Annotated in this window: 38 protein-coding genes and 1 tRNA gene; 18 read left to right on the forward strand and 21 right to left on the reverse strand. The window is 40.2% G+C overall.

Annotation, left to right across the window (positions count from 1 at the left end):
• The 3 genes from rpoB to VIM94_RS12520 form a co-directional block, all read left to right on the forward strand.
• Positions 1–3,640 (forward strand): DNA-directed RNA polymerase subunit beta (rpoB, locus tag VIM94_RS12510; RefSeq protein ID WP_332039637.1); only part of this gene is annotated, 3,640 nt, incomplete at its 5' end.
• Positions 3,641–3,718: 78 nt separating this feature from the next.
• A complete protein-coding gene (gene rpoC, locus VIM94_RS12515) occupies positions 3,719–8,020 on the forward strand; it encodes a DNA-directed RNA polymerase subunit beta' (protein ID WP_332039638.1) in 4,302 nt (1,433 codons plus the stop codon).
• Positions 8,021–8,189: 169 nt separating this feature from the next.
• Positions 8,190–8,507 (forward strand): DUF3467 domain-containing protein, encoded by a 318-nt coding sequence (locus VIM94_RS12520; protein ID WP_332039639.1) that lies wholly within the window; start codon positions 8,190–8,192, stop codon positions 8,505–8,507.
• A gap of 59 nt (positions 8,508–8,566) precedes the next feature.
• Here the strand turns inward: VIM94_RS12520 and VIM94_RS12525 are convergent, their stop codons facing one another.
• Both VIM94_RS12525 and VIM94_RS12530 read right to left on the reverse strand, forming a co-directional pair.
• Complete coding sequence (locus VIM94_RS12525; RefSeq protein WP_332039640.1) at positions 8,567–9,934, reverse strand: amino acid carrier protein; 1,368 nt, start codon at positions 9,932–9,934, stop codon at positions 8,567–8,569.
• Between the two features lie 113 nt (positions 9,935–10,047).
• Positions 10,048–11,637 carry a peptide chain release factor 3 gene (locus VIM94_RS12530; RefSeq protein ID WP_332039641.1) on the reverse strand — a complete coding sequence of 530 codons (1,590 nt, stop codon included), beginning with the start codon at positions 11,635–11,637 and terminating at the stop codon, positions 10,048–10,050.
• A gap of 263 nt (positions 11,638–11,900) precedes the next feature.
• Here VIM94_RS12530 and VIM94_RS12535 point away from each other — a divergent pair, with 263 nt between their 5' ends.
• From VIM94_RS12535 to VIM94_RS12560, 6 genes are all read left to right on the forward strand, one after another.
• Complete coding sequence (locus VIM94_RS12535) at positions 11,901–13,385, forward strand: OmpA family protein (RefSeq protein WP_332039642.1); 1,485 nt, start codon at positions 11,901–11,903, stop codon at positions 13,383–13,385.
• A gap of 56 nt (positions 13,386–13,441) precedes the next feature.
• The gene (idi, locus tag VIM94_RS12540; RefSeq protein ID WP_332039643.1) at positions 13,442–13,960 is read left to right on the forward strand and encodes an isopentenyl-diphosphate Delta-isomerase; all 519 of its coding nucleotides are present in this window, start codon (positions 13,442–13,444) and stop codon (positions 13,958–13,960) included.
• Positions 13,957–14,367 (forward strand): 6-pyruvoyl trahydropterin synthase family protein, encoded by a 411-nt coding sequence (locus tag VIM94_RS12545; RefSeq protein WP_332039644.1) that lies wholly within the window; start codon positions 13,957–13,959, stop codon positions 14,365–14,367. Before idi ends, VIM94_RS12545 begins: the two co-directional genes overlap by 4 nt.
• A complete protein-coding gene (locus VIM94_RS12550) occupies positions 14,368–14,826 on the forward strand; it encodes a peroxiredoxin (protein WP_332039645.1) in 459 nt (152 codons plus the stop codon).
• A gap of 69 nt (positions 14,827–14,895) precedes the next feature.
• Entirely contained in the window at positions 14,896–15,162 is a 267-nt protein-coding gene (locus VIM94_RS12555; protein WP_332039646.1) for a hypothetical protein, read from the forward strand.
• 19 nt (positions 15,163–15,181) lie between these two features.
• Positions 15,182–15,255, forward strand: a tRNA-Thr gene (locus tag VIM94_RS12560).
• Between the two features lie 309 nt (positions 15,256–15,564).
• On the opposite strand, the gene VIM94_RS12565 is transcribed toward VIM94_RS12560, so the two are convergent.
• The 7 genes from VIM94_RS12565 to VIM94_RS12595 form a co-directional block, all read right to left on the reverse strand.
• The gene (locus VIM94_RS12565) at positions 15,565–16,314 is read right to left on the reverse strand and encodes a DUF4369 domain-containing protein (protein WP_332039647.1); all 750 of its coding nucleotides are present in this window, start codon (positions 16,312–16,314) and stop codon (positions 15,565–15,567) included.
• Positions 16,315–16,365: 51 nt separating this feature from the next.
• Positions 16,366–17,628, reverse strand: a complete 1,263-nt coding sequence (locus tag VIM94_RS12570) for a DUF819 domain-containing protein (protein WP_332039648.1) — start codon at positions 17,626–17,628, stop codon at positions 16,366–16,368.
• Between the two features lie 113 nt (positions 17,629–17,741).
• A complete protein-coding gene (locus tag VIM94_RS12575; RefSeq protein ID WP_332039649.1) occupies positions 17,742–18,551 on the reverse strand; it encodes a Cof-type HAD-IIB family hydrolase in 810 nt (269 codons plus the stop codon).
• Between the two features lie 50 nt (positions 18,552–18,601).
• A complete protein-coding gene (locus tag VIM94_RS12580) occupies positions 18,602–18,763 on the reverse strand; it encodes an Arc family DNA binding domain-containing protein (RefSeq protein WP_332039650.1) in 162 nt (53 codons plus the stop codon).
• Positions 18,764–18,767: 4 nt separating this feature from the next.
• Positions 18,768–19,703 (reverse strand): alpha/beta hydrolase family protein, encoded by a 936-nt coding sequence (locus tag VIM94_RS12585; RefSeq protein WP_332039651.1) that lies wholly within the window; start codon positions 19,701–19,703, stop codon positions 18,768–18,770.
• A complete protein-coding gene (locus VIM94_RS12590; RefSeq protein WP_332039652.1) occupies positions 19,703–20,194 on the reverse strand; it encodes a hypothetical protein in 492 nt (163 codons plus the stop codon). The genes VIM94_RS12585 and VIM94_RS12590 overlap by 1 nt, the downstream gene beginning before the upstream one ends.
• A gap of 1 nt (position 20,195) precedes the next feature.
• Positions 20,196–21,056 (reverse strand): SPFH domain-containing protein, encoded by an 861-nt coding sequence (locus VIM94_RS12595; RefSeq protein ID WP_332039653.1) that lies wholly within the window; start codon positions 21,054–21,056, stop codon positions 20,196–20,198.
• A gap of 125 nt (positions 21,057–21,181) precedes the next feature.
• Between VIM94_RS12595 and VIM94_RS12600 the strand changes: the two genes are divergently transcribed.
• Positions 21,182–21,961, forward strand: coding sequence for a S1/P1 nuclease (locus VIM94_RS12600; RefSeq protein WP_332039654.1), 780 nt, complete (start codon positions 21,182–21,184; stop codon positions 21,959–21,961).
• A gap of 42 nt (positions 21,962–22,003) precedes the next feature.
• On the opposite strand, the gene VIM94_RS12605 is transcribed toward VIM94_RS12600, so the two are convergent.
• A complete protein-coding gene (locus VIM94_RS12605; protein ID WP_332039655.1) occupies positions 22,004–22,588 on the reverse strand; it encodes an alpha-ketoglutarate-dependent dioxygenase AlkB in 585 nt (194 codons plus the stop codon).
• A gap of 2 nt (positions 22,589–22,590) precedes the next feature.
• Positions 22,591–22,950 carry a hypothetical protein gene (locus tag VIM94_RS12610; protein WP_332039656.1) on the reverse strand — a complete coding sequence of 120 codons (360 nt, stop codon included), beginning with the start codon at positions 22,948–22,950 and terminating at the stop codon, positions 22,591–22,593.
• Positions 22,951–23,094: 144 nt separating this feature from the next.
• On the opposite strand from VIM94_RS12610, the gene VIM94_RS12615 reads away from it, so the two are divergent.
• Positions 23,095–25,305 carry a tetratricopeptide repeat-containing hybrid sensor histidine kinase/response regulator gene (locus VIM94_RS12615; protein ID WP_332039657.1) on the forward strand — a complete coding sequence of 737 codons (2,211 nt, stop codon included), beginning with the start codon at positions 23,095–23,097 and terminating at the stop codon, positions 25,303–25,305.
• A gap of 76 nt (positions 25,306–25,381) precedes the next feature.
• Here VIM94_RS12615 and htpG read toward each other — a convergent pair whose 3' ends face one another.
• Complete coding sequence (gene htpG, locus VIM94_RS12620; RefSeq protein WP_332039658.1) at positions 25,382–27,271, reverse strand: molecular chaperone HtpG; 1,890 nt, start codon at positions 27,269–27,271, stop codon at positions 25,382–25,384.
• A 220-nt stretch (positions 27,272–27,491) separates the two neighbouring features.
• Between htpG and VIM94_RS12625 the strand changes: the two genes are divergently transcribed.
• Positions 27,492–28,163: a TetR family transcriptional regulator C-terminal domain-containing protein gene (locus VIM94_RS12625; RefSeq protein WP_332039659.1), complete on the forward strand. Its 672-nt coding sequence runs from the start codon at positions 27,492–27,494 to the stop codon at positions 28,161–28,163.
• The gene (locus tag VIM94_RS12630) at positions 28,164–29,474 is read left to right on the forward strand and encodes an ABC1 kinase family protein (protein WP_332039660.1); all 1,311 of its coding nucleotides are present in this window, start codon (positions 28,164–28,166) and stop codon (positions 29,472–29,474) included. It begins immediately after the preceding gene.
• Between the two features lie 181 nt (positions 29,475–29,655).
• Here the strand turns inward: VIM94_RS12630 and VIM94_RS12635 are convergent, their stop codons facing one another.
• Positions 29,656–32,112: a S9 family peptidase gene (locus tag VIM94_RS12635; protein WP_332039661.1), complete on the reverse strand. Its 2,457-nt coding sequence runs from the start codon at positions 32,110–32,112 to the stop codon at positions 29,656–29,658.
• Between the two features lie 138 nt (positions 32,113–32,250).
• Between VIM94_RS12635 and VIM94_RS12640 the strand changes: the two genes are divergently transcribed.
• The gene (locus VIM94_RS12640) at positions 32,251–33,261 is read left to right on the forward strand and encodes a beta-ketoacyl-ACP synthase III (protein ID WP_332039662.1); all 1,011 of its coding nucleotides are present in this window, start codon (positions 32,251–32,253) and stop codon (positions 33,259–33,261) included.
• A gap of 46 nt (positions 33,262–33,307) precedes the next feature.
• Here VIM94_RS12640 and VIM94_RS12645 read toward each other — a convergent pair whose 3' ends face one another.
• The 3 genes from VIM94_RS12645 to VIM94_RS12655 all read right to left on the reverse strand — a co-directional run bounded on the left by VIM94_RS12645 (position 33,308) and on the right by VIM94_RS12655 (position 34,546).
• Positions 33,308–33,505 carry a hypothetical protein gene (locus VIM94_RS12645; RefSeq protein WP_332039663.1) on the reverse strand — a complete coding sequence of 66 codons (198 nt, stop codon included), beginning with the start codon at positions 33,503–33,505 and terminating at the stop codon, positions 33,308–33,310.
• A complete protein-coding gene (locus VIM94_RS12650) occupies positions 33,495–33,743 on the reverse strand; it encodes a putative signal transducing protein (protein ID WP_332039664.1) in 249 nt (82 codons plus the stop codon). The genes VIM94_RS12645 and VIM94_RS12650 overlap by 11 nt, the downstream gene beginning before the upstream one ends.
• A 77-nt stretch (positions 33,744–33,820) precedes the next feature.
• Positions 33,821–34,546, reverse strand: a complete 726-nt coding sequence (locus VIM94_RS12655; protein WP_332039665.1) for a hypothetical protein — start codon at positions 34,544–34,546, stop codon at positions 33,821–33,823.
• A 203-nt stretch (positions 34,547–34,749) separates the two neighbouring features.
• Here VIM94_RS12655 and VIM94_RS12660 point away from each other — a divergent pair, with 203 nt between their 5' ends.
• Entirely contained in the window at positions 34,750–35,268 is a 519-nt protein-coding gene (locus tag VIM94_RS12660; RefSeq protein ID WP_414707183.1) for a fasciclin domain-containing protein, read from the forward strand.
• Between the two features lie 129 nt (positions 35,269–35,397).
• Positions 35,398–35,976: a DUF4136 domain-containing protein gene (locus tag VIM94_RS12665; RefSeq protein WP_332039666.1), complete on the forward strand. Its 579-nt coding sequence runs from the start codon at positions 35,398–35,400 to the stop codon at positions 35,974–35,976.
• Between the two features lie 75 nt (positions 35,977–36,051).
• Here the strand turns inward: VIM94_RS12665 and pheT are convergent, their stop codons facing one another.
• Complete coding sequence (gene pheT, locus VIM94_RS12670; protein ID WP_332039667.1) at positions 36,052–38,478, reverse strand: phenylalanine--tRNA ligase subunit beta; 2,427 nt, start codon at positions 38,476–38,478, stop codon at positions 36,052–36,054.
• A gap of 294 nt (positions 38,479–38,772) precedes the next feature.
• Complete coding sequence (recG, locus tag VIM94_RS12675; protein WP_332039668.1) at positions 38,773–40,872, reverse strand: ATP-dependent DNA helicase RecG; 2,100 nt, start codon at positions 40,870–40,872, stop codon at positions 38,773–38,775.
• Positions 40,873–40,980: 108 nt separating this feature from the next.
• Between recG and VIM94_RS12680 the strand changes: the two genes are divergently transcribed.
• Both VIM94_RS12680 and VIM94_RS12685 read left to right on the forward strand, forming a co-directional pair.
• A complete protein-coding gene (locus tag VIM94_RS12680) occupies positions 40,981–43,095 on the forward strand; it encodes a M1 family metallopeptidase (protein ID WP_332039669.1) in 2,115 nt (704 codons plus the stop codon).
• A gap of 84 nt (positions 43,096–43,179) precedes the next feature.
• A complete protein-coding gene (locus VIM94_RS12685; protein ID WP_332039670.1) occupies positions 43,180–44,103 on the forward strand; it encodes a patatin-like phospholipase family protein in 924 nt (307 codons plus the stop codon).
• Here VIM94_RS12685 and VIM94_RS12690 read toward each other — a convergent pair.
• From VIM94_RS12690 to VIM94_RS12700, 3 genes are all read right to left on the reverse strand, one after another.
• The gene (locus VIM94_RS12690; protein WP_332039671.1) at positions 44,100–44,621 is read right to left on the reverse strand and encodes a hypothetical protein; all 522 of its coding nucleotides are present in this window, start codon (positions 44,619–44,621) and stop codon (positions 44,100–44,102) included. The two genes, VIM94_RS12685 and VIM94_RS12690, sit on opposite strands and share 4 nt — an antisense overlap.
• Complete coding sequence (locus tag VIM94_RS12695; protein ID WP_332039672.1) at positions 44,618–46,240, reverse strand: FMN-binding glutamate synthase family protein; 1,623 nt, start codon at positions 46,238–46,240, stop codon at positions 44,618–44,620. Before VIM94_RS12695 ends, VIM94_RS12690 begins: the two co-directional genes overlap by 4 nt.
• 2 nt (positions 46,241–46,242) lie before the next feature.
• Positions 46,243–46,497: M20/M25/M40 family metallo-hydrolase (locus tag VIM94_RS12700; RefSeq protein ID WP_332039673.1), on the reverse strand; the 255-nt coding region annotated here is incomplete at its 5' end.

Here is a 46,497-nt window from a genome sequence, read left to right on the forward strand (position 1 = left end):
TATTACGGACACCCGTAATCAATTTGTACTAGAATTTTTAGATTATTTTGTGGATCCGCCAAGATATTCCATCCAGGAATGTATTGAACGTGGCCTCACTTACAGTGTACCGCTTAAAGCAAGATTAAAGCTTTATTGTACAGACCCTGAGCATGAAGATTTTGAAACTATCGTACAGGACGTTTATTTGGGAACAATCCCGTATATGACCCCTAGCGGTACTTTTTGCATTAACGGCGCTGAGCGTGTTGTAGTATCTCAATTGCACCGTTCTCCCGGGGTTTTCTTTGGACAGTCTTTCCATGCAAATGGAACCAAACTATATTCTGCCAGGGTTATTCCTTTTAAAGGAAGCTGGATAGAATTCGCTACCGATATTAACAGCGTGATGTATGCTTATATCGATAGAAAGAAAAAATTACCTGTTACTACACTTTTCCGTGCTATCGGATTTGAGCGGGATAAAGATATCCTTGAGATCTTTGACCTTGCTGAAGAAGTGAAAGTTTCTAAAACAGGACTTAAAAAAGTATTAGGCCGTAAGCTGGCCGCGCGTGTATTGAATACCTGGTATGAAGATTTTGTAGATGAAGATACAGGAGAGGTGGTTTCAATAGAACGTAACGAGATCGTATTAGACCGCGATACCGAACTTGAAAAAGAACATATCGAGGAAATTCTCGAAACCGGAACCAAGACTATCCTCCTTCATAAAGAAGATAACTCTACCGGAGATTATGCTATTATTCATAATACCCTTCAAAAAGATCCAACTAACTCTGAAAAAGAAGCGGTAGAACACATTTACCGTCAGTTGCGTAATGCTGAACCGCCGGATGAAGAAACTGCGCGTGGTATTATTGACAAGTTATTCTTCTCAGATCAGCGTTATAGCCTTGGAGAAGTTGGACGTTATAGAATGAACAAAAAACTTGGACTTGATGTTTCTATGGATAAGCAGGTGCTTACCAAAGAAGATATCATAACCATTGTAAAATATCTTATCGAGTTAATTAACTCGAAAGCTGAAATCGATGATATTGACCACCTTTCTAACCGTCGTGTTAGAACTGTAGGTGAGCAATTATCCCAGCAATTTGGAGTGGGACTTGCCCGTATGGCACGTACCATCCGTGAGCGTATGAATGTTCGTGACAACGAGGTTTTTACCCCAATCGATTTGATCAATGCGAAGACACTTTCTTCGGTGATCAACTCTTTCTTTGGTACCAACCAGCTGTCTCAATTCATGGATCAAACCAACCCGCTTGCCGAGATTACTCACAAGCGTCGTCTTTCAGCTCTTGGGCCAGGTGGTCTATCAAGAGAGAGAGCTGGTTTTGAGGTGCGTGATGTTCACTATACTCACTACGGAAGACTTTGTCCTATTGAAACGCCTGAAGGGCCGAACATTGGACTTATTTCTTCACTTTCAGTATACGCTAAAGTTAACGGCATGGGATTCATTGAAACCCCTTACCGTAAAGTTTCTGAAGGGAAATTAAACCTTTCTGAAGAGCCTATTTATTTGAGCGCTGAAGAAGAGGAAGATAAGAAAATAGCTCAGGCCAATATTCCTCTTACTGAAGATGGAACAATTGATACTGATAGGGTAATTGCCCGTATGGAAGGTGACTTCCCGGTGGTTGATCCAAAAGAGATACATTATACCGATGTTGCACCAAACCAGATCTCTTCGATTTCGGCTTCGCTTATCCCGTTCCTGGAACATGATGACGCCAACCGTGCCTTGATGGGATCTAACATGATGCGCCAGGCACTACCACTATTAAGAGCCGATTCCCCAATTGTAGGAACCGGACTTGAGCGCCAGGTGGCTACAGATTCCCGTGTATTGATTAATGCTGAAGGAGCTGGAGAAGTGGAATATGTAGACGCCAAGAAGATCATTATCAAGTACGACAGGACCGAAGAGGAACGTATGGTAAGCTTTGATAGTGATTCAAAATCTTACGATCTTATTAAATTCCGTAAAACCAACCAGGGTTCTTCTATTAACCTAAAACCTATTGTTAGCGTTGGAGACAGAGTAACCAAAGGTCAGGTTTTATGTCAGGGATACGCTACTGAAGCAGGAGAACTTGCACTTGGTAGAAACATGAAGGTAGCCTTTATGCCCTGGAAGGGATATAACTTTGAGGATGCGATAGTAATTTCTGAAAAGGTTGTTAGAGAAGATATCTTTACCTCTATCCACATCGATGAATATTCGCTGGAAGTTCGGGATACCAAATTAGGTAATGAAGAATTAACCAATGATATTCCAAATGTTTCTGAAGAAGCTACAAAAGACCTTGACGAGAATGGAATGATTAGAATAGGTGCTGAAGTTAAACCCGGCGATATTCTTATCGGTAAGATTACTCCTAAAGGGGAAAGTGATCCAACTCCGGAAGAGAAACTACTTCGTGCCATTTTTGGTGATAAAGCAGGGGATGTTAAAGATGCTTCGCTAAAAGCTTCCCCATCGCTTAACGGGGTTGTGATTGAGAAGAAACTTTTTGCCCGTGCAATTAAAGACAAGCGTAAACGTGCTCAGGATAAGGAAGATGTAGCCGCACTTGAGAAAAAGTACGATGCAAAGTTTGCCAACCTGAAAGCAGAACTTGTAGATAAACTGTTTGCTATTATTGGAGGAAAAACCGCTCAGGGTGTTCAAAACGATCTTGGAGAAGAGGTGTTACCAAAAGGGAAGAAGTATACTCTTAAAATGCTGAACTCTGTAGACGATTATACCCACCTTACTCACGGTACCTGGACTACAGACGATCACCTTAATGCTTTGGTGGCAGATCTTATCCATAACTACAAGATCAAGGAAAATGATCTTCAGGGGAACCTGAGAAGAGAGAAATTTACCATCTCTGTTGGAGATGAGCTTCCTTCAGGAATCCTTAAACTTGCTAAGGTTTACATCGCTAAGAAACGTAAATTAAAAGTAGGTGATAAAATGGCAGGACGTCACGGTAACAAAGGTATTGTTGCAAGAATCGTTCGCCAGGAGGATATGCCATTCCTTGATGACGGTACACCTGTGGATATCGTGTTGAACCCTCTTGGGGTGCCATCGCGTATGAACATTGGACAGATCTATGAAACTGTACTCGGATGGGCCGGGCAAAAGCTAGGTAAAAAATATGCCACTCCAATTTTTGATGGAGCTACAATTGACCAGATCAATGAGCTTACCGATGAAGCCGGGATTCCACGCTTTGGTCATACCTATCTTTATGATGGTGGAACCGGAGACCGTTTTGACCAGCCTGCAACTGTTGGTGTGATCTATATGCTGAAACTAGGGCATATGATCGAAGATAAGATGCACGCACGTTCTATAGGACCGTACTCGCTTATTACTCAGCAACCTCTTGGTGGTAAAGCACAGTTTGGTGGTCAGCGTTTTGGTGAGATGGAGGTTTGGGCACTTGAAGCTTATGGAGCTTCAGCAACCCTGCGAGAGATCTTAACCGTAAAATCTGATGATGTGATAGGAAGGGCAAAAACTTACGAAGCAATCGTAAAAGGTGAGCCTATGCCAGAACCGGGACTTCCAGAATCTTTCAACGTACTTATGCACGAATTGAAAGGTCTTGGATTGGATATTAAGTTAGAAGAATAATATACTGTTTTAGAACACGGGGACACCTGGGTGTCCCCTTAAAACAGGATTTTCACAATAATTATAGCAGCAGTTATTATGGCTAGAAATAATGATAAGAATACAGTACAGAGATTTAATAAGATCTCTATCGGTTTAGCTTCCCCGGAATCTATCCTCGCAGAATCCCGCGGTGAAGTCCTTAAGCCGGAAACTATCAATTATCGTACACACAAACCAGAGCGTGATGGTTTGTTTTGTGAGCGTATTTTTGGTCCTGTAAAGGATTATGAATGTGCCTGCGGTAAATATAAAAGAATACGCTACAAAGGGATTGTTTGTGACCGTTGTGGGGTAGAAGTAACCGAGAAGAAAGTACGTAGAGATCGTGTGGGGCACATCAATTTGGTAGTTCCTGTAGCACATATCTGGTATTTCCGTTCTTTACCAAACAAAATAGGTTACTTACTTGGCCTGCCGTCTAAAAAACTGGACATGATCATTTACTACGAACGCTACGTAGTAATTCAGCCGGGTATTGCCAAAAACGAAGAAGGAGAACCATTGAAAAAAATGGATTTCCTTACCGAAGAAGAGTACCTTAACATTCTGGATACCCTTCCGCAGGAAAATCTTTATTTAGACGATAATGATCCGAACAAATTCATCGCCAAGATGGGTGCGGAGTGCCTTATCGAAATTTTAAGAAGAATTGATCTTAACGAGCTTTCTTACGAGTTAAGACACAAGGCAAATAACGAAACTTCAAAACAACGTAAAACTGAAGCGCTTAAGCGCCTTCAGGTTGTGGAAGCTTTCCGTGATGCCAATAACAACCGTGAAAACCTGCCGGAATGGATGATTATGAAGGTGGTGCCTGTAATTCCGCCGGAATTACGCCCCCTTGTTCCTCTTGATGGTGGACGTTTCGCCACTTCAGATTTAAATGACCTTTACAGAAGAGTTATTATTCGTAATAACCGTTTGAAAAGGTTGATGGAGATCAAAGCTCCTGAAGTAATTCTGCGTAACGAAAAACGTATGCTTCAGGAATCGGTAGATTCATTGTTCGATAATACCAGAAAATCTTCAGCAGTAAAAACCGATTCTAACCGTCCGTTGAAATCGCTTTCAGACTCACTTAAAGGTAAGCAGGGACGTTTCCGTCAAAACTTACTTGGTAAGCGTGTTGATTATTCGGCGCGTTCGGTAATTGTTGTGGGACCTGAATTGAAGATGTACGAATGTGGTCTTCCAAAGGATATGGCCGCCGAACTTTACAAGCCTTTCGTGATCAGGAAATTGATTGAGAGAGGAATTGTAAAAACAGTGAAATCTGCAAAGAAAATTATTGATAAAAAAGAGCCGGTTGTATGGGACATCCTTGAGAACGTTCTTAAAGGACATCCTGTATTGCTTAACCGTGCCCCTACACTTCACCGTCTGGGAATCCAGGCCTTCCAGCCAAAACTTATTGAAGGAAAAGCTATTCAGCTTCACCCACTTGCTTGTACGGCCTTCAACGCCGACTTTGATGGGGATCAGATGGCAGTGCACCTTCCTTTAGGTCCGGAAGCTATCCTGGAAGCACAGTTATTAATGCTGGCATCTCACAATATCCTTAACCCTGCTAACGGATCTCCTATCACGGTACCGTCTCAGGATATGGTTCTTGGTCTTTACTATATGACCAAATCAAGGGTTTCTACAGATGAAGTGAAGGTTAAAGGTGAAGGTCTTACTTTTTATTCTGCTGAAGAACTTGTTATTGCTTATAATCAGAAGCAGGTAGAGCTGAATGCGGTTATTAAAATAAAAACTAAAGATTTCAATGAAGCCGGAGAACTTGTTTTCCAGGTTATAGAAACTACGGTAGGTAGAGTGCTCTTTAACGAGGCTGTACCAGAAAAAGCCGGGTTTATAAACGAGGTTCTTACCAAGAAATCTTTGAGAGATATTATTGGTAGAATTCTAAAAGTAACCAGTGTACCAGAAACTGCCGATTTCCTTGACGCTATTAAGGAAATGGGATATGGTTTCGCCTTCCGTGGTGGTCTTTCATTTAGCTTAGGGGATATTATTATTCCTGAAGAAAAGCAGACAATGATTGATGAAGCTAACGAACAGGTAGAAGGTATTATAGGAAACTATAATATGGGGCTTATTACCAACAACGAACGTTATAACCAGGTTATCGATATCTGGACCTCTACCAATGCGGGACTTACGGAATTAGCGATGAAACGAATTCGCGAAGATAAGCAAGGATTCAACTCGGTGTTTATGATGCTTGATTCCGGTGCGCGTGGTTCGAAGGAACAGATTCGTCAGTTAACCGGTATGCGTGGATTGATGGCTAAGCCTAAGAAATCCAGTTCTGGGGGCGGAGAAATTATTGAAAACCCAATTCTTTCTAACTTTAAAGAAGGACTTTCAATACTTGAATACTTTATCTCTACTCACGGTGCACGTAAAGGTCTTGCCGATACGGCTCTTAAAACAGCCGATGCAGGTTACCTCACACGTAGACTTGTAGATGTATCCCAGGATGTTATCGTTAACGAAGAAGATTGTGGTACATTAAGAGGAGTAGAGGTAAAACCACTTAAGAAGAATGAAGAGGTGGTTGAATCTTTAGGGGAAAGAATCCTGGGACGAATTTCTTTATATGATGTAACCCATCCTTCAACTGGAGATCTTATTGTTTCAGCCGGTGAAGAAATAACCGATGAGGTTGTTGAGAAAATAGATGCTGCACCAATAGAAAGTGTAGAAGTTCGTTCTCCATTAACCTGTGAGGCTAAGAAAGGAATCTGTACTAAATGTTACGGAAGAAATCTTTCTACCAACAAGATGGTTCAAAAAGGTGAAGCTGTAGGAGTTGTTGCTGCCCAGTCTATTGGGGAGCCGGGAACCCAGCTTACCTTACGTACCTTCCACGTGGGCGGTATTGCAGGAAACATTTCAGAAGACAATAAACTTGAGGCTAAATTAGACGGTATTGCCGAAATTGAAGATCTTAAAGTAGTAAAAGGTGAAGCTCCAGATGGTAGCATCGCCGAAATAGTGATCTCAAGAACTGCTGAACTTAAAATAAAAGACAAGAAAACCGGAGTTGTACTAAGTACCAGCAATATTCCTTATGGTTCTCAAATCTTTATCAATGATGGAGCAGAGCTTAAAAAAGGTGATATTGTTTGCCAGTGGGATCCATATAACGGAGTTATTATTTCTGAATTTGCCGGAAAGATCAAATATGAAAACGTGGAGCAGGGGGTAACCTACCAGGTTGAAATAGATGAGCAAACCGGATTCCAGGAAAAAGTAATTTCAGAATCCAGAAACAAGAAACTTATTCCAACGCTGCATATTCTTGGTAAGAAAGACGAAGTGATCCGTTCTTACAACTTGCCGCTAGGTGCTCACTTAATGGTGGATAATGGCGATAAGATCAAGGTAGGTAAGATCCTTGTTAAGATACCGCGTAAATCTTCTAAAGCAGGGGACATTACAGGTGGTCTTCCAAGAGTAACCGAATTGTTCGAAGCCCGTAATCCATCAAATCCTGCTGTTGTTAGTGAGATTGATGGTGTTGTTTCCTTCGGAAAAATTAAACGTGGTAATCGTGAAATCATCGTAGAATCCAAACTTGGAGAAGTTAAGAAGTATTTAGTGAAGCTTTCTAACCAGATCCTTGTTCAGGAGAACGATTATGTGCGTGCTGGAATGCCGCTTTCTGACGGATCTGTTACTCCGGAAGATATTCTTAATATCAAAGGGCCAAATGCTGTTCAGCAGTATCTGGTTAATGAAGTACAGGAAGTTTACCGACTACAAGGAGTGAAGATTAATGATAAGCACTTTGAAGTAGTTGTAAGGCAGATGATGCGTAAGGTAAGAATCCAGGATCCGGGAGATACTATTTTCCTTGAAAATCAACTTGTTCATAAATCAGATTTCATCGAGGAAAACGATAAGATCTTTGGAATGAAAGTAGTTGAAGATGCCGGAGATTCAGAGAACCTTAAACCAGGACAGATTATATCACCTCGTGATCTAAGAGATGAGAATTCTCTTTTAAGAAGAGAAGATAAGAATCTGGCTACGGCAAGAGATGTGACCTCTGCAACTGCAAAACCTGTATTGCAAGGTATTACCAGAGCATCACTTCAAACCAAGTCGTTCATTTCGGCGGCATCCTTCCAGGAGACCACGAAGGTGCTTAACGAAGCTGCGGTAAGCGGTAAAATCGATGAACTTGAAGGCTTGAAAGAGAACGTAATTGTAGGGCATAGAATACCTGCAGGTACGGGAATGCGTGAATACGATAGCATTATTGTTGGTTCTAAAGAAGAATTTGACGAAAGGCTTGAGCGTAAGCAGGAAGTTAATTACAATTAATTTTTAATATACTCAGGGTCGCAGTAGCGGCTCTGATTTTTTTTAATCCCGTCCCGATGGTCATCAGGACGGGATTTTTTGTATTTTAGTGAGAGCCTGGATTGATTTAAAAGTGATCCGGCTTTTCCTGAAGTACTAAACACCAAAGAAAATTATTAAAAACAATATTATGAGTGAAGAAAAAAAGCAACCAAAAAAAGGACAAATAAATATAGAACTTGACGATAGCGTAGCCGAAGGAACCTATTCCAATCTTGCCATCATAAATCATTCGGTCTCAGAATTCGTAATTGACTTTGTGAACATTATGCCGGGAAAACCCAAGAGCAAGGTGAAATCAAGAATCATTCTTACCCCGCAGCATGCAAAGCGTTTGCTTAAAGCACTGGGAGATAATGTGAAGCGGTTTGAAAAAGCCCATGGAGAAATCCAGGATTTTGAAAAATCACCCATTCCCCTGAATTTTGGCCCAACTGGCCAGGCTTAAAAAATAAATAGAAAAACCCTCACCTTATTAAGTGGGGTTTTTTTATCCCTTTTTAATTCCTATTTGTACTTTTTAAAATAGACCTTGGCCTCTTTCATTACCCGTGGAGCCAGAATAAGTGTGCTTATCATTGTGGGAATAGCCATAAGGGCAAAGAAACCATCTATGAGGTTAATCATCATACTCAGGGAAGTTGTTGCCCCTACCATAATACTTATTATATAAAAATAATTGTAGTAGTGTTTTCTTTCAGCCCCTATCAGGAAAGAAAGGCATTTTGTTCCGTAATAGGAGAAAGAAAAAAGCGAGGAAATACTAAATGCTGCAATACATAATAACAGTAAATAGCTTCCTACATAAGGAATGGAGGCATCGAAAGCGGCTGCGGTAAGACTTACCCCGTTTACATCTGTGCTCTGCCACACCCCTGTAACAAGAATGGTAAGTGCAGTTAAGGTACAAACCACTAAGGTGTCTATCGCAGGTCCCATCATCGCCACCAGGCCTTCCCTGATGGGTTCAGATGTCTTACTGGCGCCGTGAGCCATTGTAGCTGTTCCAATTCCGGCCTCATTGGAAAATGCACCCCTTCTTATCCCCAGTAGGATTAGTCCTCCTAAAACTCCTCCCAGAAGTGGGTCCCCTTTATAACTATCAGCAGCAAAAGCATCAGTAAAAATCAGGGATAAGTAATAGGGAACCTGGTCATAATTGACAAAGAGAATAATTAAGACCGAGAGAAAGTAAAGCGCTACCATGGCCGGAACGAGCTTGGAAACGGTGTAACCTATCCGGCTCAGGCCTCCAAGAATAACCACTGAAGTTATTATTACCAGGATGATTCCAATTATAAAATTAGTTGTAAATCCTGTAGGGACATTATTAGGCTCAAGAAGGATAAAGTTTATCGCCTGTGTGAGTTGATTCACGTTAAAAACCGGCAAAGCGCCAATGAGTCCCGCAATACTAAAGAAAATGGCCATAAATTTCCATTTTTTGCCAAGTCCTTCCGTGATATAATACATTACACCACCCTGGATATTTCCCTGGGTATCCCTGCCCCGGTACATAACAGAAAGGCTGTTGGTGAAGAATTTTGTTGCCATCCCAACTACTGCACTAACCCACAACCAAAAAATCGCACCCGGGCCTCCAATAGCTATTGCAACAGCTACCCCTGCGATGTTTCCCATTCCCACGGTAGAGGAAAGGGCGGTAGAAAGTGATTGAAAGTGATTTATTTCCCCTGGATCATTTGGATTGTTATATTTTCCCCTGAGAACTTCGAGCGCATGGCCCAAATAGCGGAAGGGTAAAAACCTGGAAAGGATAAGCAGGTAGATCCCGCCTCCAATTAATAAGATCACTAAAGGGACTCCCCAGACTGCAGAAGCAAACTGGGCAACAATTTCATCTATTTCACTCATAAAATCAGGTTTGCGCTGAGAATATATGAAATTAACTCCTATTTAATAGGAGGCCGTATGCAGTTTATTTGTTAGTTAGGGCTTATGGTCTAAGCCTCAGGGCTTTTAGCCGATTAAAATTCAGAAGTGAAATGAAATTTTAGGGATGGATATTTTTGCTGCGTCATTTGTAAAGAAAACTGTGAATCTGCAAAAAATACAAGTTGACCTTGTTTGTCTATGGCAAGGAATTTAGCCTTTACCCTTTTAAAATCTTTAAATTCTTCACTCTTTTCGTCCCTGGCCTCTACCCAGGTGGCCTTGTAAACATTCAGGTTTTCGTAAGTACATTTCGCGCCATATTCGTGTTCCAGTCTGTATTGTATGACCTCGAATTGAAGAGCTCCAACTGTACCTATCACTTTTCGTCCGTTTATCTCAAGGGTAAACAGCTGGGCAACTCCTTCATCCATTAACTGGTCAATTCCTTTTTCCAGTTGCTTGGATTTCATCGGGTCGGCATTATTGATATACCTGAAATGTTCCGGCGAAAAGCTTGGCACTCCTCGGTAATGAAGTTGCTCTCCTTCGGTTAAGGTATCCCCGATCTTGAAATTCCCTGTATCGTGAAGCCCCACAATATCTCCGGGATAAGATACATCTACAATCTCTTTCTTTTCAGCAAAAAATGCATTTGGACTGGAGAATTTAAGATTTTTCCCCAGTCTTACGTGGAGGTAAGGCTTGTTTCTTTCGAACTTTCCAGATACGATCTTAATAAAAGCCAGACGGTCCCGGTGTTTCGGATCCATATTGGCGTGAATCTTAAAAACGAAACCTGTGAACTGGTCTTCATCTGGTTTTACGGTACGGACATCGCTGTCTTTGGGACGTGGTTTTGGAGCAATCTCAATAAAACAGTCCAGTAGCTCGCGCACTCCAAAATTATTTAAAGCCGAACCAAAAAATACAGGTTGTAAATTCCCATCAAGATAAGCTTCTTTATCAAATTCAGGATAAACTCCCTGGGCGAGTTCCAGTTCTTCCCTAAGGGTTTCGGCGGCAGTATTTCCTATTAATTGATCAAGTTCCTCAGAATTCAAATCAGAGATTTCTACGGTCTCTTCAATATCCTTACGCGGATCCCCGGTAAAGAGATTAACATTTTTTTCCCAGATGTTATAGATCCCTTTAAAATCATAGCCCATTCCAATAGGAAAACTTAAGGGGGTTACGGTGAGATTGAGTTTCTGCTCAATTTCATCCAAAAGTTCGAAGGCATCTTTTCCTTCACGATCCAGCTTATTGATAAAAACGATCATAGGGATATTACGCATCCGGCAAACTTCAACCAGTTTTTCGGTTTGCTCCTCAACCCCTTTGGCAACATCAATAACCACAATCACACTGTCTACTGCAGTTAATGTTCTGAAAGTATCTTCAGCAAAATCCTTGTGACCTGGTGTATCTAGAATATTAATTTTTATGTCTTTATATTCAAAGCCCAAAACTGAAGTAGCAACCGAAATCCCACGTTGGCGTTCAATTTCCATAAAATCACTGGTCGCGCCTTTCTTGATCTTGTTCGATTTCACCGCACCAGCTTCCTGGATGGCCCCTCCAAAAAGGAGCAATTTTTCTGTAAGTGTGGTTTTACCAGCATCGGGGTGAGAAATAATTCCAAAAGTTCTTCTTCTGCTAATCTCTTTCTGAAAGCTCTTCATTCTGAATTTTTAAGGCTGCAAAAGTACAGTTTTTTCAGGAATTTACGTGAAAGAGCAATGGGTTAATTAGCTGGTACTTCCTTTAGAAAATAGCGTTAAAAACTCGGTGTAAAATTGATTTTACCACTCAACAATGTGTATTTTTACCAAATATGGGGCGCTTTCTTTTTTACATATTTTTTCTTGTGTTTTCGGGGGTATTAATGCCGCTGAAAGCCCAGAGCCTGTATCAAAATTTTTCAGCGGGTTCTTATATAATTAATATGGGCGAGCGTCCCCAAAGCCATCAAAATGCCCTAAAACCTTATGGTCTTTTATACGAACTTTTAAAAAATCACGAAGTAGATGTAAAATGGATTATAAACCCAGATAAGGAAAAGGATGGTATTGACTTTTCTTGTAGAGAGATGGACTATCGTTCGGGAGCATTTCTGGTTCCGGTTTCTTATTTGACTGCCGGGGTAAGAGAAACTTTTGAAACCTGGAAGCTTCGGGGAGTGGTGATTCAGGAAATGCAGGAAGACCTTGCACTTCCGGTGTTTACTAGTCTAACCATTCCGCCAAGATGGACGCTGGACAAGGAAAACGGCTATATTGCTGTTCCTTTCTTTAAAGCTGCGGGAATTCCATCTTCAGCATTTGGTGGAGCCAGGGTATCCAACTGGAAAACTCCGGCTGAACTCGGTGTTTGCGACGATATTTTTGTTTTGCCTCATGCCGATCCCAAATTCGAATCTCATAAAAATCTGTATTACTGGAATCAAAAATATAAAGGTGCGATCTGGGCGGGTTGCCACGCCGCGAGTATTCTCGAGAACCTTTCGGGTCCCGGAGAAGATTCGGAAGATGTCATTCAGCTAAACTTCTTGTCTGCAGGATTCCCCGGTGCCCGAAGCGCTGGGCTTGTGCATTTTAGAGAGCATCGGCACGGCACTCCACCTTACAAGAATGCTTTTCCTGCAGATCCGGTCGCGCAATATCTCGGTAGCCCTGATAAAGCCCACCTTAACGGTTCTGAAAGGATCTTCTTTCCTAAACGAATCAATAAATGGCGCTCTGGAGCCAAAATTCTGGTTTCTGATCCCGATGCACCCGATAAAGGCGAAATCACCAATGCCGAGGCAGCAGTTTCCGTTTACGGACACGGCTTTGATAATCCAGAAAATGGGTTGGTGATGTACCAGGCAGGACATAGTATTTATGGAGAAACACAGGATCACATTGCTGCTTTAAGGGCATTTTTCAACTGGAGTTTTTATGCTGCTGAAGTGAAAAGAAAAGAAAATCTGATTAGTTTTAAAAGCAGGGATTCCAATGAAAGGACTGTGGGGGCCAAAATAGGAGATGATCTTACCGATATCCTTAATCTTGATCCTATTCATTTTGATCTTGACGAATATATCATTCGGGAAAAAGTAAAACCGCAATTGACAGAAATTGCAGAATTTATGCTGAAAAATCCAGCAATCCTTTTGGATATTAGATCCCATACTGACAGCCGGGCAGACGATGCTTACAACCAGCAATTATCTGATGACAGGGTGAAAGCAACCCGTGATTTTCTTATGGAAAGGGGCGTGGAGGGAAAGCGAATATCCGGTAGAGGTTATGGCGAAACCGAATTGCTGAATGAGTGCAAGAACGGTGTGCCTTGTAACGAGAATCAACACGAAGCTAATCGAAGGTCGGAATTTATCCTGTCTATTGATTGCAGAATTTATAACCGGGAAGTAGACTTGCGATTATAATAAAACGCCTTGCTAATCCTGAGGTCGATTTGTACTTTTGGCAAACAAAGAAGAAAATGGGAACAGAAAAAGTAATACTGGTTAACGATAAAGATGAACAAATAGGCTTGATGGAAAAGATTGAAGCCCATGAAAAAGCTTTGTTACACAGAGCATTTTCGGTGTTTGTCTTTAATGACAAAAATGAACTGATGATCCAGCAGCGAGCCCTGGGAAAATACCATTCCCCGGGATTGTGGACCAATACCTGTTGTAGTCACCAAAGGGAGGGCGAAAGCAACATCGCCGCGGGAAAACGCAGGCTTATGGAGGAAATGGGCTTTACTACCGATCTTAAGGAAACCATAAGTTTTATTTATCGGGCTCCTTTTGATAACGGGCTTACCGAGCACGAATATGATCATATTCTGGTTGGATATTTTAATGAAGATCCCAAACCTAATCGACACGAGGTAGCTGACTGGAAATGGATGTCTCTGGAGAAGATAGAAAGAGACATGGAGGAAAACCCTGATGATTATACCGAATGGTTTAAAATAATCTTTGATAAATATTATAAACATATTCAGCAATGAGATTAACCGTACACAGAAAAGCTCATTTCAACGCTGCACATCGGCTCTATCGAAAAGATTGGGACCAGGCTAAGAATGAAGCCGTTTTTGGCAAATGCAGTAATCCGCATTTTCACGGGCACAATTATGAACTGGTGGTTTCGGTTAACGGTGAGATCGATGAGGAAACGGGTTTTGTGATGGACCTGAAGTTGTTGAAAGAACTGATCTACGAAGAGGTAGAAATTACTTTTGATCATAAAAATTTAAATGAAGAACTTCCGGAATTTAAAGACCTCAATCCAACTGCAGAAAATATTGCGGTGGTGATCTGGAATAAACTCCGTAGAAAATTAGAACCTGAGCTGAAGCTTGAAGTAACACTTTATGAAACTCCAAGGAATTTTGTTACCTATAGCGGAGAATAAATGGCATTAAAAATTGGAGATCAGGTGCCCGATTTGAGCCTGAAAGATGAAACCGGTAAAGAGTTTAATTTCCGAAATGCCGATAATAAGGCTTTGGTGGTTTATTTTTATCCTAAAAATTTTACTCCGGGATGTACCAGGGAAGCCTGTGGTTTTAGGGATAGCTATGAAGATTTCAGAGAGCTTGGCGCCGAGGTGATTGGGGTGAGTTCAGACTCAAAGGAGTCGCATTCAAAGTTTAAAATCAAACATCAATTACCATTTTTGTTGCTTTCAGATTTCAACAAGAAGGCCCGAAAGGCTTTTGGTGTGAGATCAAATTTGCTTGGGCTTCTTCCTGGCAGGGAAACCTTTGTTTTTAATAAAGCGGGGAACCTAATTTTTAGATTTAATAGCTTGAATTCAAGTATTCATATTGAGGAGGCCTTCATAGCGCTTCGGAAAAGCCTTCAGGAATAAAAAAATGTTTTTATTTTGAGCTGTTGATATGAAAAAATAGACTAAATTCGCAGCCGAAATTTAAGCATTATGGCAAGTAAAAGATTATTGAAAAGGGATTTGAATTATGTGTTAGGCGATATTATTGAAGCCGCTTACATAAACCAATTAGCAAATCCAAAACAGGATCCTAAGCAAACTGAAGCGATCGTTGATGAGGCGATCACCACTTTCGATGAGCTTATCGTTAAAATAAATCAGAAAGATGTTGAGAATAAAAAGCAACATTTTAAAGCGATAGAAAAAGAACTTGAAACTAAGGCACAAGGCCTTGTAGGAAAAATAAACGCTTTATAAAAGATAAGCGTGTTTTTTTGCCGATGTAGCTCAGCTGGCTAGAGCAGCTGATTTGTAATCAGCAGGTCGTGGGTTCGAGTCCCTCCATCGGCTCTTAATTAAAACCTCTCATTCTTGAGAGGTTTTTTTGTGCCTGGTGCTGAGGGACGAGAAGCTTGTCCTGAGCGGAAGCAGCTTTTTTACTGCTGTAGGCGAAGGGAGTCCCTCCATCGGCTCTTAATTAAAACCTCTCATTCTTGAGAGGTTTTTTTGTGCCTGGTGCCTGATACTTGAGGGATCGGAAAGCTCCTGAACCAGATTTGTTTTCGGCAATGAAGAGGATTTCTAAACGAGGCAGAAAAAGGGAATCAATAAAAAACCTCCCGGAAAAGGGAGGTTAAGAGTTTAGAATATTTTTAAGCTTTATTCCTGTTCTGTAGCCGTATCCTGCTCAGCTAATTCTTCTTCTATCTCTTCCTCTTCGTGTCTTTCTTCTAAAAAGCGTTTTAATTCCTTCCCATACAAAGATTGCTGAACATTCTTATCAAGAGAGGTGTAAATTGTATCGAGATATTTGATGTTAGCATCGAATACTTCTGAAAGTGCAAGATATGGAGCAAGCTCCAGGTCCTTATTATTGATCGCAAAATTTACGGTATAAAGATATCTGCGCTTCAATAAATTTTCATATTTCCTGTCTATTGCCATTAGGCGTTCTTCATCCCCAACTTTTTCAGCTTCGAAACTTTCCTTGATTAGATCGAGGTTGTTGTCATTAAATCTTTTCTGAATCTTACGGTATTCCATAAGTTTTTCCTGGTTGCGGGAACCGACTATTTTTGCATCCTGAAATTTTTCCAGGGTAGTGACGATACTAACTTCACCTTTATCTCCAAAGAAATCCAGACGATCATTGTACTCCGAATTATCTACTTTGTCCAGTGAGAGGTACATCATCTGCGGACTTTCAATATAGGCTTCCAGAATGAACTCTGAATTTCCATTTACCACTATAGAATCTACATTCACCAGAAGAGTGTCATCAATTTTCTGAAGATATACTGTTCCTTTTTTCAGACCTTTGATGTTGGTGTTCACTATTAGATTACTTTCCTTTGTTGAACAGGCCGAAACCCCAATTAGGATCAATAAAAGAAGGCTTAAATTTTTCATTTTTAGTTTAGTATTTAGGAGCGCAAATATCTTATAAATTATTGTTTAAAACTAACTCCCTGCGGCGATTTGCATTAAAATAGTAGTTAGAATTGCGCCATATGTTCCAACAACGTAACCGAACACGGCCAGTAATACCCCTACGGTTGCAAGGGAAGGGTGGAAGGCTGCTGCTACCACTGGCGCCGATGCTGCCCCACCAACGTTCGCCTGACTCCCTACAGCAAGGAAAAAGTAAGGAGCCTTTATGATCTTCGCCGTTAAGAAAAGTACGATCACGTGAATTGACATCCATACCAGGCCAATACCAATCAGGCCGGGATTATCAAAAACCATAGTAAGATCCATTTTCATCCCGATTGTTGCTACAAGTATATAAATGAAAATACTACCTAATTTACTTGCTCCGGCACCTTCATAACTTTTAAGGCGGGTGAAAGAGAAACCAATGCCAATTGCCGTGGCGATAGTGATCATCCAGAAAAAACTGGAAGAAAAAGAAGAAAGAGCGCTTTTTTTGTCGGTGAAAACTTCAAAATTGGCCGATAAATATTCCGAAATCCCATCGGCCCCAAAGTGGGCAATACCTACTGCTCCAAAAGCCAGAGCCAGCATAATCATATAATCTGGCAGTCCAGGGTTTCTGGTTACGCTTGCCGCGTAATTGGAAACTTTGTTTTTAAGATCTTCTATTGCCGAGTTATCAGCTTTTAACCAGCGATCTATTTTATCGGTTTTGCCAATTCCCATTAATAGACCGGCCATCAAAAGGTTGGCCACTACGATATCTACAAGCACCATTCCTCCGTAAAGGTCTGGATTATATTCGTATATTTCCAACATAGCTGCCTGGTTCGCTCCTCCGCCAATCCAACTTCCTGCAATGGTGGAAAGTCCTCTCCAGATCGCATCGGGACCAACTCCCCCCACGGTTTCAGGAGAGAAGGTGGAAATAAGCAAAATAGCCAAAGGCCCGCCAATTACGATACCTATGGTACCGGCAAAGAACATAATAAGAGCTTTCGGTCCCAGGTTAAAAATTGCCTTGAGATCGATACTAAGGGTCATAAGGACAAGGGCGGCCGGTAAAAGATAGCGGCTGGCTACAAAATAAAGTTGTGAAGACTGTTCATCAATAAGCCCAAGAGAATTGAAAATTGCAGGGAGTAAATAGCACATTAAGAGTGCAGGAACTACCGAATAGAATTTTTTCCAGAAACCTTCTTTTTGGGAGGAAGTGTAAAAAACAAATCCTAGGGCTATCATTAAAAGTCCGAAGACTATTGCATCATTGGTAAAAAGGGCATTTTTCATAAGAATAATTAAATAGGTGCGCCAAAATACAATTTTTCTTAAACTATTCTTAAAAGCTGAACCAGCATTTTTAAACAAATTAAGAATGGAACTTTGACTCTTAGAAAGATGTTTTAAAGCTTGAAGAGCTTCTTCAATGAAGTTGCCACACCATCTTCTATGCCGGCATCGGTAATCACATTGGCAACCTCCAGCACTTCCTGGCGTGCATTAGCGACGGCAACGCCCATTCCTACACCTTTGATCATCTCAACATCATTGTAGTTATCACCAAATGCGATACAGTCTTTTGGGCTTAAGTTATAGTGTTTGGCCAGCAAAAACTGGATAGCAGTAAATTTTGAGATCTTCTTATTGGCGATTTCGAGATAAGTGGGTTTGGAACGGTACAGATGTAATTGGTTCGGATATTCTTTCATCAAAAAATCTCTGATGGCATCGATTTCTGCCTCGGTACCCATCGCCATAATCTTATGAGCGCTTTTGTTTTCTGATTCCCATTTTTCAAGAACTTCCTTATTGGATTTTATTTCCGGAGAAATCCCGGTATTATTCTCTTCTCTGGCGGCCCATTGGTCTCGTTGTGGCACATACCATTCGTCATTATGATATAGGCTAAGGTGACAGTTTATTTCCCTGTTAAATGCTGAAAGACCGGTGAGGGTGGTAAAAGGAATCTCAGTGGAGCTCACTGGCTCTCCATTTACCAGAATGAGTCCACCGTTATAGCTTATTATAGGCTGATCTTCTATCTCCAAATCCTGCTGAAGGTGGCGCATGGCTGAAGGCATTCTCGCAGAGATAAGCACCACCGGAAGTATTTTCTTCACTTGTTTTAGGGTATCGATGGTGGATGGTGAAAGCACACGATCCCTGTTAAGTAAGGTGCCATCAATATCTGAAAAGATGATTTTGTATTGCATTGAAAATTTACTTATGAAATCTATATTTTTATGGGGCGCAAGATATAAATCTAATTTTTGTTTTTGGGATGTCTTTTGGCCTCTTTCAGCGATTTATTCAGCATCCATTCTATCTGGCCGTTTGTGCTTCTGAATTCATCAGCAGCCCACTTCTCGATGGCTTTCAACATCTCTTCATCTACCCTTAGTGCGAATGCTTTTTTATTACTCATACTTCTATTTGTCAATGTTTTTAACGAACTCTACCAGAGTCGGAATGAGATCAGGATGTAAAGGGCGTTTAGGCTCGTTATAAGACTTGGCATTTACCAGAGCATCATTTCCTTTAATTTCCCTGAAAATGTGGTTCATATCTTCGAGTAGCACCAGTTTTGAATCGGTAGCCGCATCCTTTAATATTTTAGCTTCAGAAGTTTCCACCTGGATATCAGCGGTTCCCTGGATTATTATTACCGGTATTTCAAGTTTTGCAATTTCTTCAGCAGGATCATATTTTATCCAGGAGAGCATGTAGGGTTGCACACTCGGCCGGAAAATAGATTCCAGAACAGGTTCGTAGCTGTTTGTGCTTCCTTTTTTGATTAGTTCATCAAAAGACTCTCTTGTATTCTCCCTGAGTCCTGGCGCCTGTTTTCCAATTTGTTCTACAACAATCTTATCGATACTTTGGCCGGCTCCGGCAAGAGAAATAAAAGCATCTGTATTTTCATTTGCAGCAAGTATTCCAATCAGGGAGCCTTCACTATGACCTGCGAGAATGATTTTGCTGAATTCACCTTCTTTGCTGAAATGGGTTATTATCGATTGCACATCTTCTACAAAATCTTCAAAACGTAAGTCTTCTTCTTTGATCTTTAATTTATTCATTTTGAAGATACGCTTGTCAAACCTGAAGCTGGCAATCCCTTCTTCTGCCAGTTGATGAGCGATTTTTTTGGCAAAATCACTCTTCATCATGGCTTGATTCCCATTCCGGTCGGTGGGACCTGATCCCTGGATGAAAATCACCAGAGGAGAGTCTTCGGTAGCCAAAGGTTTGGTTAATGTGCCATCAATATATTTGTTGATACTAAGCTCTTCTTCCTGAAATATTGTTTCCTGGGCGTAAAACCAGGAAGTGCATAAAAAGAGGCTAAACAAAATATTTTTCATTATTTAAATGTTTTATTATTAAAGTGCCGGGTGATAACCTGCCTGGCCTGATTGGGTTTCCGGGTGCCAATCAGGAACTTTTTTCCCGATTTTTCCACAATCTGGATTCCGGTTTTACCCGATACATTCCAGGCCTGATTTTTTCCGAAAGCTCGTAGGCCCCAACCCCCATATTCCCTTAATGGAGAATAGGTCCTAACGTAGCATTGTGTTATTTCATTCCAGGAATAGTGCCTGTGTAAAAATTTTAATGGACTCCATCCAACGCTAATTCCAGAGGAATCAATACGGGTGTTTAAACTTAAAGAGAAAATTAAAACAGTCAATAAAACAACGGGCGTTAGGGCAAAGAGTAATACAAAATTGATTTCGTCTCCATAAAATATGTGTTGCTCCCTGAAGAGTTGAATAAAAATTGTAAGAAAAACTGCTCCCGGAATGAGAAATGCCCACCATTGTCTAAAAGACTGACTTTCCTTAAAAATTCTCATTTTAGTGGTTTAGGGTTCCAGCATTTACCACGGGAGTGGCATCTTTATCACTACAAAGCACTACCATTAAATTGCTTACCATTGCTGCTTTTCTTTCTGCGTCTAAATCGACAAGGTTCTTTTCACTTAGATCGTGTAAAGCCATTTCTACCATACTTACCGCGCCTTCCACGATCTTATGTCGGGCGGCGACAATCGCTGTTGCCTGCTGGCGCTTAAGCATTGCACTGGCTATCTCATTGGCATAGGCAAGATATCCGATCCTTGCTTCCAAAACTTCTATTCCAGCGATCTCCAGCCGTTCTTCCAATTCACTTTCCAGGGCTTCACTTACTTCGTTCACACTGGAGCGAAGGGTGATATCTTCATCCAGGCCCTCATCGGCAAAATTGTCATAGGGGTAAAGGCTGGCGAGTTTCCTAACGGCGGCATCTGTTTGTACGACCACAAAATTCTCGAAGTTATCTACATCAAAAGAGGCCTTGAAAGTATCCCGTACCCTCCATACCAAAATAGTGCTAATCATTACCGGGTTTCCGAGTTTATCATTCACCTTTAACCTCTCACTATCGAAATTTCGCGCACGTAGAGAAACTTTCTTTTTAGTGTAAAAGGGGTTCACCCAAAAAAGTCCGTTTTGTTTCACTGTTCCTTTGTAGTCGCCAAATAAAAGGAGTACCCTGGAGCCATTAGGGTTTACGAGGATAAGTCCGGGGAGAATAAAGAGGGAAATAATTACAGCAGCCAGAAACCAGGCATTTTCAAGAATGATAAAAGCTGCAATGCTTCCTATAAATAAAATAAAAAAAACAAACAGCATAATGTAGCCGTTGGAGGGTTTAAGATCTTTTTCCTGATTCATGACATTAATTGGTTAGTTGATATTAATTTGATATCATAAATATATGATATTAAATTTAAGAATGGAGGAGAATTAACATTTAAATAATTTTGGCTTGATTATCTTTGCCTAAAATCAAATATTTCATGAAGAGATCAATTTTAGTTTTATTCGCGATATTTTACACTGGCATTGGCTTTGCCGAAAATGACTGGGGTAAAACCGGGCATCGTACCACAGGAGAAATTGCCGAAAAACATTTAAGTAAAAAGGCCCAAAAGGCTATTTCGGAACTTTTAGAAGGACAAAGCCTCGCTTTTGTGGCCAATTATGCCGACGATATAAAAAGCGATCCCGATTACCGTAAATATGGACCCTGGCATTACGTAAATATAGCCCCCGAAGACGACAAATATGTGCGGGAAAAGGCAAATAAAGATGGAGATCTGCTTCAGGCCATAGAAAAGAGTATAGCAGTTTTGAAGGATAAAAATGCTTCTCGTGAAGACAAGAAGTTTTACCTTAAGATGTTGGTTCACTTTATGGGGGATTTACATCAGCCTTTCCACGTAGGTCGTGGGTCCGATAGGGGCGGGAATGATATTCAGGTAAGATGGTTTAATGAGGGCTCAAATATTCACCGTGTCTGGGACAGCCAGATGATAGATTCCTATCAGATGAGTTATTCAGAATTAGCAGAAAATCGTAAAGAATTAACCAGAAAGGAGTTGAAGGAAATAGAAGAAGGTAATCTTCTTGATTGGGTTTATGAGTCCAGGGAGATGGCAAATAGATTATACGATTCAGTAGAAATAGGGGAAAAGCTTGGGTACGAATATATGTACAAATGGTTTCCAAGGCTTAGAGAGCAATTGCATAAAGGCGGGGTGCGTTTAGCCAAGGTTTTAAATGAAATCTACCGTTAAGAAATTTCAATGAATAAGAAAGGCTGCCTATGGCGGCCTTTTTTAATAAATTTTTCTGAACGTTAGGTTCAGTCGGGGTCCAATATTCTTTTTTGTTTTGGGCAACTGGTGTTTCCAATGCTGTTGAGTTGCTTCTTCCATCATCAAAAGGCTGCCGTGTTTCAGAAGAATCTTTTCTTTGAGATTTTTATCGGTTTTGTGTTTTAGGTGAAATATTCTCTCGGCACCGAAACTTACAGATGCAATTACAGGATTTTGACCCAGCTCTTTTTCATCGTCAGAATGCCATCCCATGCTATCCTGCCCATCGCGGTAGAGATTGGCAAGACAGGAATTGAAGCTTAGTCCTGAAAATACTTCCACGCTTTTTTTAATCTCTAGAATTTCTGCTGAAAAATCTTCTGGTTTCAACTTAAGTCCCGAATAGGCATAGTTAATATCTTTTTCAGCAAAAAAGGCACTCAAGCGAGGCTGTAAATATTCTTTCCCGAAGAGTTTGATCTTATCTTGTTTCCAGGGAATTTCTTGTCCTAATTTTTCAAAATAAAAATTAGCATCTTTTAGTTTAAAGAAATCGGGAATATATCTAAGACGGGCATCCTTTAAATCAAAAATTTCAATTTTCATTCTTAGAATTTTAAGTAGAACCAGGCCCACCAAATCAGAAAAAACTGAAGAGGAATTCTTAACCATAATGCCCATTTAGGAATTCCAGCACCGGCCCTGGTTGAACTAAGCATATAAAAATGTACGCTTAGGAATATTATCAGCATTAAAATTAACCCATATACCGCCAAATCTTTTGTTGCCGGGAAAAAAAGGCCGAAGCCCAGTATTATTTCGGCCAACCCACTTAGGTACACAAGTAATTTATGGTTTGGAAGGTATCGGGGCATGATTCGCTGGTACATTTTTGGCTTTAAGAAATGTAAAAAGCCTGCGAGAATATACATTAGGCCCATTGCGTACAAATGCCACGGATAGTTCATGGATAAATTTTGATTATTTATAAAACTAAAGTGGCCCAAAGGAATTTAAAGAAAATTTAAGTAAGTTTTAACAACTGTATTGGAATTTAAGTAGAAAACACTTAATTTTCAGCTCCCTTAAAAAGGCCAACCAAATCTGCTATTTTGAGAAAAAGCTTTCTTTTGCTTATATTTTTCTGTGCCAGCCTGATTTTTCCTTTTGCACAGGAACAAAAAGCAGTGAAGCAGGACAGCCTGGAAAAACTTCTTAACCAAACCGCAGGTTTTCTTAATGAATACAGCTATCATGAAGGTATTGATCGGGCTTTGAAACTTTTAGATGCTTCCAAAGCCTTTGGTAGCGATTATTATCATTTTCATGCCCATAATTTCCTAGGCCTTGCTTATTCAGAACTCGATGACACGATAAGAGCAAAAAAAAATTATGAATATGCTCTCGATTTTGCTCAAAAAGCCAAAAATGATACCCTGATTCTTTGGGCCTATAATAACCTGGGAAATATATATTCTGATAACCCTAAAACTGTAAACAGGGGTATAGAGATGTATGAAAAGGTTATTCTTCTGGCCGAGGAAGTGGCAATGCCCGAGGAAGGCTTAGCTCCCAAGATAAATATCGCCTGGACCTATCTTGATATAGGGAAACCTCATAAGGCTCAACCTTATTTAAAGGAATCGGTTGAGTTGCTGGAGGACAAAGAAGATAATTATGTGCGATCGCAGTTATACATGTTGTTGGGAAGGTATAACCGGGCTATTTCCAAACCTGACTCGGCAGAGGTTTATTTAGCCGAAGCCTTTAAACTTGCTGAAGAAGATTCGTTAATCCTACCCGCTGCCGAAATATCCAGGGAATATGCCGCGTTACTTTTTGAGGAAGCACGATACCGGGAGGCTTACTTAAATCTTTCCAGGTATGAAGAATATAGAGCAAAAATTTTCGAAAAGGAAAAGCTGGAACAGGTTGAAGCCGCAAATGCGAGATTTGATGTAAGCGAATACCAGAAAAATCTTGAGCTAGCCAAAAAGGAGCAGGTCTTCCAGGAACAAATTATTAGCAAATCTAATGAGAAGGTTGTGGTAATGGTGATCTCCTCTTTTATATTAATGCTTATCCTGTTGATCCTGAATAAGATTAACCAGGACCGGAAAAGCTTAATTTATGAACTGCGAACAAAAAATCGTCAGTTACGGGAAGCAAAAGAAAATGCTGAAAGGCTTAGCCTGCTAAAAACCAGATTCTTTTCTACTGTTAGCCATGAATTAAGAACGCCGCTTTACGGCGTGGTCGGGATAACCTCTTTGTTATTGGAGGAAAAAGGCTTGAAAAAGCATTATAATGATCTTAAATCTTTGAAATTTTCAGCGGATTATCTTTTGGCTCTTATAAATGATGTGTTACAGATGAATAAGATGGAATCTAACCTGGTTTCTCTGGAGCATATTGATTTCAACCTGGAAGAGTTGATGTTGAGCATTGTTAAAAGTTTCGAATTTACCCGACTTCAGAATCATAATAAAATCCATTTTGAGATTGATGAAAGAATCCCGAAATCATTGAAAGGTGATCCCGTTAGGTTATCACAAATCCTAATGAACCTGGTAGGAAATGCAATGAAATTTACCGAGAGAGGAGATATTTATATTTCGGCCCGGCTGCGGGATAGAGGTGGTGTTAATGCAAAGATTCATTTTGAGGTTAAGGATAATGGGATAGGTATTCACCCGGCCAAGCAAAAACTCATTTTTGAGGAATTTGCTCAGTTAAAAAGCTCTAATTACAATTACCAGGGTACCGGGCTCGGGCTGCCGATAGTAAAAAAATTACTTAAACTGTTTGGTTCAGAAATTCAACTCGAAAGTGAAGAAGGGCAGGGCTCTATCTTTAGTTTTGTAATTGCTTTTGAGGTAGGTTCGGTTAAGGAGATGGAGACTAATAAAGCCGAGGTAATATCAAAAGATTATTCAGGACATAAATTGGTGCTCATCGTTGATGATAACCGAATAAACCAGGTGGTAACCCAGCGCATTCTTGAAAAGAAAGATTTCATTTGTGAGGTTGCGGCTAATGGTGAGGAAGCTATTGAGAAAATACGAAATCACTCCTATAACCTGGTGCTAATGGATGTAAATATGCCAGGGATAAGCGGATTGGAAGCTACCAAACGAATCCGGGAATTCGATTCTGATGTACCAGTAGTCGCACTTACAGCCGTAGAAATCGAGGAGATAAGGAACAAAATATTTAAGGCAGGGATGAACGATATTATCGTTAAACCCTATGACGTCCAACAATTCTACCAAATCGTTTACCGAAATCTGAGGGTAGAAATGCTAAAGGAATTGAATTCTTAAAATCTAGGCTTATAAATAAAAAAAACAGGCTGTCTTTCGCACAGCCTGTTTTGTAATAAAGTATTTAAAAGAGAGCTTATTTAACCATATCAAAACTGCGTTTGATAAAAGCAGTAAGTTCCTCTCCTTTTAACAGGTTTTGAGATAGTCTTGCCAAATCAAGGGATTGTTTGATCAATCGTTCCTGTTTCTTGGCTGTTTTAGTGTTTAAAATATCAGAGATAAGCGGGTGATTCGTATTGATCACCAGGTTGTACATCTCCGGCATATTTCCCATTCCAAACATTCCGCCACCACCGGTTTGTTGCATTTCTTTCATCCTTCTCATAAACTCGGGCTGAGTAATGATAAGAGGAGCTGCATCGCTATCCATAGCTTCTAACTGCACGGTGTACTTCTCTTTCGGAACGACATTTTCAAAATCGGCTTTAAGCTTTTCTTTCTCTTCGTCAGAAAGTTTTGAAATCTTTTCCTCATCTTTTTTGATTAGGTTATCTACCTGATCGGCATCAACCCGTACAAATGAAATCTTTTCCTTTTCACTTTCCAGCTTCTGAAGCAGGTGAGGAACAATTGGTGAATCCAACAGTAAGACCTCGTAACCTTTTGCCTTAGCAGCTTCAATGTAGCTGTGCTGAGAATCCTGGTTTGAAGCATAAAGAATAACCATATTGCCGTCTTTATCGGTTTGGTTATCTTTTATTTTCTTCTCTAGCTCCTCATAGGTAAGGTAGGTGTCATCCACCGTTGGATAAAGGGCAAATTTTTGCGCTTTTTCAAAAAACTTATCTTCGGAAAGCATTCCGTATTCGATCACTATCTTAATATCATTCCATTTCTTTTCAAAATCTTCACGATTGTTATTGAAAAGGGATTTTAGCTTATCGGCAACCTTTCTGGAGATATAGCTGGCGATCTTTTTCACATTGCTATCGGCCTGCAGGTAAGAACGGGATACGTTCAAAGGAATATCCGGCGAATCGATAACTCCGCGTAGCATCGTTAAAAATTCAGGTACAATACCTTCTACATTATCTGTAACAAAAACCTGGTTTTGATATAATTGAATCTTGTCACGCTGAATGTCCATATTCCCTGTTAATTTCGGGAAATAAAGAATTCCGGTAAGGTTAAAAGGATAATCTACGTTAAGGTGAATGTGAAATAAAGGTTCTTCGAACTGCATTGGATACAATTCGCGATAGAATTCTTTATAATCTTTATCTTCCAGCTCATTAGGCTGCTTTGTCCAGGCCGGATTTGGGTTGTTGATAATATCATCAACCGTTTTGGTTTCTGGTTTAGCGTCTTCCGGAGCATCTTCAGGAAGAGGCAGAGTTTCTTCTCTGGTCCCAAACTTAATCGGGATAGGCATAAACTTATTATACTTGGTTAGCAACTCACGAATTCGGGCTTCTTCCAAAAACTCTTTGTCATCTTCATTGATATGAAGAATGATTTCTGTCCCATGCTCTTTCTTGTCAGCATCTTCAAGAGTGAATTCCGTAGTGCCTTCACACACCCAATGGGCTGCGGGTTCGTCTTTATAAGATTTGGTAAGGATCTCCACCTTATTGGCCACCATAAAAGCCGAGTAGAAACCAAGGCCAAAATGTCCAATTATTCCACTGTCTTTAGCAGAATCTTTATATTTTTCAAGGAATTCTTCGGCGCCAGAGAAAGCCACTTCGTTTATATATTTCTCAACTTCCTCTTTAGTCATACCAACTCCCTGATCAATAACGTGTAAGGTTTTGTTTTCCTTATCGATCTTCACTTCAATTCTGGGGTTGCCATAATCTACTCCTCCGGCTTCACCAATAGCGGTAAGGTGTTTTAACTTTAGGGTCGCGTCAGTCGCGTTGGAGATAAGTTCCCGTAAAAAAATCTCGTGGTCGCTGTAAAGAAATTTCTTTATCAGCGGAAAAATATTCTCAACAGATACATTAATGTTTCCGGTTGCCATATGTACTTATAATTTTAATTAATCTTGTTTGGTGTTCACTAGTCAAAAAAAATACCATTAACATCCCGCTGACAAACTGACAGCGCAATTGTAATTCAAGAAAAGCTTTTTCGTCTAACAAACTGTTGCTAATGTTCCTACGAAATATTTAACAAACTTTTTGTTTAATTTTATGTGTTTAAAATTAAACAAAACTTATCTTTGAAGAATAAAATATGCTATGAGTACAACAAAGAAAAATACCACCACAAAAAAGAGTTTAACCAGTGATAAGCTTATTTCTCTTTACATGGATTACGTCCTTGAAAATGAGAAAACTCCAAAAAGTGTTTACAAATTTTGCAAGGATCATAAGCTTAAAGAAGAGGAATTCTATAATTTCTTTGGAAGTTTTGAAAGCCTTCAAAAAGGTATCTGGGAGCGTTTTTTCGAGCATACTCTTAAGGTGCTGGAGAGCAGTCCCGAATATCACGAGTTCACCAATCGGGAAAAGATGCTCACCTTCTATTATACCTTCTTCGAGATGCTTGCGGCTAATCGTAGTTTTGTTTTGTTTAGCTTAAGACAATACGAAAGCAAGCTTAAGAACCTGGAGCAGTTAAAGGGCTTGAGAAAACAAGTGAAACATTTTGCACAGGAATTAATCAAGGAGGATAACGAGACAAAAAATTTAAAGGTCCTTAAACAATCAGAAGCTATTTTTTCTGAAGCCGCCTGGATTCAGTTAATGTTTTTGTTGAATTTCTGGATGGACGATAATTCAGCAAAATTTGAGAGTACTGATGTGGCTATAGAAAAATCTGTGAACACCGTTTTTGATGTTTTCGACAATACCCCTTTGGAACGGGTTATAGATTTTGGAAAATTCCTTTGGAAAGAAAAAATGGCTTAAATGAAGACAATAGATAAAATACCCACAGGAAAGCTGGGCCGAACTTCAAAAATGGTGACCACCGGTGTAAAAGTTGGTGGTAACTATCTGAAATATTACGGAAAAAAAGCTTTCAATTCTGAACTTAGCCGTGACGAATTGGATCAAAGTAATGCCGACGATATCTACGATGGTTTAAAAAGCCTGAAAGGTAGCGCTCTAAAAGTAGCACAAATGCTTTCTATGGAAAAGAGTTTGTTGCCAGGCGCTTATGTAGAAAAATTTAGCCTGGCACAGTTTAGTGTGCCGCCGCTATCGGCACCTTTGGTAAGAAAGACCTTTAAAAAATACAATGGAAAATATCCTGAAGAACTCTATGATACTTTTACCAGTCAAAGCGTGAATGCCGCCAGTATTGGCCAGGTTCACCGCGCCGAAAAAGATGGGAAAAAACTTGCTGTGAAAATTCAATATCCGGGCGTGGCAGAAAGTATCAGTTCAGACCTCGCGATGGTTAAACCCATCGCGACCAGGATGTTTAATCTTCAGGGAAAAGATTCAGAAAAATATTTTAAGGAGGTGGAGGGAAAACTTCTGGAGGAAACTAATTATTTGTTGGAAGTACAGCAAAGCAAGGAGATTTCTGAAGCCTGTATGCATATACCTAATTTGAAATTCCCCAAATATTATGAGGAGCTATCCAGCGAGCGTATCATAACTATGGACTGGATGACCGGGGTTCATCTTAGTGAATGGGCAAAGATAAATAATGACCAGGCTAAGGCAGATAAAATAGGGCAGGCGCTTTGGGATTTTTATATGTATCAGATGCATAGTCTGAAAGCCGTGCATGCCGATCCGCATCCCGGGAATTTTCTCATCGATGAAGAGACTGAGCTTATCGCCATAGATTTTGGTTGTATCAAACAGGTGCCTGAAGATTTCTATGTGCCTTATTTTGAACTGGCCAAAAAGGAAAATATTGATGACCCTGAATTCTTCAATGCTAAATTATATGAACTGGAGATTCTAAAAAAAGATGATTCTTCCAGGGAGGTGGAATATTTTTCTGAGTTGTTTTACCAGATGTTGAGTTTATTCACTCGTCCGTTCCATACTGAAACTTTTGATTTTGCCGATGAATCTTTCTGGAGTTCTATCACAGAATTAAGCGAAAAATACAGCAAAGACACCGAATTAAGAAAAATGAACGGGAACCGGGGAAGCAAACATTTCCTCTATATTAACCGTACATTTTTTGGCTTATACAATTTGCTTCATGACCTGAAAGCAAAAGTGAAGATTAATAAGTTCCATGATTATCTTTCATAATTGAGGTTTTATTTATTGGTTAGGTTGTAGAAAGCCTGATCGCTTTATTTGCGATCAGGCTTCTTATTTTGAAGAATCTAAACAGGCCATCCTTAAATTCACTGCATAAAAAAGCTGCGAATTTCGCTGATTTAAAATCAGGAAATTCGCAGCCAGAAATTAAATTTTTATAAATCCGGAATTAATCTTTTAGCATTTCCGATTCGTTCTCTATCGTGCTGTGATCTTTTTCCTTTACATATTTCTCAAGCCATTGATCCTGTTCCCATAAAACATGCAAAACAGATTCTTTGGCGCTGTAGCCGTGGCTTTCTTTTGGTAACATTACCAGTCTTGCAGTCGCGCCTAATCCTTTTAGTGCATTAAAATAACGTTCACTCTGCATTGGGTAGGTGCCGGAATTATTATCGGCCTCTCCGTGGATAAGCAGTAGGGGAGTCTTCATTTTATCGGCGTGCATAAAGGGAGACATATTGTAATAAACTTCCGGGGCTTCCCAGTAGTTCCTTTCTTCACTTTGGAATCCGAATGGAGTCAGGGTTCTGTTGTAAGCTCCACTGCGCGCAATTCCGGCAGCAAAAAGGTTTGAATGGGACAAAAGGTTGGCAGTCATAAATGCACCATAACTGTGTCCCCCAACAGCGACCCGCTCACGATCTATATATCCCAGCTCATCCACGGCATCTATAGCTGCTTTACCGTTTGCCACTAATTGTTTTCTAAAGGTATCGTTGGGTTCTTCTTCTTCCTCTCCAACAATAGGGAAACTGGCATCATCTAAAATCACATATCCACGGTTTACCCAGTAGATCGGAGAACCATAATAAGGATAAGTAAAATCGTTGGCATTAGAAGTATTCTGAGATGCAGAGTTTTTATCTTTAAATTCTCTTGGATAAGCCCAAACGATCATAGGTAGTTTTTCGGGATTTTCTTTATCGTAGCCGGCAGGGAGGTAAAGAGTGCCATTAAGTTCCAGGCCATCTTCCCTTTCATAGGTAATAACCTCTTTACTAACATTTTCCAGGCTCTCAAATGGATTTTTGAAAAATGTGATCTGGTTAAGATCTCCAGAATTCAGATCTCTAATATAGTAATTAGGGTATTCTGCAGATGATTCAATCCTTACCAGGATCTTACCGTTTTCAATGTCCAGAAATTCTAACAGGCTTTCTTTTTTATCGTTGTATTCAGACTGATAAAGGCGCTCGGTTTCTCCGTTTTCAAGATTGATTTTATCGGCAAACGGGAACTGCCCTTCTTCGGTATAACCAGCGCCTAGCAAAAATGCATGTTCATCATCCAGTTTCAGTACGTCCTGGCCCCACTCATTTTTGGTGGTCACGAATCCACCCGGATCGCTATATCGGTCCTGATAATTTCGGTTGAAAATCACTTCTGGTTCTTCCGAAGGATCGGATGGATTGAAAACATAAGTACGGGTATTTCTGTTATTCCACCAATAATCATCGGCAATAGCCAGGTCATTGGTTCCCCAGGTAATTCCGCTGAAGCGGTCTTTGGTCTTTAATATTGAATTTCCTTCGCCCTTAAATGGAACTTCTAATGAAAATACTTCATCTCTGAAATTTACTTCGTTTTCGGGGTCGCCTTCATCCAAAGCTTCAACGTATATTAAGGTGGATGGTTTTTCGTTTCTCCATTGCAGATTTCTTCTTCCGGTTTGAGTAGCCATAAATCCCTTCGGAAGATCTTCCAGGAGAGGTTCGTCATTCACTTTGTTCACCAAATTTCCTTCAGCGTCATAAATATTGGTTTCCGATGGGAATCTATAATAAGGCACCAGGTAGGAAAAAGGTTTTTTGATATGCGAAACCATCACGTAGTCGCCGTTTGGAGAAAAGCTAATACCGTTATACATTCTGGCATCCATCCATTTCTCACTGCTACCATCCAAGTTAACTTTTACAAGTTCAGATCGGGCAAGTTGCTCGAAATTATATTCATCGTTAGGATTTTTTAAAAGATCCTGGTAGGTTCGGTTCTGAGCTTCTTTTCCATCGCTCACCGAAACAGTAGGTCCTGTTGGGACTGCAGTTTCAGTGTCGATTAGAGGTTTGCGATCCTCAGGCAGCATTTTTACCAAAATTGCTGAATTATCTCTGAACCAACTGGCCACATTACGCATATTTGCGTTAAGATTAGCCCCGGTTAGTTTTTTTGCTGAAGCTGTTTCAAGATCGGCAACCCAAAGCTCCACTCCTTTATCGGTGGTATGTGTGAAAGCGATCTTTGATTCATCGGGTGACCAGGAAAAATTGGTTAGTCGCGGGTTTTCCGGTAAACCGGAAATTTGTCGGGACTCCTCCTCATCGATAGCTTTTACTTCCAGGTTGTTGTAATAGGTAGCGCGGCTATTAATGTTAGTTACTGGATTGATCCTTAATCCGCCCAGCCGTAATTCCTCCTCGCTGAGTTCAGCTATAGATTTATACTGGTCGCGGTATAGAAAGACCATCATTTCCCCCTCGCTATCAAGAATAGTGCTAGGTGCCAGAGGGACATCTACCAGTTCCAGGATTTCCTGCGGGGGTTTCTGGTAGGTAAGGTTTTCCTGTGCCTGGAGACTTCCCAGAATAAGGAAAAAACTAAAAATACTTAAAGTGATTTTTTTCATTGAAGAAGTTTTTTGATGATTAAATAATTAAGCTACCATAGAATATGAATTATTAATCTTTGCTATCTTGCTGGCTCATATTTTATGAAATGCTTAATTTTAATAATGATAGTTTATAAATATACTAAAGTTTAAATTATGTTTCAATCTAAAATAGCCGGACTTGGAAGTTATGTGCCAGAAAATGTGGTGACCAATGATGATCTGGCAAAACTTATGGATACCAGCGATGAGTGGATCCAGGAAAGAACTGGTATTAAAGAAAGGCATCACATAAAAAAAGGTGATGGCAATACTACAGCCACCATGGGCGTAAAAGCGGCAAAGATCGCATTAGAGAGAGCAGATATCTCCAAGGATGACATAGATCTTATTGTTTTCGCTACCCTTAGTCCCGATTATTATTTTCCTGGCTGTGGAGTCCAGGTTCAGGAAATGTTGGATATAGATACCTGTCCTGCCTTAGACGTTAGGAACCAGTGTAGTGGATTTGTATATGCCCTTTCGGTTGCTGACCAGTTTATCAAAACCGGAATGTATAAGAATGTACTGGTTATTGGAAGTGAAAACCACAGTGGTGGTTTGGATTTTACTAACAGGGGACGTTCCGTTTCGGTGATTTTCGGTGATGGCGCGGGAGCTGCTGTGCTTACAAGAAGTGATCATAATGGGGAAGGAATTCTTTCTACCCATTTACATTCTGAAGGAAAACACGCCAAGGAACTTTCACTTGAGGGGCCAAGCACCAGGCACTGGGTTCCTGAGATTATTGCTGAAAATCCGCAGGGAGACGATATTCCATATTATCCATATATGAATGGTCAATTTGTTTTTAAACATGCGGTGCAGCGTTTTTCTGAAGTTATCATGGAAGGACTTAATGCAAACGGTTTGGAAGTTAAGGATATCGATATGCTTATTCCTCATCAGGCAAATTTGCGAATCTCCCAGTTCATTCAGCATAAATTCAAACTAAGTGATGAGCAGATTTATAATAACATTCAGAAATATGGAAATACTACTGCAGCCTCAATCCCTATTGCTTTAACAGAAGCCTGGGAAAAAGGAAAGATCAAAAATGAGGATGTGGTGGTGCTCGCCGCTTTTGGTAGTGGATTCACCTGGGCCAGCGCTATTATTAGCTGGTAAAACCCTGAAAGATAAATAAAAAAAAGCCGGAACTCCCGGCTTTTTTTTATTTCACAGCATAATATTTATACAAATCGTATATCCCAAGGCCTACAAATGCTATGGCCAGGACTAGACCAAAAGTGTCTGTTTCTACACTGTTTAAATGATAATATAATCTATAGGAACCATAGCCCGTAAAGGCGATTCCTAAAATTAAGTTCCAGATATTTCGTTTGGCAGGTTGTTGTTCATTATTCGTCATCGGTATAATCTTTCGGAAAGGTTGTTTTTGCGATTTTCAGGGCTTCGTCATAATGGCTTTTAATTACAAAAAGCTGCACCTGGCCGGGGAGTCCACCTCCGAATCCTGCTCTAAGGCCAGAGTCAAAATCGTTTCTTACCCGGGAAGAAATACCGGATTTATCAAAGATTTCCTGCAGGTATTGGACATTGGGTTCAGACCCTGTATAGACCCGTTCGTAACTTTCTTCGGTACTCATGATTGATTGGTTTTTGTTACTAACCAAAATACGAATTCCGCTGCTTACGGCATAGGTTTTATACAGAGTTTAACGTTCTAAGCATTGTAATACCTGCTTTGCCAGATAGCCGAATTGAAATTTTTACCGAATTTAACTCCGTAAAAAATACAGAGCCCGGCTATCCAATAAAAAACAAAAAAGAAAATTATAAAAAACTGGGTGGTGGTTTGTTTAGGTGAGAATAATCCATCTGGCACCATGAGAGCGATCAGGAAGCTAAATGCCAGTAGGGTTAAAACAAAATTTTCCATACACTTAAATGGCCACATAAGTAGTTTTCGCAATGGATGAAGGTCAGTTCCCCATTTATGGATTAGGTAGAAATAATTATTTCCCATAGGTGCGAAAAGCAGAGGGTCATCGGCATTGTCAAGCTTCAATAATTTTGAGGGCGCAATAATCTTAAACCCCTTCAGGCTTGTTTTATGTTGCTTTTCGAGTTTCTTTATTTCTGAAATTGCTTCAAAGGGAATTTCAGCTTTGAAGTAGCTGGAATCTAAAAACCTGAGGCGATAGTCTATGCAGATTTTTTCGATATCAGAAAGATGATATATTCTCCCGCTTTCCAGAAGGTCAAAGTTAAAAGTGTTTGAATGTACTCCACTTCCGTCACCCAGCCTTTCCATAATAAGTTTTTCCTTATTACTTTCCTTTTCAAAAATCTCCTGAACCTGCGAAAGGATGGATTCTTCAGCAATTCGCTTATTTCTTATTTTGTGAAGTTGGACTTCAATATTGGTACGTGGTAAATTCAGCTTCATAATCTTTTTCATTAATACCGGCCTAAAATAAATATTTAAAGGGAATTCTGCAATTAATATAATATGCTTTTTATCAAGGTGTTAAACCTATCCCAATTTACTCTTTTTAATATTTTGTTTAACAAAATAAAATATAAATTAGACAAAAATTAGAAAGATATAATTCGTTCTAATAAAAAATAATAATAACAAAATCTTTGAAAATGAAAAATTTAAAATTAATGGGGATTTTTTTCCTAATGTTGGGAGCCTCCTCTTTTGCTCAAACATCTAACAAGACTATTGTTGAGAATGCTTCAGTATCACAGGAGCACACCACACTGGTGGCTGCGATTAAGGCTGCGGAACTTGTAGAAACTTTACAGGGGGACGGACCCTTTACCGTATTTGCCCCTACCAATGCAGCTTTTGATAAATTACCTTCGGGTACCGTTGAAACTTTGTTGAAACCAGAAAACAAAGAACAATTACAAGAGGTATTAACCTATCACGTAATTTCAGGTAATTTTAGCGCCGATGATATTATTGCGGCAATTAACGAAGGAAACGGGGAAACAAAATTTGAGACTGTAAACGGTAGTTGGATTTCTGCAATGATTGAAGATGAAAAGGTTAAATTACAGGACGTGGCAGGTAATGTGGCCACAGTAACAATGGCCGATCTAAATCAAAAAAATGGGGTAATCCATGTCATCGATACTGTAGTGTTACCAGGTAAATAATAGCTAATTATTATTATTTCAAAAAGCGATCAGTACCCTGGTCGCTTTTTGTTGTTAATGAAATGCGAAATTTCAATCAGGACTTTTTTTGGAAAAAAAGAAACCCTAATTTGAATAAAAATAAAAGATATGAAGAAAATAAAACTTGTTATTAGTTTAGGATTTGTCGCAATAATGCTTGCTTCTTGTGGTTCAGGAGTTAAACTAACAGATGAAGCAAAAACTCTGAGAGACTATAATTCTTACGCGTTTTTACCTAATAACGATACTATTATGAGCAGGGCTTATGACAATGAGAGAATTAATGATGTAATCGTTTCAAGCATTAATGCAAATATGAAAGAACAAGGCTATATTCTCGATAAGCGTCAACCCGATATACTCATCTATGTGCATACTATGTTTGACGAAAAAGCTGAGGTGAATGCCAACCCTGTATATTCCAATTATAGCTATTACCGCCCGGGATTGTATATTGGGCCTTATGTTGAAGATTACGTATATCAAGATTATTACACTATTCAACGTTTAGCCGGGAATACTATAAAGCAGTTGCCATACAAGGAACGTAGTATCGTAATAGATTTTATAAATCGAAGAAATAAGGAAATCATCTGGCGGGCCACTTCCGAAGAAGAAATTGGGACACGCCGTATGGATAGAGATTTAAGAAATTATGTAGATGATGTTTTTAAGAATTTCCCCTAATTCTTAAGTTCTATAAAACAAAAAATCCGTGGTCTTATTAAGAACCACGGATTTTTTTATTTGGTTAAGTTTTTGTTATCTCAATTCAGCCTTCAGATCATTTTCAAATCTTTGCTGAAGTTTGCCCATCATCTTGTCTACCTGTTTATCGGTTAAGGTTTTGTTCTCGTCCTGGAAGAGAAAACTCACCGCATAACTCTTTTTTCCTTCCGGCAGGTTGCTGCCCTGGTAAACATCAAAGAGATTCACTTCTTTAAGCATTTTTTTACCGGTTTGCAGGGCGATATTTTCAATCTCTTCATAAGAAACCGATTCGTCTAGCAATAGCGCGAAATCACGTCTTACAGCAGGATATTTCGGGATAGGATTAAATTTCTTTTTTTGTGTGGTAGCTTCCTCGATAATAGCTTCCCAGTTAAAATCGGCAAAAAGTACCTCCTGTTGAATATCAAAATGTTTCAGGATAGATTTTTTAACTACCCCAAATTCCACAAGTTTCGCTTTCCTGGAGCTCATCGCAAGCCCTTCAGAAAACAAATCGCTTTTGGTAGCTGAGGTTTTACTGCTGTTTACCCCAAGTCGATCCAGGATAGCCAGAATGATCCCTTTCAGATAGAAAAAATTACCATTACCGGGAGAAATGTTCCAATTCTCGGCCTGCCTGTTTCCGGTCACAGTTAGCGCGAGGTGTTTGCTTTCAGTCCTACCGCTTACGTAGTTGTGATAGGTCTTCCCGAATTCGAATAATTTTAGTCTGTTTCGCTTTCGGTTTATATTATAGCTGGCGGCTTCCAGTGCTGAAAACAGCATTGACTGTCGCATAACCGATAGGTCCAGGCTAAGCGGATTCAACATTTCTACATTATATTCATCCTTGATCTGTTCACTAAGTTTGGTATACTCCGGAGTGGTTAGTGAATTGGCCATACTTTCGTAAAAACCCTGTCCCACCAATTGATTGGAGATGAGGTTCTGGAGTTTGTAGTCTTCAAATTTAGATGAAATAGAAACAGAGGCATTTAGCTTATCGCTAAACTTAATGTTGTTGTAGCCATATACTCTAAGGATCTCCTCGATCACATCGGCCTCTCGCATAACATCTACGCGATAGGAGGGAATAGTTAATCCCATGCCGGTTTCGGTAACATTATTCACACGAATTTCAAGACTTGCCAGGATAGATTTTATAGTTTCTTCCTCCAGGTTTTCCCCAATAAGTTTATTTACCTTATCGAAAGTTAGGAAGACCTGGAAGTCTTCTATTTTCTTAAAATAAAGATCGTCAATATCACTGGTGACCTCTCCGCCGGCAATCTCTTTTATAAGAAGAGCCGCTCTTTTTAGCGCATATTCTACAGAATTGATATCGATACCACGTTCAAATCTAAAGGAAGCATCGGTATTTAAACCGTGTCTTTTGGCTGTCTTCCTGATGCTAACCGGGTTAAAGTAAGCGCTTTCCAGGAATATCGCGGTGGTACTTGCAGTAACTCCGCTGGTAATCCCGCCAAAAACACCTGCAATACACAGTGGTTTTTCGGCGTCGCAAATCATAAGATCATCTTCGTGCAATTCGCGCTCAACTTCATCTAAGGTGATGAATTTGGTGCCTGCCGGAAGCGTCTTTACATTGATCTGGTTTCCGGCTATTTTTCCGGCATCAAAGGCGTGTAAAGGCTGCCCGAGTTCGTGCATTACGTAATTGGTGGCATCTACCACATTATTTTTTGGAGTAATTCCAATGGCCTTAAGCCTGTTTTGAAGCCATTTTGGTGAACTCTCCACCTTGATATCTGAAATAGTTACCCCGCAATATCTTGGCGCCAGATTTGAATCTTCCACTTTAATTGGAATTTTCAGGCTTCGGCTGTCTACGTGAAAGCTGCTCACCGAGGGCGTAATAAGTTCCAGGGTTTTGCCTTGCTGCTGGTACCCGGCTTTTAGGTCTCTGGCGACACCCCAGTGACTCATTGCATCGGCGCGGTTAGGCGTTAAACCAATTTCAAAAATCTGGTCATTTTCTACTTCAAAGATATCGGCTACTGCTTTTCCCGGTTCAAGATCATCTTTCATAACCATAATCCCCTGGTGGTCGTCACTTAAGCCAAGTTCTTTTTCAGAGCATATCATCCCAAAACTGGCTTCCCCCCGTATTTTTCCCTTCTTTATAGGCCAGGCTGCACCTTTTTCATCATAGAGTGTTGTGCCAATGGTTGCAACCGGAACTTTCTGGCCGGTGGCGATATTCGGGGCTCCACATACGATTTGTACCTGTTCTCCATTACCAAGGGATACATTGGTAAGCTTCAGTTTATCTGCATTGGGATGGTCTTCGCAACTAAGCACGTGTCCTACTACGATGCCCTCTAATCCTCCTTTTACACTTTGAAATTCCTGAATGCCTTCTACTTCCAGGCCAAGGTCGGTAAGTAATTCTCCGGTCTCCTCGGGATTTTCGGGGAGCTTAATAAATTGCTTTAACCAGTTATATGAAATCTTCATCGCATTGTTTTTTCAGGCAGCAAAGATAGTATTACGAACGGTTTTGACATAATTTGAAATTTTAATTTTGACCTAATCACAAATTAAAAAGTGAAACGGAAGGCTTATCTTTTTTAGAATCCGGTTAAAATCCCTGGATTAGGTTTTTTTCTCTCTCTATTGGTTCACTAGCTCCTATTCATTATCGGTTTCATTTTGAAGATATACATTTCATTCAATATTGTCGTTTCCATTGCGGGTAATAGACCATCTCAGTCTCTTATTTTAGAAAAGAAAATTCTGGAAAATTTAGTTTTAACTGATATAATTCCAGATTGTTTTCTTCCTGGAAATTTGAGCGAAAGTGTGGTGTAGAATCCTGTTTTTTTCTAACTGAAGATTAGGGTCTTCTTTTAAGATTTTAGTTGCAAGATGCCTTGCTGCTTTTAAAATATCGTTGTCTTTTACGATATCGGCAATTTGTAGGTTTAGTACTCCGCTTTGTTGAGTTCCCATCAGGTCTCCTGGGCCACGAAGTTTTAGATCGACTTCAGCGATCTCGAATCCGTCGTTAGTACCCGTCATGGTTTGCAAGCGGGTTTTACTGTCTTCTGATAGTTTGTGACCTGTCATAAGGATGCAAAAGCTCTGTTCGGCCCCACGACCCACCCTGCCCCGAAGCTGGTGTAGCTGGGATAGGCCAAATCGTTCGGCGCTTTCAATAATCATAACACTGGCGTTGGGAACATTCACGCCAACCTCTATTACGGTGGTGGCTACCATGATTTGCGTTTCCCCGCGCACAAAACGGTCCATCTCATAATCCTTGGCCTCCGATTTCATCTGTCCGTGAACTATGGAAATCTGAAATTCAGGAAACTCCCTGGCAATACTTTCGTAGCCGTCCATCAGGTCTTTGTAATCCATAGTTTCTGATTCCTGGATTAATGGGTAGACGATGTATACCTGTCTTCCTTTTTTAATTTCTTCCCTTATAAAAGCAAATACTTTTAAACGATTGGCATCATACCGGTGTACGGTTTTAATCGGTTTTCTTCCGGGAGGTAGTTCATCGATTACCGAGATATCCAGGTCGCCATACAGACTCATGGCAAGGGTGCGTGGAATTGGGGTAGCAGTCATTACCAGAATGTGAGGAGGGAGGTCGTTTTTCTTCCATAACCTGGCCCTTTGAGCTACTCCAAACCTATGTTGTTCATCTATCACTGCAAGGCCCAAATTTTTAAATTGTACCTTGTCTTCCAATAGCGCATGAGTACCAATTAGAATGTCTATTTCCCCATTTTCCAGTTTTTCGTGAATCTCTCTTCTTTTTGAAGTTTTAGTTGAACCTGTGAGAAGTTCTATACTGGTATTTAGATTTTTACATAAATCGACTAACCCGTTATAATGTTGTACTGACAAAATTTCAGTAGGGGCCATTAAGCAGGCCTGGAAACCGTTGTCAAGTGCTATAAACATTGACATTAGCGCAACAATTGTCTTTCCTGAACCCACATCACCTTGCAAAAGCCTGTTCATTTGTGCGCCACTGCCTAAATCATTCCTTATTTCTTTGATCACTCGCTTTTGTGCTCCGGTTAAATCGAAGGGTAAATGCTCGTTATAAAAGTTGGTGAAATTATCTCCTACTTTTTCAAAAACATATCCCTTAATTTTCTTTTTATGAAGAAGATTTTTCCTGATGAGTTGCAGTTGTATGTAAAAAAGTTCTTCAAATTTTAAACGGAATTGTGCCTTTGCAAGCAGTTCCTGGCTTTTCGGAAAATGGATATTGAAAAGCGCTTCAGATTTGGAAATGAGTTTGAATTCCTGCAAAATTTCTTCTGAAAGACTTTCAAAAAATCTGCCTTTGGCTTCCAGGAAAAGTTGCTGCACGACTTTATTGATCACCCTGTTGGTAATTCCCGTTTTTGCAAGTTTTTCGGTAGAAGGATAAACGGGTTGCATTGCGGTGCGCAATTGCTTTTTATAATCTTCGACCAGTTCCATTTCGGGATGAGGCATACTAAAAAGCCCGTTGAACCAATTGGTTTTCCCGAAGATCACATAGGGAGTGTTGAGTTTAAGGTTTTCTCTTATCCACTTTTGCCCACGAAACCATACCAGTTCCATCTTGCCGGTACTGTCTACAAAATTGGCCACAAGGCGTTTTCCACGTTTTTGTTCTACACTTTTTATATGGGTAATCTTTCCAACAAGCTGTACGTCTGCAGAATTTCGTTGCAACTCATTGATCTTATAAAAACGCGTTTTATCTAAATAACGATTCGGAAAAAAATTGAGCAGCTCTCCATAGGTTTGAATGCCTAATTCCGTTTTCAGGACCTTTGCCCGGTTAGGGCCAACACCTTTAAGGTAGTCTATGGGAGTTTGAAGCAAGTTGGCATTCATGGAAACGAAGATATTAAAATCAGTTTTTTTGGCTTAGATTTTCTTAAAAAATTATCCCGTTGCGCACGGGACAGGTTTTTCGTAATTTGCAGGTCATATATCTTCTGTATGAAATATCTATTTTTAAGCATTTTAATGCTGAATCTCAGTGTTGTCTTTTCCCAGGACCATGTTTCTTCCCAGCTCAGGAATCTCGATTTTAAAAATATTGAAGCCAGTATCGCCATTCTCCCGGAATCCGGAAAAGTGGAGGGAGAGGTAGTTTATAATTTTGATGTTTTGAACCAGGTGGATTCCGTTTATCTCGATGCTCAAAAAATGGAATTTTCAGAAGTTAAAATCAATGGTAAAAGCGTTTCTATCAGTAATACCGGAAGTGTTCTCTGGTTGAAAACAAAACTTAAACCATCTGAAGCTAATCAAATCAGCTTAAGTTATTCGGCTCAACCACGGCAAGCGATGTATTTTATAAACTGGAATATTCCTGAAAATATTCAGGCTTCAAAACAGGTGTGGACACAGGGACAGGGCAAGGATTCTTCTCACTGGATTCCGGTCATCGATAACCTGAACGAAAAGGCGGTTTATGATCTTAGCTTTGATTTCAGGAAAGGCTATGAAGTGATTTCCAACGGAGAATTAGGTTCAGTGAAATCTTTAAATGATTCAATTTTCCGTTGGAGTTTCCAAATGCAGAAACCAATGAGCAGCTATTTGCTGGCCGTGGCAGCCGGAAAATTTCAGAAGGAAGAATTGAAATCGACTTCTGGAGTCACTATGGAATTATACCTTGAAGAAGGGGAGGATTCTCTCAGGGAACCAACATACAGGTATAGTAAAGAAATATTTGATTTCCTGGAAAATGAGATCGGGGTACTCTATCCCTGGCAGAATTACAAACAGGTGCCGGTACAGGATTTTCTCTATGCCGGAATGGAAAATACAGGGGCTACTATTTTTTCCAGGGCCTTACTTACCGATGAGGTAGGTTTTAAAGACCGGAATTATGTGAATGTGAATGCCCATGAGCTTGCCCATCAGTGGTTTGGAAACCTGGTGACCCAGGAGGCCGGGGAACATCACTGGTTGCATGAAGGTTTTGCGACTTATTACGCGCTGCTTGCTGAAAGGGAGATTTTTGGAGATGATTATTATTACTGGAAGTTGTATGAATCGGCAGAGCGATTAAAGGAATTAAGCGATTCCGGAAAGGGTGAGGTTTTAATGAGAAAGGGTGGCAGTTCCCTAACTTATTACCAGAAAGGAGCCTGGGCATTGCATATCCTGAGAGAAAAAGTAGGGGATGAGGCGTTTAAGACAGCGGTTAGAAATTACCTGGAGCTCTATGCCTACCAAAATGTGAGCACCGATAATTTTATTGCTGAAGTTGAAAGAGCATCCGGGCAGGATCTTTCCGGATTTATAGCTGATTGGCTTAGGCAAACGGCCTTCCAGGGCACAGAAGCATTGAATTCCCTGAAAAAATCTGAATTCATGCGGAATTATCTGGACATTGCCTCCTTAAGGGAAATATCATTAGAGCAAAAATCAGATCTCCTGAGAAGGGCGCTTCAGAAGCCTGTAAATGATTATATAGGCCAGGAAGTAGTCTTTCAGCTTGCAGGAGAAACTTCAATTGAAGCCTTGCAGCTTTATAAATTGGCCTTTCAGAGTGAAAACATTTTTGTGCGTCAGGCTATCGCGTTGAGCATGGATGAAATTCCGCAGCAATTAAAAGCCGACTATGAGTCTCTGTTATACGATGAATCCTGGCTCAGCATAGAGGCAGCCCTAACTAACCTTTGGATGCAGTTTCCTCAGGAAAATACACGATACCTGGAAAAAACCCAGGGCCTCACAGGTTTCACCGATAGAAACCTGAGAATTCTCTGGTTAACCCTTAACCTGGCTACACCGGCTTTTGAGCCCGAAATGCAGCAGCAAACCTATAAAGAGCTTGCAGGCTACACCGCCCCATACATTCCTTTTGGGGTTAGAAGAAATGCCTTTAGTTATCTTTTCCAGATAAGCGCTTTCAATGAAGATAACCTCAGGAATTTAATGGAGGCAACGCAGCATCATAACTACCAGTTCAGGAAATTTAGCCGGGAATTGCTTTCTGAATTAATTAAAAATCCTGATTACCGCCTGCAGTTCCAAATGCTTAAAGAGAATCTGCCAGAACAGGAAAGGCTTTATTTATTAGAAAAATTAGAGAGTTAACGCCTGAACTTATATCTTCGTTTTAAATCATTTACTTATTTTGGCTAATATAATTGGTGACAGAATCAAAAAGAAAAACAGGTAATGCGAGCATTGGTAATATCCGGAGGTGGAAGTAAAGGAGCTTTTGCCGGTGGGGTGGCCCAGTATTTAATTCAGGAAGAAGGAAGAAAATATGATATGTTCCTGGGGACTTCCACCGGGAGTTTGCTTATACCACATCTTGCTGCCGGAAATATAGAAAAGGTATATGATATTTATACCAATGTAAACCAGCATAAAATCTTCAGTGTTAATCCCTTTATTGTTAAGAAAAAAGAAGGCCGTGAGTATGTAACTATTAATTACCTGAATACTTTCTGGCAATTTATTCGTAAAAAAAGAACTTTTGGAGAAAGCCAGAACTTAAGGAAGCATATAAAACGTAATTTTTCTCCTGAAGAATTCAAACTGCTGCAAACCTCTGTAAAAGATGTAGTGGTTACCGTTTCTAATCTTTCTAAAAACCGGGTGGAGTATAAGTCTATCCACGATTTTAATTACGAAGATTTTTGCGACTGGATCTGGATAAGTTGTAATTATATCCCGTTTATGAGTCTCGCTAATAAAGACGGGTACGAGTATGCCGACGGCGGACTCGGGTGTGTGGTGCCTATTAGAGAAGCTATAAAACGCGGTGCAAAAGAAGTTGACGCCATTATTCTTGAGGCCGAAAATATGGAATATAATAAAGTGCTGGGAAAAAATCCATTCTCGTTAATGATCAATCTGTTTGGATTTTTACAAGACCAGGTAGAATATCATGACATCGTGGAAGGCAAACTCGCCGCCCTAAATAAGAAGGTGAAGCTGAACACCTATTATACCCCGACCAAACTTACCGAGAATTCATTGGTTTTCAATAAAAAATTAATGTCTGAATGGTGGCAACAAGGTTTTGATCACGCCAGGGAAAGGCATATGCAGTATCTGGAACAACGCAAGAAAAACTTCTTCGGATTCTTTTAAAGAAAAGATTTTACTTCTTTTTTAATATAAGCGAGGGCTGCATCTGTAGGTGCCGGTTTTTCCATCAGGTTTTTTAAAATGGTTTCCCGCAAAGCATCGGCTGTTGTTACCTCATCTAAGCCTTTAGCTTTTCTAATAAGCCCAATAGTAGCGTTTTTAGCTGTTTTGATGTAATCCCAACAATCTCCGCTAAGGTAGATTTGCTGGGCCAGGTTATGTTCAAATTCCTGTTCTATAGTTCTTATCAGTAATTGTTCATACTGAGACGGATCATCTGAATTTGGTTTTACGCGAAATAAAATTTTTCCGGGTGATATTCTTTCCAGAAAAAGAGTCATTCTCTCGTAAGCCTGCAGCCGTATAGGCAGTGCTGTCTTCTGGTTGTCTTTTACCAGGAGAAACCGGCGCCGGCCTTCTTCACTTTTTAGAAAAGATTTAAAAAAATAGTAAGCCAGGGCACCTACTATAAGTGCCGGTAAAAGTGCTAAAAGTAGTTGTGAAAGTTCTATCTGATTCATTCTTTTTTATCGTAAACAGAGGTGTCCTCGGTTTCTGCTTCTTTGGTTTTAACTTCTTTTTCTTTGTATTTTCCACCTAAATGCGGGCATTCCAGGTGTTCTTTTATACTGCCGAAAGGTACTTTTTCTTTGTGATACGTAAAAGTTGAAGCGAGATTTTCTGCCAGGTTCTTATCACTCAAATTTATTTCGACATCATACATTGTAAACTGGCTGGGGTGTTCATAACCACAGGCATGAGTAATTTCCAGCAATTCTATTCTGAACTTCGTGAAGTAATAATTAACCCGTCTCGCTTTATCTTGTATGTTCAAACCAGATTGCAACCATTTATTCTGGGTGGCAATCCCAGTGGGACAGGTGTTATTATGGCAGGATTGCGCCTGGATACAGCCAATACTCATCATAGCTTCCCTGGCCACGTTAATACAGTCGGCACCCATGGCGAAAGCCATTGTAGCTTTGGCAGGGAAACCGAGTTTCCCACTGGCTATGAAAACGATTCGGTTAGTGATGCCTTCATTCATAAAAATTTTATAGACTTCAGAAAAAGCATAAATCCATGGGAGGGAGACGTGATCGGCAAAACTAGGAGGAGCTGCGCCTGTTCCACCTTCTCCACCATCTATGGTAATAAAATCAGGCCCTCTTTGCGTTCTGGCCATAATAGAAGCCAGTTCTTCCCATTGATCTAATTTTCCTACTGCAGATTTAATCCCTACGGGTAGGCCTGTGGCTTCCGCAATATCTTCTATGAAATCTATCATTTCAGAAATAGTGCTGAAGGCCGAATGATTAGGAGGGGAAAGTACATCTTTACCCAGGGGTACGTGCCGTATGTCAGAGATTTCCTGAGTGATTTTAGAGGCGGGTAAAACTCCGCCTTTCCCGGGTTTAGCACCCTGGGATAGTTTAATTTCAATGGCTCTAATCTGGGGGTTTTCCTTCACCAGTTTTACTATTCTTTCCATTGAAAAATTTCCTTTTTTATCCCTAACCCCAAAGTATCCCGTGCCGAAATGAAATACCACATCGGCTCCTTTCTGATGATATTGTGAAAGTCCGCCTTCCCCAGTGTTGTGATAGGCTGCGGCTTCCTTACAGCCTTTGTTTAAAGCCTCTATCGCACGCGCTGAGAGCGAACCAAAACTCATCGCAGAAACATTGATAACCGAAGCCGGCCGAAAGGGACGCTTTCTATTATTGAATTCTCCAATTACTTTGGCACAGGCAATAAAACCGGGGTCATTCCTGTTTGGGTGATTCTCCCCCATCTTGAAAGGAAGCATGGCATTATTGATAAAAATATAATGGTTTGAATAAATATCCTGATCTGTTCCAAAGCCTTCATAATTATTCTCGTTTTTGGCAGAAGCGTAGATCCAGCCTCTTTCAATTCTGTTGAAGGGTAACTCCTCACGATTGCTGGCCACGAGGTATTGCCTGAGTTCAGGACCGATTCCTTCAAGGAAATATCTTAAATGCCCTACTATGGGGAAATTATGTTTAATGCTGTGCTTCCGGTTGAAGAAAATATCTTTTAGCCCTAGTAAACTAAGAAAGATAAGAAGCCATCCCCACCAACTTATAGTTGCAAGGAAATCTAATACCGCAGTCATAATTACTGATTTAAATAATCTATAGCTATTTGTGACAAAGTTTTGACACCTAATAGCATTCCGCTTTCATCGATAAAGAAATCGGGGGTGTGATGAGGCGCCGGTTTAGTGGCGTTCAGAGGTTTTCCTCCAAGGAAAAAATAAAACCCGGGTATCTTTTCCTGGAAGAAAGAAAAATCTTCTCCCCCCGTTGTGGCTTTAACCAACTTTACCTTATCCTTTCCGGCAACTTTTTCAAGGGTGGGAAGCATTTGGCG

The organism is Salegentibacter sp., from assembly GCF_036568425.1.
Lineage (GTDB): Bacteria > Bacteroidota > Bacteroidia > Flavobacteriales > Flavobacteriaceae > Salegentibacter.

What these genes read in the sequence shown, in the direction of transcription:
- rpoC (WP_332039638.1), top strand. Translation starts at nt 3,719, where the DNA reads ATGGCTAGAAATAATGATAAGAATACAGTACAGAGATTTAATAAGATC.
- VIM94_RS12520 (WP_332039639.1), top strand. Translation starts at nt 8,190, where the DNA reads ATGAGTGAAGAAAAAAAGCAACCAAAAAAAGGACAAATAAATATAGAA.
- VIM94_RS12525 (WP_332039640.1), bottom strand. Translation starts at nt 9,934, where the DNA reads ATGAGTGAAATAGATGAAATTGTTGCCCAGTTTGCTTCTGCAGTCTGG.
- VIM94_RS12530 (WP_332039641.1), bottom strand. Translation starts at nt 11,637, where the DNA reads ATGAAGAGCTTTCAGAAAGAGATTAGCAGAAGAAGAACTTTTGGAATT.
- VIM94_RS12535 (WP_332039642.1), top strand. Translation starts at nt 11,901, where the DNA reads ATGGGCGAGCGTCCCCAAAGCCATCAAAATGCCCTAAAACCTTATGGT.
- idi (WP_332039643.1), top strand. Translation starts at nt 13,442, where the DNA reads ATGGGAACAGAAAAAGTAATACTGGTTAACGATAAAGATGAACAAATA.
- VIM94_RS12545 (WP_332039644.1), top strand. Translation starts at nt 13,957, where the DNA reads ATGAGATTAACCGTACACAGAAAAGCTCATTTCAACGCTGCACATCGG.
- VIM94_RS12550 (WP_332039645.1), top strand. Translation starts at nt 14,368, where the DNA reads ATGGCATTAAAAATTGGAGATCAGGTGCCCGATTTGAGCCTGAAAGAT.
- VIM94_RS12555 (WP_332039646.1), top strand. Translation starts at nt 14,896, where the DNA reads ATGGCAAGTAAAAGATTATTGAAAAGGGATTTGAATTATGTGTTAGGC.
- VIM94_RS12565 (WP_332039647.1), bottom strand. Translation starts at nt 16,314, where the DNA reads ATGAAAAATTTAAGCCTTCTTTTATTGATCCTAATTGGGGTTTCGGCC.
- VIM94_RS12570 (WP_332039648.1), bottom strand. Translation starts at nt 17,628, where the DNA reads ATGAAAAATGCCCTTTTTACCAATGATGCAATAGTCTTCGGACTTTTA.
- VIM94_RS12575 (WP_332039649.1), bottom strand. Translation starts at nt 18,551, where the DNA reads ATGCAATACAAAATCATCTTTTCAGATATTGATGGCACCTTACTTAAC.
- VIM94_RS12580 (WP_332039650.1), bottom strand. Translation starts at nt 18,763, where the DNA reads ATGAGTAATAAAAAAGCATTCGCACTAAGGGTAGATGAAGAGATGTTG.
- VIM94_RS12585 (WP_332039651.1), bottom strand. Translation starts at nt 19,703, where the DNA reads ATGAAAAATATTTTGTTTAGCCTCTTTTTATGCACTTCCTGGTTTTAC.
- VIM94_RS12590 (WP_332039652.1), bottom strand. Translation starts at nt 20,194, where the DNA reads ATGAGAATTTTTAAGGAAAGTCAGTCTTTTAGACAATGGTGGGCATTT.
- VIM94_RS12595 (WP_332039653.1), bottom strand. Translation starts at nt 21,056, where the DNA reads ATGAATCAGGAAAAAGATCTTAAACCCTCCAACGGCTACATTATGCTG.
- VIM94_RS12600 (WP_332039654.1), top strand. Translation starts at nt 21,182, where the DNA reads ATGAAGAGATCAATTTTAGTTTTATTCGCGATATTTTACACTGGCATT.
- VIM94_RS12605 (WP_332039655.1), bottom strand. Translation starts at nt 22,588, where the DNA reads ATGAAAATTGAAATTTTTGATTTAAAGGATGCCCGTCTTAGATATATT.
- VIM94_RS12610 (WP_332039656.1), bottom strand. Translation starts at nt 22,950, where the DNA reads ATGAACTATCCGTGGCATTTGTACGCAATGGGCCTAATGTATATTCTC.
- htpG (WP_332039658.1), bottom strand. Translation starts at nt 27,271, where the DNA reads ATGGCAACCGGAAACATTAATGTATCTGTTGAGAATATTTTTCCGCTG.
- VIM94_RS12625 (WP_332039659.1), top strand. Translation starts at nt 27,492, where the DNA reads ATGAGTACAACAAAGAAAAATACCACCACAAAAAAGAGTTTAACCAGT.
- VIM94_RS12630 (WP_332039660.1), top strand. Translation starts at nt 28,164, where the DNA reads ATGAAGACAATAGATAAAATACCCACAGGAAAGCTGGGCCGAACTTCA.
- VIM94_RS12635 (WP_332039661.1), bottom strand. Translation starts at nt 32,112, where the DNA reads ATGAAAAAAATCACTTTAAGTATTTTTAGTTTTTTCCTTATTCTGGGA.
- VIM94_RS12640 (WP_332039662.1), top strand. Translation starts at nt 32,251, where the DNA reads ATGTTTCAATCTAAAATAGCCGGACTTGGAAGTTATGTGCCAGAAAAT.
- VIM94_RS12645 (WP_332039663.1), bottom strand. Translation starts at nt 33,505, where the DNA reads ATGACGAATAATGAACAACAACCTGCCAAACGAAATATCTGGAACTTA.
- VIM94_RS12650 (WP_332039664.1), bottom strand. Translation starts at nt 33,743, where the DNA reads ATGAGTACCGAAGAAAGTTACGAACGGGTCTATACAGGGTCTGAACCC.
- VIM94_RS12655 (WP_332039665.1), bottom strand. Translation starts at nt 34,546, where the DNA reads ATGAAGCTGAATTTACCACGTACCAATATTGAAGTCCAACTTCACAAA.
- VIM94_RS12660 (WP_414707183.1), top strand. Translation starts at nt 34,750, where the DNA reads ATGAAAAATTTAAAATTAATGGGGATTTTTTTCCTAATGTTGGGAGCC.
- VIM94_RS12665 (WP_332039666.1), top strand. Translation starts at nt 35,398, where the DNA reads ATGAAGAAAATAAAACTTGTTATTAGTTTAGGATTTGTCGCAATAATG.
- pheT (WP_332039667.1), bottom strand. Translation starts at nt 38,478, where the DNA reads ATGAAGATTTCATATAACTGGTTAAAGCAATTTATTAAGCTCCCCGAA.
- recG (WP_332039668.1), bottom strand. Translation starts at nt 40,872, where the DNA reads ATGAATGCCAACTTGCTTCAAACTCCCATAGACTACCTTAAAGGTGTT.
- VIM94_RS12680 (WP_332039669.1), top strand. Translation starts at nt 40,981, where the DNA reads ATGAAATATCTATTTTTAAGCATTTTAATGCTGAATCTCAGTGTTGTC.
- VIM94_RS12685 (WP_332039670.1), top strand. Translation starts at nt 43,180, where the DNA reads ATGCGAGCATTGGTAATATCCGGAGGTGGAAGTAAAGGAGCTTTTGCC.
- VIM94_RS12690 (WP_332039671.1), bottom strand. Translation starts at nt 44,621, where the DNA reads ATGAATCAGATAGAACTTTCACAACTACTTTTAGCACTTTTACCGGCA.
- VIM94_RS12695 (WP_332039672.1), bottom strand. Translation starts at nt 46,240, where the DNA reads ATGACTGCGGTATTAGATTTCCTTGCAACTATAAGTTGGTGGGGATGG.